Source organism: Nocardia yamanashiensis NBRC 100130 (genome assembly GCF_001613325.1).
Lineage (GTDB): Bacteria > Actinomycetota > Actinomycetes > Mycobacteriales > Mycobacteriaceae > Nocardia > Nocardia yamanashiensis.
This window is the reverse complement of sequence record NZ_BDCD01000026.1, coordinates 1-57,417: the sequence shown is the minus strand read 5'-3', so window position 1 is coordinate 57,417 and position 57,417 is coordinate 1. Positions and strand designations below refer to the sequence as shown.

Genomic DNA, 57,417 nt, shown 5'->3' with positions numbered 1-57,417 from the left:
TCCCCGCGCACCACCAGGATCGGCGACAGAGCCTTGCCCGCCACGATCTTCTCCAGATCCCGCCGCACATACGGATTCGATGCCGGCGCCAGCTCCAGCCCGGAGGCGCGCAGGATGTCCTTGGCCTTCTTGTGCGCCAGCTTCACCTGCCGCAACTCCTCGACTACCGTCTCGATGACCTTCGGTTCCGCGAGCATCTCCAGATAGTCCGCGGCCGCCGGATAGTCGTGCTCGTCCGGCTCCGCCTTCCACTTCACCTGAATAGTCGGCTCTGCCATCCCGTCATCATTCCCGCGCCGCCACCCCATCCCCACCCGACACGCGGGGCATCCGCCGCCACCCGCCGTCCCCCAGCAGCCATGCGAACTCGACCGGATCGTCCGCCGTCAACTCCGCCAGATCCGCCACCACCCGTTCCCACAGCTCCGCCCGCGCGTAGACCACCCCCCGAATGGGCAACCCGCACTCCCGGATATCGTGCAGCGCCCCCGCCAGATCCCGCCGATCTCCCACATCACACCGCACCATCACCACCCGCTCCTCGAGCCCCTCGAGCAGCGTGGGCAGCGCTCGCGGCACCCGCGTCAGCACCACTACATCCCGCGCCCCCGCGTCCAGCAGCCAGCGCACCGCCGTGGCCCCGTAGACGCCGAGCCCGCCCGCGACCACGTAGGTCGCATCGGCCCGCACCATCACTCCGGGCAGGGGGCCGAGCCAACGCCCCTCTCCCGGAAGTGAATACGTGACTGCGGAGGCTTCCCGCGCGCTGTTCGGTTCCCCAGCGGTGAACGTCGCATCGTGCCGATCCGCGGGTTCCGTGGGGTCGGGACAACCCTCCGGTCCGGCCGGAAATCCGGGTCCGGCGGTCCGCCGCTCTCGCATCGACGCGTTCGAATGACCGGTGCCGCAAGGAATTTCCCCGCCGGAGATGATCGGGATGGCCGCCCGTTCGTGTTCCCGTGCCGTCCCTGAGCGTCGCCACAGGCGTCGCGGCGGCGTCGCCGCATGCGGTCCGAGCGCCGGCCAGTCCACCCGCCGGCCCTCCACATGCAACTGCGCCAGCATGCGCAGCAATGCTCCCGCCTCGTCGGTGGTCGACCCGGTCGAATAGGTGGCGTCCCGCAACGCTCCGTAATCCCGCACCGCGGACGCCAGTACCGGTTGGGGCGACAGTTCCACCACGGTCGAAATACCATCCGCCACGGCCATTTCCAGCGCCGCGGCCAACTCCACGGGACCGGCGGCATTCGCACCCCAGTAGTCGGCGTCCATTACGGCGGACCGGGTCTCCGGCCGATCGCCGTACTCGGTTCGGTCGCCGCTCTTCGGTGCGAGCCCGGCGGGATGGCCGAGCGTTCCGTATCGCGCGGTGCTGGAACGGGTTTCGTCGACCGAGGTCGGCACCGGGGCACCGGTGCGGCTGTCGCCGGGTCGGTGGCCGGTGGAAACGGCGAGCGGGCCGGCTATCAGCGCGCCGCGGTGGGTGGTCGAGTAGAGGGGGAGATGGGGGACGGCGGGGGCCAGCCCGGCGAGGGTGGAGATCAACTGTGGCGCGATGGTTCGCGCGCGCGGTATGTGGACGATCGTGGCGGCGGCGCCGTCCACATTGTTCGTGGCGATGCGCTGGGCGAAGATGGCGCGGCGGTGGGCGCGGCGGACGAGGGCGTCGATATAGCGCGGCTCGCCCGTGACGGTCACCGAGCTGGGGCCGTGGATGGCGGCCAGGCCGACCGCCGTGCGCATGGGCTCGACCAGGCGCAGGGCTTCGGCGGGGGTGGCTTCCAGCACGGCGGCGGCGCTTTCCTCGGCGGCTCGGTCCAGCAGGCGTCCGCGGGTCACCACGATGCGGGCGGCATCCGTGAGCGGCAGTGCGCCACCGGCCACCGCCGCCGCGAGTTCACCCGCCCCGTGCCCGGCCAGGGCGTCGGGCAGCACGCCCCAGAACTCCAGCAGCGCGGCCAGTGCCACCTGGTAGGCGAATACCGCGGGTTGCGTGAAATCCACACCGGTGGAACCGTTTCCGAAGCCGTGACGCGGCGTCCAGACGCGCGGCCCGCCCGCTTCGGCGATCGCGTCGGCCGCTTCCGTGAGGCGTCGTGCGAAGACCGGATATCGACCGGCCAGTCCTCGCCCCATGCGGGGATGAAACCCGCTGCCGGAGAACAGGAAAAGCATTCCGCCCGCCCGCTTTTCGGACGCGGGGCCGAAGATGTCCCCTTCGGCCGGTATCGCCCAGCGCAATGCGGGCAGTTCGACGCCTTCCCACCGGCCCGAGGCATCTTGAATCGCCGAATTGTGCTGCCGCACGGGGTGTTGCGGGGGCGCGACGGTGGTAGCGGGCGCCGCGGGGATGCGGGCGGCGAGGATACGGAGCTGGGTGGCGGCGTCGCCGGTGTCGCGGGCGAGGACGGCGGCACGGGTGGGTTCGGGGAGCAGACGGGCGGTGGCCGTGGCGAATTCGTGGACGCTGCGGTAGGCGCCGACGCGGCCGGCCCAGTGCAGGGCCAGTGCCCGGATGGCGGCGGCGTCGGGGCCGCCGAGGACGATGGGGAACGGGGTCGGCGGTGCTGGGCGGTGCGGTGCGGTGGGGTGGGTGGCGCGGGTGCCGCCGTCATCGGATTTGCCGGCGGCGGGGCCGGAGTTCGTGGCTGGGCTGTCGTCGTGCGTGCCGGTTGATTGGCCGGAAGCTATTGCCGCAGTGGGAGTTCCACCGTCCAGTTCGTATCGGTGCCGGGCCGGTACGGCGGTGTGGTCGTGCAGGACTATCCGGGTCAGCCCGCCTTCGGGCCGGGGGCCGGTGATGTCGGCGTAGCGGCGGGTGCCGGTGCGGGCGGCGTCGGCGGTGCGTTGCAGGACGAGGACGGTGCAGAGGGTGCCGTCGCCGGAGAGCCGGATGCCCGAGATGTCCGGCAGGACGGTGAGATCGGTGCCGCCGGCCAGCACGAAGGGGATGGCTTCGTCGGCGAGCAGGCGGACGGCGGTGTCGACGGCGATGAGCGGGGTGTCGGCTTCGCTGTCGACGAGCAGGCTGGGGCCGTGCAGGTTCAGGGCGCGGGAGAGCAGGCGGGCGGCATTGGGCGTGGTGAAGCCGGACGCGCCGAGAATGACCGCGGCGGCGGAACCCGCTGCCAGGCAACCGAGTCCGGCGTCGTCGATGGCCTCCACCGCGATCTCGAGACTCACCCGGTGCCGCGGGTCCAGGCCGGCGGCGTCGGTGGCGCTGATGCCGAACCAGTCGCGATCGAATTCGGTGTCGGCTGCCCGGCAGCCGACACCGACGATCGACACCCGCGGGAAGGGGGTGGAATCGTTGGACGCTGTCGTACTCTGCCGCACAGGGAGCCCCTCCCGTGTCCGGCGACGGAGGCCCGTCGCGGTACCTCCGGGAATTCTGCCAAGAATTCGCCGCGCTCAGAAGACCTTTCGGCCAGTCGGCTCGGCCGACTCGCCGACGGCGAGGGCGATCAGCGTCGTGCGCGGCCTACGCGGTGGCCGGCCGCGGATGGGGCCGGGCGTGTACGACCTCGTCGAAGTCGGCCGGTAGCGCGTGCGAGCTGAAGAAGCGCAGCGCCAGATTCACCGCGTCCTGTTCGCTGTACACCCCCGAGATGGCCATGGTCCGCCGCAGTGCGTCGTCATCGAGATAGATACGAGTGATTGCCATTTCGGCCACCTCCGCCATGTCCATCGGATAGAGAAAGCATGACGGATTTCGAGGGTGCGGATAACCGAAATGGAAAGAGCCCCGAGCACATTTGCCCGGGGCCCTGACGTTCCGGACATACCACGCCGGATTGCTGTTCGCGCCGATGCTTTTGCAACGGAGCCGAACGGTCGAGCGGTGAATCAGGCGAGCATGCCCGCCAGACGCGACGAGATGAGCGCCTCGGCCTCGGTCACCATGCGGGAGACCAGTTCCGCGCAGGTCGGGATGTCGTTGATCAGGCCCTGGACCTGACCGGCCGACCAGATGCCGGCGTCCAGATCGCCCTCTTCGAACACGCGGCGGCCGCGCGCACCGGCGACCAGATCGCGCACATCCTCGAATTTGCCGCCGGCCTTTTCGATTTCGACGACCTTGCGGCTGATCTCGTTGTCGGCCACGCGCGCGGTGTTGTGCATGGTGCGGAAGATCAGCTGGGTGGCGCGCTCGGAATTCGCCACGATCTGTTCCTTCACCGTCTGGTGAATGGCCGATTCCTGGGTGCACATGAAGCGGGTGCCCATGTTCACCCCGTCCGCGCCCAGCGCCAGCGCGGCGACCAGGCCGCGGGCGTCGGCGATACCGCCGGAGGCGATGACCGGGATGTCCAGCGCCGCGGTGGCGGCCGGGATCAGGATCAGGCCGGGGACGTCGTCCTCACCCGGGTGGCCGGCGCATTCGAAGCCGTCGATGGACACGCCGTCGACGCCGATCTTCTGCGCCTTGAGCGCGTGCCGCACGCTGGTGCACTTGTGCAGCACCTTGATGCCGGCCTCCTTGTAGTACGGGAGGAACGGCTCGGGATTGCTGCCCGCGGTCTCGACGATCTTGACGCCGGAGTCGATGATCGCCTTCACGTAGTCCTGGTACGGCGGCGGGTTGATCGACGGCAGGATGGTGACGTTCACGCCGATCGGCTTGTCGGTGAGCGCGCGCGCCTTCTCGATCTCGCGCAGCAGATCGTCCGGGGTGGGCTGGGTGAGCGCGGTGATGATGCCGAGGCCGCCCGCCTCGGACACGGCGGCGGCCAGCTCGGCGCGGCCGACCCACATCATGCCGCCCTGGACGATCGGATGCTCGACCCCGAAGGTCTCGGTGAACCTGGTACGCAGCATGACGCTTCCTCTCCCTGCCTCTCGCGGACGCCTTGATACTCGCATAGTTGCATATGGGGCGACAAGCCTCATGTGAGTCGGAGTTTGCAGCTATCACCCTGTCGTTGCAGGTTGCCTGGGGATAAACCAGTGAGACACGGACGGGCAAGAAGATCGGAACAGCCGCTCTGACCTGCTGAATGAATGAGTGAGAATTTCTCACTGAAACCTTCTCTGTAACCCTTGTCACGCCAAGAAGTTAGCGAGTATTCTCACGCTCGATCAGCATCGATCCTTTTGGGAGGACACAGCATGACCGCCGCATTCCAGTCACTCGACGAGCCGATCCGGTCGCGGCGCAATCACTGGGTCAACCAAGTCGCGACCCACGCGGCCATGCGCCCCGACCAGGTCGCCTTCCGTTTCCAGGGCGTGGACACCAGCTGGAAGCAACTGCACGAGCGGTCGGAGAAGTTCGCCGACGCGCTGGCCCGCCGCGGGGTCGGGTTCGGCGATCGGGTGCTCATCCTGGCGCTCAACTACACCGAGTACATCGAGGCCGTCATGGGCATCAACGCCCTCGGCGCCATCGCGGTCCCGGTGAACTTCCGGCTCACCCCGCCCGAGGTCGCGTACATCGTGTCCGATTCCGGGGGCAAGGCCATCGTCACAGACAGCGTGCTGCGGCCCTTGGCGGCCGGGGTGGCGGCGCAGGCGCCGGGCCTGGACACCATCGTGGTGATCAACGGCGAAACCGGCGACGGCGCCATCGGTTACGACGACTTCCTCGCCGAGGCCGGCGAACCCCATGCGCCGCTGGACATTCCCGAAGACACTCCCTGCCTGATCATGTACACCTCCGGCACCACCGGCAGCCCCAAGGGCGCGGTGCTGTCCCACGCGAACATGAACGCCCAGGCGCTGACCTGCATCCGCGCGCTCGAGGTCACCCCCGACTCGGTCGGCTTCTGCACCTCGCCGCTGTTCCACATCGCCGGATTGGGCAGTCTCACCCCGTATTTCCTGCTCGGCGGCAAGACCGTGCTGCATCCGCTGGGCGCGTTCAACGCCACCGCGTTCCTGGACGCCATCGAGGCCGAACAGGCCACCACCGCGTTCTGCGTGCCCGCCCAGTGGCAGCTCATCTGCGAGGACCCGACGCTGAAGGAGCGCAAGCTGGCCCTGCGCGGCCTGTCGTGGGGTGCGGCCCCGGCATCGGATTCGGTGCTGCGCGCGATGGCCGAATGCTTCCCGGACGCCTCGAACGTGGCCGTGTTCGGGCAGACCGAGATGTCGCCGATCACCTGCGTGCTGGAGGGCAAGGACGCGCTGCGCAAGCTGGGTTCGGTCGGCAAGCCCATCCCGACCATTCAGGCCCGGGTGGTCGACGACGAGATGAACGATGTCGCCCCGGGCGAGGTTGGCGAGATCGTGTACCGGGGCCCGACGCTGATGGCGGGCTACTGGAACAAGCCCGAGGCCACCGCGGAAGCCTTCGCGGGCGGCTGGTTCCACTCCGGCGACCTGGTCAAGCAGGACGAGGAGGGCTTCGTCTGGGTGGTGGACCGGAAGAAGGACATGATCATCTCCGGCGGCGAGAACATCTACTGCGCCGAGGTCGAGAACGTGCTGTTCGCGCACCCCAAGATCCACGAGGCCGCGGTCATCGCACGGCCGCACGAGAAGTGGGGCGAGGTGCCGGTCGCGGTGGTCGCGCTGGTCGAGGGCGCGGACCTGACGCTGGAAGAGCTCGAGCCGTTCCTCAACGATTCCCTGGCGCGCTACAAGCACCCCAAGGATCTCGTCATCGTCTCCGAACTGCCCCGCAATCCCAGCGGCAAGGTCGTGAAATTCGAACTGCGCAAGCAGTATTCAGCTTGATCGCAGTACCGAGCGGATCCGGTTGTCCGGATCCACCCGGCCGCGGAGCTCGGCCAGCCGCTGGTGATTGCCGCCGAAATAGCGCGACAGCGGATCGCCGGGCTCCAGGTAGTTGACGTACGCCCCGGCCGTATCGGCGGCGAGCGTGGCATGGGCGTCGGCGATCCAGGCCACCGCGGCGGCGCGCGGAATCGGTTCGTAGGCGCCCCATTCCACCAGGGCGGCATGCGCGCGCCACGGGAACGCGGTCGCCGTGGGGGACAGGTCCCGGACGGCGCCGTCGAGGGTGTTGAGCTGCACCCAGCCGGTGCCGCCGACGCTGGAGAACCGGGTGACGGCCTCCAGTACCCGGCCGATGACCTCGGGCGTGAGCGCGGCGACGATATCGGAGCCGTTGGTGAATTCGCAGCGCGGCGGCTCGATGGTGCCGCCCGCCAGGTACATGACGGTGTCCAGGTGGCCGAGCGTGCGGGAGTCGGTCTCGGCGGGCGGCTGGCCGATGGCCTCCGACAGCTCGGCCGTGACGGTTTCGCCGGTGCCCGCCGGGCAGACCAGCAGCATCCAGCAGGTCAGGCCGCCCGAGCCGTCGGCATCCACACTGACCTGGGCCCACCGATCGCGGGCGGCGGTGCGCAGCCAATCCTGCCAGCCCGTGATGACGCGTTCCGCGGCATCGCCCGGGAAGGCCAGGCGCACCACGTCTTTCGCCGTCGCCGGGATGGTGTCGAAGGTCATCGAGGTGACGATGCCCAGCCCCGGTCCGCCGCCGCGCAGCCCCCAGAACAGCTCCGGGCGGGAGGTGGCCGATACCTCGGTGACGGTGCCGTCGGGCAGCACCAGGGTGGCGGCGGTGAGCCGATCGCAGGTGAGGCCGTAGGCGCGCGATTCGATGCCGAGTCCGCCGCCCAGCGTGAGACCCGCGAGACCGACCCCGGGACACGAGCCGCTCGGCAGGCTGCGACCGGATCCGTCGAGTTCCCGGTACACCTCGTAGAGGTTGTGCCCCGGTGCGATGACGGCCTGCTGGCCGTCGGTGCGCACCCCGCGCAGCCGCCGGACGTCGATCACCAGCGTGCCGGGCGCGGTGGAGAGTCCGGCGTAGGAATGCCCGCCCGCGCGCGCCGACACCGTGAGACCGTGCTCGGCCGCGAACGCCAGCGCGGTCGCCACATCCTTCTCGTCCGCGACCTGCACGACGGCTGCCGGCAGGTCGTCGTCGAAGCGGGTGTTGAAGACCTGCCGGGCCGCCGGATAGTGCCAGTCGCCGGGGACCAGCACCCGGCCGCGCATCCTGACCCGCAGCTCGTGCCAGGTCGGATCGCCGCCGCCGGAACCGGAGCCGGAACCGGACGCGCTGCCCGCGGCGCCCGCGCCGGGCGCCGCGCCGGACGTGGCGATGCGGCTGATCCCGGCGAAACCCACGGCAGCGGTGGCGATTCCGAGTGCACCGCGCAGAAATACGCTGCGCGAGAAGGGGGATCTCATACCGCGATCATGCTGCAATCGCCCGGCATTCGTGAAACCTGTTGCAGGGTGTCGGCGGCGAGCGAGCGCTAGATCATGTCCTTGGCGGTGAGCCAGCGCATGATCGGCCAGCCGCAGAACACCGGCAGCCAGCAGGTCAGCACGCGGTAGAGCAGCACCGACGGCACCGCGATCCCCGGCGGCACGCCGAAGGCCGCGAGACCACCGATCAGCGCCGCCTCGACCGCGCCCACACCGCCCGGGGTGGGCGCCGCGGAGGCCAGCGTGCCGCCGATCATGGTGACGATGGTGACGGTCACGAATGTCGTACTGCCGCCGAAGGCTTCGATGCTCGCCCACAGCGCCAGCGCCATGCCGAGCGTGGTGGTGGCGCAGCCGCCGACGATCATGGCCAGCCGGGCGGGCCGCCGGCCCAGATCCTTGAGCTGCTCCAGCACTTCGGCCAGCTGCGGCCGCACCTCGGTGACCAGCCAGCGCCGCACCTTGGGAATGAACATGGTCGCGCCCAGCAGCCCGAGCAATGCGCCCGCCACCAGGTAGAGCACGGTCGCGTTCGGCACGAAATGCGACAGATCCGTCGAAACCCCCGCCGCCACACTGAAGAACAGCAGCAGCACCAGATGTGTGATGACCTGCACGGTCTGCTGCAGGGCGACCGCCGCGGTGGCCCGCACCGCCCCGAGGCCGCCCTGCTGCAGGAACCGCACGCTCAATGCCAGACCGCCCACACCGGCCGGGGTGGTGGTCGCGGCGAAGGTATTGGCCACCTGCATGAGCAGCAGGTTGCGGAACTTCACCGCTTCGGAGGCGCACGCCCACAACGCCATTGCCGCGCCGACGTAGGTGAGCGCCGACACCGTCAGCCCCAGCAGCGCCCACCACCAGTTGATATTGCGCAGCTCGGAGGTGAAGGTCGGCACCGCGCTGATGTACGGGTAGGCCACGTACACCAGGCCGATCAGCAGCACCAGCTGGATGATCTGATTGCGCGAGAACCGGGTGATCTGCGCGGCCTCGATCTTGTCCTGCCCGGTCTGATGCGCCACCTCGTCGCGGGTGGCCTTCATGACCTCGCCCACGTCCGGCACCGCCTTGCGCACCTGCGCGGGGATGGCGGTCTTGGTGAGCCGCCGGGAGGCGTCGAGCACCAGGTCCTCGCCCAGCACCTCCAGGGCATTGCGCACCGCCACCTCCGGTCCGAACAGCGCGGCCGCCGACAGCAGCAGCTGCGCGATATCGGAGTCGAAACGGGCCTGGTACGCACCGAATTCGGAGTGCACGAAACCGCCGAAGAGCACGGTGTCGTCATCGAGCACCCGGATCTCCTCGGCACGCAGATCGCCGTGCGAGATCTGGGCCTGGTGCATGGTGTGCAGCGCCTGCCAGACCTTGGTGAGCGTCTTCTCCCCGTCGCTCGCGGCCAGCGGCCGGCCCTGGGGCACGGTGTGCGCGTACAGCATCCAGCCGCGATCCAGGGCGGCGACGGTGAGCGGTTTGTTGCTGGCCAGCCCCAGATCGGCGATGGCGAAACCCATCAGCGCGCGATGCTCGACGGCGCGCCGCATGGACGCGAACGCCGCCGGATACTCGCCCTTGCGAATGGTCAGCCAGCGCCGGAACTGCAGCAGCACACCGCGGCTGCGCAGATTCGCCCCGTACATCTCGATGATCAGCTCGTCGTCGCGCCGGCCGTTCTCGGCCGCGGTCAGCACCGCCCCCGCCGGCTGTTCCCGTGCGCTCCCGCCGTCCGCCTCCGGGTTGTCCGGGGTGGCAATGAATTTCGAGGTCAGGCCCGGTTCCGGTGCGGCCGCCAATTCGGGCGCGGGGGTGGTCGTGGCCGAAATCACCAGCGGCCCACGGGCGGACGGGCGCAGCACCTTGAACGCGGTCACCCGGAAGCCGCGCTGCGCCAGCACCCGGACCGCCGCGTCCAGCGGCACCTCCAGCGCCGGGGTGCCCACCACCAGCACGATCACCGCGCCCACGAACCAGCCCACCGCCAGCCCGAGCATGGCCCGCGACGGCACCACCAGCGATACCACCAGGTGGATCGGCACGAAGGCCAGCAGCAGCGTCCACCACCAGCGCCGCCAGCCCGCGGGCAGCCACGGGCTCGCGACCGTCAGCACCGCGGCCAGCATGGCGATCCAGCGCGGATCGTCGAGGAACTGCGACAGGAAGGTATTGACCTGCTGCGGTTGCGACAGATGCCAGCGCGGCGCGTTGAACCCGGTGCCGGTGATGGAGAACAGCAGCACCGCGATCAGCCCGGCGGACAGGAACCCGGCCAGCAGTTTCCACTGCCCCCGCCAGATCAACCGGGCCAGAATCGTGAACGGCAGCGCCAGGATCGCGATGCCGTAGATGATGTAGACCAGGTTCGACTGTTCCGGCGTGAGGAAACCCACGATGCCGGAGACCGACTTCTCCAGGTTCTCCCACTGCGGGCGGGTGATGAGCGAGCCCGCGATGACCACAGCCACCAGTAGGGCGGACAGTCCGACACGCAAGATGTCGCTGGTCCGCCGGATCCGCGGCTGCAGCAGGCTGCCGGAGACGGGAATCTCCCGTCCGTCGACTCGCATGTCCTATAGGCGCTTTCGGATCGTGGGAACGGCTGCGGTCCCATGTCGGCTGGTCTGAGTATCGCGCGGGCGGCGGGAACCCCCGCTACCTGACACGCGGGTAACCGTAACCCGAGCCGGGCCCGCGGACGGATGTGCCCGGCTCACAGACCGGTACGGCGTGTCTGTTATTCCAGCTTGCCGCGGTGTCCGGGGTCGTGGCGGCGGGCCGAATGCTTTCCGGTGTCCGGGCCCAGCCACTGTTCCAGCATGGGCGCCAGCTGCGGCGCGCGTTTCTTGGCCAGGCCCGAGCCGACCAGCACGCCCATGGCGATGGCCAGCACCGTGAGCGCGGTGGTGACCAGCACGTGCAGGCCGTTCGGATCGGATTGGGTGATCAGCTGCGAGACCCCGGTCAGGCCGATGCCGCCGGGCACCAGCATCCAGAAGGCGGGCAGGAACGCCACCTGGGTCGGGGGCGCATTGTGATTGCGCTGCACCAGGTATGCGGCCGGCACCGCCACCAGGCCGCCCAGGAACGAACCGAGCAGGCCGCCGCCGAGCAGGGTGCCGATCTTCTGCGCGCCGAACGCCGCGTACAGCACCACCAGCAGCCAGGGCAGTGATTTCGGGGGCGCGCTGGAGCGCCAGGAATGCCCGAGGCCGATCAGCAGTACGCCGAGATACGGCGCCCACCAGCCCAATTGGTGCACGATCACCGGCGCCTCGGTCTGCCCCGGCCCGAGCAGCTGCAGGCCGATGAGAATGCCGAACGCCAGCAGGGCCAGCTTGTTCATGCCGTAGATGGTGCGGCTCGCGCCGGCCACCATCGATCCGGTGGCCAGTTCGATGGAGCCGTTGGTGAGCATCGAACCCGGCAGCAGCGTCGACACCCCCGGCACCAGCAGCTGGGAGGGATGCCCGCCGCCCAGCGCATCGGGAAAACCGAAGGCCAGCAAGGTCACCGCCGCGCCCGCCACCACCGGCAGGCCCATGGACAGCAGCGGCATCCGGTCCGCGGCCATGATGAGCAGCTGCACCACCAGACCGATCACGATATAGCCGGGCACCGCGTTGGCGGTCGGGTTCAGCATCAGCCCCAGGCCGATGGTCAGCACCACATTGCCCAGCAGCATCAGCCACACCGGCGTCGGCGGCGGCGCGGCCAGGATCTCTTCGAGTTTCGCGGTCGCCCTGGTCGGGGGCGGCACCTCCCGTTTGATCTGCGCGATCAGCTGATACAGGTCGGCGATCTGGTCCAGTCGCAGCGTGTCCCCGCCGGCCTCCAGCAGATCCACCGCCGACCCGCGCGAATCCTGCACGCGCACGAATATTCCGGTGGGCAGCACGAAGAAGTGCACTTCCTCGGCGTCGTAGCGGTGCGCGAGATCGTCGAGAATGGCCTGCACCTGATTGGTGGTCTCACCGGCGGACAGCAGCGCCGCCCCCACGTATCGCAGCAGATCCAGCAGCTCCGCCGAGACCGGCGGCTCCTCCGGTTCGGGCGCTTCGTCGGCGGGCGTCTCCAGCGGCGCGGTGCTGACCCGGCGCAGCCAGCGATCCATCGATCCGGCGGCCCGGCGGGTGGCCCCGTACAGGCGTCCGGCCAGCGGCCGCGGCGGGCGGCGATGCTGCGGCGGGTGCGGTGTCGAATTGTCGGTATCCATGCGCCTCCTCGATGGCGCCGCACGCGGGCGGCCGGGAAGCCGTTCAGCTAATTCCTCGCAACACATTGCACCCTAGCGCGCACCCGCGATCCGCCCGCGGAACGGACCGCGAACGAATATTTCGCGAGCGTTCGGCCCGCGTCCGCCCGCCCGCTCGGTCATGCTGGAGCCGGACCTATCGAAGGAGCGACCGTGCCGGCATCCCGCCTCGTGAAGCCAGGGGTGTGCCTACCGGTTGCCATCTTCTTAATCTGAGTGGCATGGATATCGACACGCGACTGCTGCGCTTTTTCATGGCAGTCGCGGAAACCGAACACCTGCCGCGAGCGGCACAGCGGCTGCACGTAGCGCAACCCACGCTCGCCACGCAGATCAAACAGCTGGAACAACAGCTGGGCGTGGAACTGTTCATCCGCTCCCGGGCCGGGTGGACGCTGACCGCGTCGGGCAAGGTACTGGCCGACGAGGTGCCGGGGCTGCTCGCCTCGTGGGACCGGATCCTGCGCGAGACCAAGAGCGATGCCAGCCGGGCGGCGCGGGTGCTGCGGCTGGGCTGCGTCAACAGCGCCGCCGACGGCTACATTCCGGAGATCATCCAGGTGTTCCACCGGCTGCACCCGGACTGGCAGATCGATATCCATCAGGGCGGCTGGACCGACCCCACCGCCGGACTCGACGAGGGGGACGTGGACGTGGCGCTGCTGCGGCTGCCGTTCCCGGGACAGCAGGAGTATCACGTCCGGGAACTGTTCACCGAACCGCGCTGGATCGCCCTGCCGGACAATCACTTTCTCGCCGAACGGGAGGACATCGCGTTCCGGGAACTGTGGGACGAACCGTATGTCGCCTCGCCCGCCGAGACCGGCTGGTGGCGCGACTACTGGATGGGCCTGGACTCGCGACCGGCCGATACCGCGATCATCGGGGCCATCGCGCGCAATACCGAGGAATGGCTGCGGGCCATCGCCAACGGTTTCGGGGTGAGCTTCACCCCCGCCTCCACCGCCGCCGCCTACGCGCACCCGGGCGTGGTGTTCCGGCCGGTGCACGGCATCGGGCCGACCCGGGTGGCCATCGTATGGCCGGACGCCTCCGAGGCGGATCCGGTGGTGCGCTACTTCATTCGCTGCTGCGCCGACATCATGGGACAGTCGGCGGGGGACGGCCGCCGCACCTCCTAGCCGCGTCCTTAACCTGGGGGGATGGACATCGATACGCGGCTGCTGCGGTACTTCACGGCGGTCGCCGAAGAGGGCCATCTGACGCGGGCCGCGGCCCGGCTCTACATCTCCCAGCCCGCCCTCACCAAGCAGATCCGGCAGCTGGAACAGCAATTGGGCGTGGAATTGTTCACCCGCACGCCCGCCGGAATGACCTTGACCGAACCGGGCCGGATCTTCGCCGAACACGCGCCGGGCCTGCTCGCCGGGTGGGATCTCATGCTGCGCGCGACCAAGGCCGGGGCGAGCCGGGCGGCACGGGTGCTGCGGGTCGGGTTCATCGCCAGTGCGGCAAACGAATTCACGCCCGCGATCGTGGCGGCGTTCCGGGCGGCGCGGCCCGGCTGGCAGGTCGATATGCGGCAGTTCGGCTGGACCGATCCCACGGCCGGGCTGGACGACGGGGAAGTGGACGCGGCGCTGGTGCGGCTGCCGTTCCCCGGGGCGGACGCCTATCGCACCGAAGTGCTGTTCGCCGAACCGCGTTGGCTGGCGCTGCCGGCCGGGCATCGGCTCGCGGACCGCGCCGAGATCGAGTTCGAGGCGTTGCGGGATGAGCCCTTCGTCGCCTCGCCGCCGGAAAACGGCTGGTGGCGCGACTTCTGGGTGGGCGCCGACGCGCGCCCCGCCGAAACCGTGGTGGTCGGGGCCATCGCGCACAATACCGACGAATGGCTCACCGCCATCGGCAATGGCTACGGCGTGAGCTTCACGCCGGAATCGTCGGCCCGCTACTACCCGCGGCCCGGCGTGGTCTACCGCCCGGTGCGCGGCATCGGCCCCACCCGGGTCGCGGTGGCCTGGCCGGGCAGCGCCGACGGCAACCCCGCGGTCCGCGAATTCGTGCGCTGCTGCATCGCCACCTGCGGCGGGGCCGCTGCCGCGGATCCCGGCTAGCTGCGATCATTTCGGTATGGGCGACCAGCACCAGCACTGGCAGCAGACCTACCGCAGCCACCCCGGCATGTACGGGGGCGAACCGTCGGAGGCGGCGGTGTACGCCGCGCGGCTGTTCCGGGACCGGGGCGCGCGCGAGGTGCTGGAACTGGGCGCGGGACACGGGCGGGACGCGATTCACCTGGCGCGCCAGGGCTTTCACGTGCGCGCCACCGATTTCAGCGCCGTCGGACTGGAGCAGTTGCGCGCCAACGCCGAGCAGGCCGGACTGGCCGATCGGGTGGACGCCTTCGAACACGATGCGCGCCATCCGATTCCGCTGCGCTACGACAGCGTGGACGCGGTGTTCGCGCACATGCTGCTGTGCATGAACCTCAGCACCCGCGAAATCCTGGATCTGGTGGGGGAGATCCGGCGGGTGCTGCGGCCGGGCGGCGTGTTCGTGTACACGGTGCGCAATACCGAGGACGCGCACTACGGGACCGGCAAAGCGCTCGGCGACGACATCTACGAGCACGGCGGGTTCGCGGTGCACTTCTTCTCCCGCGATCTGGTGAACACCCTCGCGCAGGGGTGGGAACTGCGCGATGTGCAATCGCTGGAAGAGGGCGAGCTGCCCAGGCGGCTCTGGCGGGTCACCCAGTCGCTGCGCTGAGCAGGGCCATGGCCGCATTGTGGCCGCCGATGCCGCTGACCCCGCCGCCGCGCACCGCGCCCGCCCCGCACAGCAGGATATTGGCGTGCGCGGTCGCCACGCCCCAGCGCTGCGCCGGGCTGTCGGCGGCCTCGTCGCGGAACGGAAAGCTCAAGTCCGCGTGGAAGATATGACCGCCGGGCAGCCCGACCTCCTGCTCCAGCTCCACCGGCGTGCGGGCCTCCAGGCAGGGATTGCCGTGCTCGTCGACGGCCAGGCAGTCGCGGATGGGTTCGGCCAGCACCGAATCCAGTTGTGCCAGCGTCGCATCCACCAGACGGTTCTTCACAGCCTGTGGATCGTTTGTGAAAAGACGTGCGGGAGTGTGCAATCCGAAGAGGGTGAGGGTGTGCATGCCGCGCGCGATCAGGTCGGGCGCGAGGATGGACGGGTCGGTGAGGGTGTGGCAGTAGATCTCCGACGGCGGAGCGGACGGAATGTTCCCGGCGGCGGCCTCGCGGTAGGCGCGTTCCAGCTGGGTCGCGGATTCGGCGATATGGAAGGTGCCGGCGAACGCGGTGCGCGGATCGATGCTCGCATCCCGCAACCGGGGCAGCCGGTGCAGCAGCATATTGATCTTCAGCTGTGCGCCTTCGGGTTTCGGCGCGCTGTCGCCCAGCAGCCGGGCCAGTTCGTAGGGCGCGGCATTGACCAGCACGTGACCGGCCGCCACCGCGCCGCCGTCGAAAAGGACTTCCGCGATGCGGCCGTCGGTTTCGATGCCGGTCACCGCGCACCCGGTCAGGATCTCCGCGCCCGCGGCCCGGGCGGCGTCGGCGAGCGCGTCGGTCAGCGCGCCCATGCCGCCGACCGGCACGTCCCAGTCGCCGGTGCCGCCGCCGATCACGTGATAGAGGAAGCAGCGGTTCTGCAACAGCGACGGATCATGGGCGTGGGTGAAGGTGCCGATCAGCGCATCGGTCAGCACCACGCCGCGCACGGTGTCGTCGGCGAAGGCGGCCTCCACGTATTCGCCCAGCGGCCGTTCGACGATCGCGTCCCAGGCCACGGAATCGTCCACGCGCGCACGCAGTTCCGCGCGGGTCGGCAGCGGCTCGGTCAGCGTCGGGAACACCCGCTCCGCCAGCCGGCCCGTCATGGCGTAGAACCGTTGCCACGCGGCGTAATCCCGGTCCGAGCCGGTGACCCGCGCGAAACTCTCCCGGGTCGCGGCCTCGGATCCGTTGTCCACCAGCAGCCCGCCGTCGCCCACCGGGGTGTAGGAGGAGATGCGCCGCTTACGGGTCTCGAACCGTAGCCCCAGCTCCCGCACGATCCGCTGCGGCAGCAGGCTCACCAGATACGAGTACCGCGACAGCCGGGCATCGACCCCGTCGAACACCCGTTCCGACACCGCCGCGCCGCCGGTGTGGTCGCGGGCCTCCAGCACCAGTACCGACCGCCCGGCCCGCGCCAGATACGCCGCCGCCACCAGCCCGTTGTGGCCGCCGCCGACGACCACGACGTCGTATCGCACCCGCGCCGGCACCGCTGAACTCCGCTGTGCGCTCATACGCCGACCTTATGCGGCGCGGGGGCCACCCCCTCGTCATCCCGGGCGGGGGTGGGGTCAGCGCGCCGCCATGTCCAGCGCGGCGAGGTGGCTGAACAGCACCGAAGCGCCGATCGGGTTGCCGCCGCCGGGATAGGTGGTGCCGCTGACCGCCGCCATGGTGTTGCCGGCGGCGTAGAGACCGGGAATCGGCGTGCCGGAGGTGTCCAGCACGCGGGCCGCGGTGTCGGTGCGCAGACCGCCCTTGGTGCCCAGATCGGAGATGCCGAACGCGGCGGCGTGGAAGGGGCCCTTCACGATCGGGGTGAGCGGGGGTTCGCCATTGGAGAAGGCGCGATCGTAGGCCTCGTCACCGCGGCCGAAATCGGGGTCGATGCCCTGGGCCGCGAACTCGTTGAACCGCGCGACGGTGGCGACCAGCGCATCGGCCGGAACGCCGATCTTCGCGGCCAGCTCCTCGAGCGTGTCGGCGGTGTGCCACAGCCCCGCGTCCACGTACTTCTCGGTCTCGACGACCGGCACGTTCGCGGCCTTCACCGGCGGCACCGTGCCCTCGGTGTCGTCGTAGATCATCCAGTACGGGAGCGTCACCGAACCGTCCTTCAGGCCCTCGATGACATCCCGGCCGAGCCGGTCGTACGGCGCTGACTCGTTCACGAACCGCACCCCCGACTGATTCACGAAGATGCCGCCGGTGAACCACAACGCGAAGGCCGCGCGCCCGTCCGGATGCACCATGCCCGGCGACCACCAGGCCTGATCCATCAGATCGGTATCCGCGCCGACCGCCAGCGCCGCCTCCAGGGCCTTGCCCACATTCCCCCACGGCCCCATGGTGTCTCGCGCGACACCCGGCACGCCGAAACGAGTGCGCAGTTCGTCGTTGCCCTCGAAACCGCCCGCTGCCAGCAGCACGCCCTTACGCGCGCGCACCGCCTTGCGCACCCCGTTGTCCTCGACGATCGCGCCGGTCACCGCGCCGTCCTCGACCACCAGCTCCACCAGCGGGGTGTTCAAACGCACGGAAGCATTGGGGTACTTGGCCATTGCCAGCAGGAACCGGCCGACCAGGGCCCGCCCGCCGATGAGCAGATCCGGTTGCGGTTCGCCGAGCCGGTCGGTGCCCAGCGGGCCGCGCACCGATTCGCTCAGCTCGCCCAGCTTGCCGGGCCGCAACGGCTTGGGCACGATATGCCGCTTGCCGTCCAGCCGCGCCTTGGGCGCCTTACCGAAATAGTCCGGCCACGGGAACATCTGGAAGGCGAGATCGGAATCCTGCTCCAGGTACTCGATCACCTTCGCGCCGTTGCGGATGAAGGTCTCCTGCAGCTCGGCGGGGGTGCGATCGCCGACCACGGCCCGGAAGTACTCCAGCGCGTCCTCGACGGTGTCGTCCACGCCTTCGCGACGCAGCACCGGATTGGCCGGGAACCACATGCCGCCGCCATTGGAGTACGAGGTGGTGCCGCCGAACTTCTCGGTCGCCTCCACCAGCAGCACCGTCAAATCCTCGCGCGCGGCCGTGTACGCCCCGGCCATGCCGCCGCCCGAGCCTGCGACCAGCACATCGACTTCTTCGTTCCAGTCCGTCACCGCAACTCCCTGAATAGTCCGCCCCGCCCGACGCTAAGCGCGCCGCGGACGGTGATGCATCAAGTGTCCCGGTGGGCAGGAAGGCGCAGGTGCGCGTCAGGCGGCCCAGGGGACCAGCACGAGCTTGCCACGGACCCGGCCGGATTCGCCGAGCTCGTGCGCCGCCGCCACCTCCGACAGCGGGAAGACGCGGGTGACCGCGGGACGCAGGCGGCCGGCGTCGGCGAGGGCGGCGATCTCGCGCAGATCCGCGCCGGACGGGGTGACGTAGTGGCGGAAATAGCGGGGGTCGTCGAGGGGTTCCTCGCCCTGGGCGTCGATGAGGCGGCCGTCCGGGCGCAGGACGGTGAGGGAGCGGGGCGCGTAATCGTCGCCGACCAGGTCGAACACCACATCCATATCGGTGAGCACCGAGTCGAAAGCCGTTGTGGTGTAGTCGATCAGCTCGTCCGCGCCCAGGCCGGACAGGAAGTCGTGATTGACCGCGCGGGCGGTCGCGATGACATGAGCGCCGCGCGCCTTGGCGAGCTGCACCGCCAGGTGACCGACACCGCCCGCCGCCGCGTGCACCAAAATCCGCTGCCCCGCGGTCAGTTCCGCGAGCGCCTGCCAGGCCGTGAGCGCGGCCGTGGGCAGCGCGGCCGCTGCGGTGTGCGGCAGCGTCCGCGGCTTCGGCGCGAGGTGATCCGCCTGTGCCACCACGTATTCCGCGTACGCGCCGGACCGCCCGAGCACCATCCCGTACACCTCGTCGCCCGCCGCGAACTCCGTCACACCCGGACCCGGCTCCGAAACCACCCCGGACACATCGAATCCCAGCGTGAAAGGCGGTGCGCCCAGCTTGTCGATGAGCCCCGCCCGCAATTTCCAATCCGCCGCGTTCACCGAGGTGGCGGCCACCCGCACCAGCACCTCGCCCGGTGCGGGGCGCGGCACGGGCAGCTCCACGGTCTCGAGTACATCCGGTCCACCGACGCTGCGCTGACTGATCGCTTTCATGGCTTCGATCCTGCGCTCGGTAGTATCCGGAGGGAAGAAGGCACTATTACGATCCCGAGGTACCCGATGGATACTGTCTCCGACTGGGCGAAATCCCCGAATCTGGTCGAGAGCTACCTTCAGCGCTGCCCGGCGCGGGACACCCTTGCCGTGCTCGCCGACAAATGGGTGATGCTGGTGCTGGGCGTCCTGCGCGCGAGCGGCGAGCCGGTGCGGTTCAACGAACTCCGGCGGCGGCTGGACGGCATCACCCAGAAAATGCTCACCCGCACCCTGCGCGATCTGGAACGCAACGGCCTGGTGCGGCGCGCCGTCTACCCGACCGTGCCGCCGCGCGTCGAATACTCGCTCACCGCCTTGGGCGCGGAACTGGGCCAGATCACCCACGCGATGGGGCAGTGGGCATTGCGGCACGCCGACGAACTCGATACCGCCCGAGCGGAATTCGACGAACGGCAGGCGGCGGAACCGACGCCGATCGGCTGAACTAGTTCCGGATGGCGATCAGCGCGCCCTGCGGGGTGCGCTCGTCGGGGCGGGCGACCCGGGCGAATCGGGACTGCACCTGGAAAGCGCTGCCGCCCAACACTTCTGCCAGGGTATCCGGCGCCCATCTGTACGAGAGGGCGACCTTGTGGTCGTACTCCTGCACCCCCTGTGCGGTGTCCGCACCCTGGAAACCCAGCAACAACGGTGCGCCCGAACGCATTACGCGCGCGAACTCGTCGAACACGGCGGGCACCCGCTCCGGCGGAGTGTGAATGATCGAATACCAGGCCACCAGGCCGCCCAGCGAGTCGTCGGCCAGCGGCAGCTCCTCCAGCGCGCCGAGCTCGAAGACGAGATCGGGATACTCACTGCGCGCGATCCGCAGCATCTCCGGCGAGATATCGACGCCGAACACATTGTGGCCCAAGCTGTTCAGGTAGCCGGTGATACGACCCGGCCCGCAGCCCACATCGGCGATCGGACCCGCCGCGTCATCGCTCAGCTCCGCGAAAATACCGAGCAGCGCGCGATCGTACGGGTTCTCACCCAGCAGCGGGCGGGCCATATCCGTGTACAGCTCGGCCACCTCGTCGTAAGCCGCCCGGGTGATCCGCACATCCTCGATCTCGTTCACCCCACGACTCTAGGCGCGCCCCCGGGCCCGGTCACACATTGCTGGTGGAACCCGTCGACGGGGTGCGCAGGCCCTGATCGGCGCCGTCCAGCCACACCCGCAGCACCGTGCCGGGACGCATCCGGGTGCACAGCGGCCACAGCGCGAACTCCACGTAGTAGCGGAAATCGCGGAACAGCACGGGTAGTCGCATACCGTGCCGCCAATGCGGATTCCCGCTGTCCGGGCGCGACCAGCCATTGGCCGTCATGAGTTCGGTGACGCGGGGCGGCAGCTCCTTGCCCGCGACGGCGTCCAGTCGCACCCGCACACCCTCCACATCCCGGTCGATGCGGGCGCCGCCGTCCAGATCCGTATCCACCGTCAGATGCCCGCCCGGCGCCAAATCGCCCGCCAGACAAGCCAGTTCGTCGAAGAACTGCCGCCATTCCCGATTGCCCGCCCGGCGCGCGGTGTGCTGCTGCTCCGGAATCAGCCGGCGGGCGCGCTCGGCCGGATTGACGATGTACAACTCGACCGTGTCCGGCCCGGCCACCAAACCCAGCGTCAGCCGGGCGTTCGCCCACACCGGACCGTGCGCCTGCCACAGCGTGCCGTGCACCGGCATGCCGAACTCCTCCCGCAGCCCCTCGGTCGCCCGGGTGTGCGCGGCCGTCAGCTGCTCCCGCACCTCCACCGGCAAACCGTCCTCGTACAGCGCGGATTCGATGCTGTCGCTGATGCTCACGCACACCGCCTCCAGCCGATCGCCGTCGAAACAGAACCGCGCCCGGGCGCCGTCCACCCGCACCTCGGTGACCGCGCGCACGATCCGATCGCGCGGCCAGGCGCTCACCGCCGCCGCGGTCCCGCGCTGCTCCCGCACCCCGGGACCGGTCAGGCCGCGCACCACACCCTCCCAGCGCCAGCCGGTCAGCTCCGCGAAACGATCCACATCGGCGCGGGTCCAGGTCCAGTCGAAATCGCGGGCGGCGCGGGCGATCTCGACGCCGGCGGGGATATCCACCCGCAGCGGGCCGGCATCGAATACCGAAATGGCGTGCTGGCGCAGGAATTCGGCGCGCTGCGAACGCGACGTCGGATGCGCGGGCACACCCAGCGGCGCGATATCGATATCCGCGCCGCCCTCCACCCAGGCGTCCGCCACCAGATCCGTCGCGGCCGCCACGCCCAGCGAACGCAGCGCCTCCACCGAACGCAGCGCGAAATTGCTTACCGCCGCCGTGCCCGAACCGCGGGGGAGAGTGCGCCACCAGTTCGCGTCGGGCGCATCCGACCAGCCGTGCGCGCGCAGCACCCGCTCCACCTCCGCGCCGTAACGCCAAGTGGGGTCGACGAATTCGCTGCGGCTCAGCTCGGCGTGCCAGACCGTCTCGTCCACCGCGAACTGCACATAACGGCCGCCCGGCGCGGTCAGCACCACGCGCGCGTCCACCGGCAGCCGCTCCAGGAACGCGGCCAGATCCTCGGCGACCCGGCCCCAGCCGCCCAGGGCGGCCCGGCGGCGCACCGCGTCGTGGCGGCGCTCCATCCAATACCGTTGCTCGATCGGATTCACCAGCAGCAGATCGACCGTGCCCGCGGCATCGGTCAACCCCACTATCAGGTTCGAGAAATTCCAGGACACCCCGTCGTCCGGGCCCGCACCCGGTTCCGGCTCGCCGTACAGGCGGGTGAACTTGTCCCGCAGCTGCGCAAACGCGGCCGACAGATGCTCCGCGCGGGCGAAGGCGTCCGGGGCCGGCGCGTCGGAAACCGTCACGCGCACATAGCGCAGGCCGTAACCGCTGCCCCAGAACATGGCCGAGTCGAACCACACCCCGAGCCCGGTCCGCGCGAACACCGGACCGCGGCGCATGGTGCCGACCGGTTCCGGCTTCCCCCAGCCCGCCCGGCGCGCGAAATCGCGCACATTGTCCGGTCCCCAGGACCATTTGAAGTCCCGGGCGGCCCTGACGATCTCGACCGCTCCCGCCATATCGACGTATACCGCGAAACCCACCTGGCGACAGTAACCCCGGCCCACCGTGCGGTCGATGGGTTCGTTCGCGCGGACGCGAACCCGGTCATTCGACAGAGGCGCGGCGCGGGCGGGCGGCCGTAGCGTCGCCGATATGACTGCGACACTTCGTGACCTGGACATTCGGCCCTTCGATCAGGACGCCCCGGCGGCGCTGGCTCGATCCGTCGCCGGCGCGGCCGTGGTGGGTATCGGTGAGACGACTCGGTTCTCGCGGGAGACGTTCGACGCCCGGGACCGGGTGTTCCGGGAACTGGTCCGGGCGCACGGGTTCCGGGTGCTGGCGGTGCAGGACAGCGCGGACGTCGGAGTCCGGCTGGACGAGTACGTGCGGGACGGCGGCAGCGCCGACGCAGCACTCGAAAACGCCTGGGGTCCTTGGCGAACGCGGGAGATGGCGGCGGCGCTGGACTGGCTCCGCGACTTCAATCGGGCGCATCCCGGCGATCGGGTCCGGATCATCGGGGTGAAACCGGCGCAGGCGCAGGTCGCGGACTACGACAGCGTGCTCGCGGCGATCGGCGAGCACGCGCCCGCGCTGCTGGAGGAAGTGCGGGCACCGCTGACCGTGATTCGCTCCGCGCACACCGTGGACGAGCATGTGCAGCAGGCGCGGGGCATGCACCCGGGTGGATCGTTCGCGGCGCGCGCCCGTGCGGTCGAGGCGGTATTGCGTGCGGCGCCAGGGCTGCCCGACGACGTGCTGCGGCGGGTGCGTTCGATCGTCGCCTTCCACGAGGGGAGCGTCGCCGGGCGCGGGAGTTTCGCCGCCGACGAGGCCGCCTGGGCGGAATCGATGCTCGCCGATCACCGCCGATTCGGTTCGCCCATCGTTTACTGGGATGGGATAGCGCACACCGCCGCGGCTCCGACCGGATACGGCGACAGCGCACCCGACCCGGCCGCCCCGAGCACGGGCAGCGTGCTGCGCCGGGAACTGGGGGAGCGGTACGCGTCCATCGCCGTCACCTTCCATCACGGCGATCTCGGACTGCACCGCCTGCCCGCACCACAGACCGGTCTGGTCGAGTCCTACCTCGGCGAATTCCCGCTACCGGCACTCTGGGCGGACCTGCGCGACCTGTCCGGGCAGCTCCCCGGACCCGAGGCCCTGCGCGTCGTCAGCGGGATCTACGACCCCGCCCAGGATGCCGCCGCCCGCTTGACCGTGCCCGCGCTGCCCGCCGCCTTCGACGCGATCATCCATTTCCAGGAGGTCGCACCGGTCCATTGGCTGCCCTGATCAGCGGCGATACCAGGCACCGAAACCTCTTGTGGCTAACACGTAGCAAAACTCTCGATGTGAACGATAGGGAATTCGAGCAAGCGCGACAGCGGCTTCCGGCCGCGGTCGCGCCCTCACGTGTCAGTCCGGTGCGGGGACCGGATCCGTAGTACCGGCGGCCGCTCACCCGGCCGCTCGAACGAAAGGATCGGTAGCGATGAGATCGGTTCCCGGTAGATCGAATTCGACCCAACCCAACCCGGGCAGGCTCCGCCGGACGGTGCTGCTGGTGGCCTTGACGCTGCTGGCGCCCCTGGTGAGTGTGCTCGGCGCGCCCTCCGCCACGGCCGCGTTCAATCCGGCCGCCTTCGACTTCTGGGTCGACTCACCGGTCATGGGCCCCATCAAGACCCGGATCATGCGCGCCGCCGACGGCAATACCAACCGCGTGGTCTACGCGCTGGACGGTATGCGCGCCCGCGAAGACCTCAACGGGTGGGAAATCGAAACCAATATCGCCGAAACCTTGGCGAGCTGGAACATCAATGTCGTGATGCCCGTCGGCGGGCAGTCCAGCTTCTACGCCGACTGGAACGCGCCCAGCTCCTTCTTCGGCATCCCGCCCGGAACCGGTTCCGCCAACACCGGATCCGGCGCCACCGACGCGCTCTCCGGCGGACCCGGCAAGAGCTACCGGTACGACTGGGAAACCTTCCTCAATCGCGACCTGCGCTGGGCACTGCGAGATCGGCTGGGCTTCAACCCAAATCGTAACGGCGTGTTCGGACTCTCCATGGGCGGCAGCGCCGCACTCACCCTGGCCGCCTACCATCCCGACCAGTTCAGCTTCGCCGGCTCCTTCTCCGGCTACCTCAACAACTCCGGACCCGGTATGCGCGAAGCCATCCGGCTCGGCATGATCGACGCCGGCGGCTACAACGTCGACTCCATGGCCCCGCCCTGGGGACCGCAATGGCTGCGCATGGACCCCTTCGTCTTCGCACCCAACCTGGTCGCCAACAACACCCGGCTCTACATCGCCGCTGCCAGCGGCCGGCCCACCGCCATGGACGGCCCCAATATGGGCACCGTCAACGGCATGGCCCTGGAAGCACTGGCCCTCGCCAACACGCGCGCCTTCCAAGTGCGCCTCGCCACCCTCGGCGGTGGTAATGCCGCCTGGTCGTTCCCCGAATACGGAATACACGCCTGGAACAACTGGCAGGACGAGGCCCACCGGATGATCCCCGACCTCTCCGCCAATATCGGTTAGTCGGCCATCCACCGGCAACGGGCCGGCCGGGTGTCCTCCAGCGGCATCCGGCCGGCCCGAGATCTAAGCGAGGAGCGCATCATGAAATGGCGAATCTGGCAGGTACGCATCGCCGTCACCGCCATGCTCATCGCCATGCCGCTATCGGTCATGGACGCGGTGCTCGGCGGCTGGTCCACCGCCCACCACCCGCCACCCGACTGGCCCACCCTGCTGTGGCTCGCCGGGACGCCCGTACTCGCCAACCCGTTCTGGTGGCTCGGCCTCGGCTTCACCATCTGCGACCCGCTGCTGCCCCGCCGCGCCGCCGCCACCTGGTACCTGATCACGCCCGCCGGCGCACTGCTCGCCTTCGGAATCGCCTGGTCCTCGGCGCATCTCGGCCTGCACGGGCCGATCGCCTGGACCGCCGGGGCGCTCATCGCCTTCGCCTGCCTGCTGGCGCAATCCTGGATCGTCGTCGACATGCCCGAAACCGATGCGCACGCAACCCATCCCGCGCGCGTCCGGCCCGATCTCTACGTCTCCGGCACCGCCCGCATCATCCCCTTCGGCCGCCCCGCCCCGCTCCGCCTGGTGCGCGTGCACGAAGCCTGACGCTCGCCTTGTGTCGGCGCGCTTACACAACGGATGTCGCTGCGCGAACAGTACTTTCGGCCGGAAAACCGAACAATTGCCTCCAACAGCCCGCAGCTCCCGAGAGGCAACCACCGTGACGACCCCCGCGCCGAAACTCAAAACCCTCCTCGCCACCGCGACCCTCGCCCTGGCCGCCACCGGCATCCTCACCCTCACCGCGACCCCCGCGCTGGCCGACACCGCCCCCGGTACATCCGCGACGCCGACCCCCGCCCGCACCCAAGGCTGGCTCAAGATCTACACCGGCACCGCTCCCGACGGCGTCAACGCGGTCCAGCTCAAAGTGGTCACCGACCCCAAAGTCGGCCAGCGCGTGACCGACCGCGAAGGCCGCTCCCTCTACCGCTTCGACAAAGACACGGCCAACCCCTCGGCCTCCAACTGCGCCGGCGACTGCGCCACCACCTGGCCCCCGCTCCTCGTCGCCCGCGGTCAAGCCCTCTACCTCGACGGAATCGACCCCGCCAAAACAAGTTTCATCGAACGCGCCGACGGCTCCTGCCAGATCACCATCGGCGGCTGGCCTGTCTACTACTTCTCGAAGGATCGCACCCCCGGCGACCTCAACGGCCAAGGCGTCGGCGGCACCTGGTTCGCCGTAGCCCCCACCGGCGCGAAAGCCCAAGCCAAATAATCCCAAGCACCGCATGCCCGCCCTCGCACAGGGCATGCGGTGCTCCCCCAAGAATTACTTGGTGGCGGAACCGGTCGACAGCGACTTCAGGATCGCGCCCAGGTTCTTCGACACCAGGTCGGCGGAACCAGCGGACGAACCGGTGGCCGGCACCGGCGCCGGATCGGCGGCATTGGCAACGCCGGTCGCACCGAAGATCAGACCGGTGGCCACAGCGGCCACACCGAGCACGCGCATCTTGCTCATTTGGAACTCCTCATCAACTGAACGACCGACTAGTTCGATCGAACGCTGAATGAATATCACGAACAGATATCACCGCAACACTGTTGTAAACATCACAGTCGAAACCATATACAGGACAACGGCATCTCGGTTCCGAGAGTTCACCTCGGATACACCGGTGCATCATTTACGGAAGGAATGGTGCACCGTTGCCATATCGAGGGTGGTTGTTATCCGCGAGCCATATCGACGAACCGGCTCAGGTGCAGCTGGTGTGCGACCGTGATCGTCGCTGTCGGGCCGTTTCGATGCTTGCCGACAATGATGTCGGCCTCGCCGCCGCGTGGGTCGTCGCGCTCGAACGCATCGGGTCGGTGGAGCAGGATGACCATGTCGGCATCCTGCTCGAGGCTGCCCGATTCGCGAAGATCTGACACCATCGGACGTTTGTCTGTTCGTTGCTCGGGACCACGGTTGAGCTGCGAGATTGCGATCACGGGCACCTCGAGTTCCTTGGCCAGCAGCTTGAGGCTTCGGGAGAACTCGGAGACTTCCTGCTGGCGTGATTCGACCTTTTTGCCCGATGTCATCAGCTGGAGGTAGTCGACGACGACGAGGCGGAGGTCGTGCCGTTGCTTGAGCCGGCGGGCCTTGGCTCGAATCTCCATCATGGTGAGGTTCGGCGAATCGTCCACAAACAAAGGCGCTTCGCTGATTTCGCTCATTCGGCGGGCGAGCTTGGTCCAGTCGTCGTCGCTCATCCGACCCGAACGCATATCGCCCAGTTTGATTTTCGCTTCCGCGGATAGGAGACGCATGACGATTTCGGTGCGGCTCATTTCCAGGGAGAAGATGACGCTCGCCAGGCCGTGCTTGATGGAGCAGCTGCGCATGAAATCCATACCCAGGGTGGAGTTGTGGGTCGGGATCATCGACCGGCTCGCGAGATAGAGGTGTTCGGAGTTCGAGACCTCGACGCAGCGCACCGGGACGCTGGGGATCGGGCGGACGTCGACAACGAAACGTGAACCGGAGCGGGTGGTATTCGTTGCGCCACGACGTTGCTTGTGCAGCAGCTCTTTTCGGCTCAGGCCGAAGACTTCGTCCTCGGTCTGGAACGTCAGTGTGTAGGCGGTCGAGGAATCTTCGGTCCGGCCGCGCACTCGCTTGGTGGACAGCTGGCAGCGGTAACCGAGGCCCACGATGAGTTCTTCGACATCCCGGACGAGACGCGCATTGGTCACCGAGAATTGAACCGATCCGCCCTTGGTGACGGTGCCGTCGGTATCCAGCAGGCCGGCCAGCAAGGCGCGGCGTTGTGCTTCCGAGGCGCGCAGATAGTCGATCGGAATGTGCTTGTTCCCCAGGACACCGATGGTGCGCAGCCGAGCCTGGACGGATCCGATGCTGTTCCGGCATTCCTGGCACATTCGCAGGCCGATCGATGGGCCACCGCAGTGTGAACAGGTCGGAGCGGGGACCGGACCCGACAGGAAACGTGCCTTGCCGCCGCAGGATCGGCCGCAGGTGCGCACTTCGCTCGTGCAAGGCACGAACTCCTTGCCACACACGACACAATCGCGAGGAGCGATGGGTTCCTCCGTGGGCAGCTGCAGGCTGTACCGCAGCGCCACACTCTCGGAGTGCACCGCGACGATGCCTTCGTTTTCGATGTGGAGGATGACTTCGGGGTCCGCGCTGGTCAATTGAGCGCAGGCGGAACTACCGTCACCGAGCCAAGCGCCGAGAGTGTAGGGCGGCACGAGCAATTCGCGCTGGGGCAAATTCAGCGGCTCGGTATTCACAACCGAGTGATTGAGTCGGCGATCGGCCGTTTCGCAACGAAGGGTCGTTGCGATCTCGGCGGTCGTCCGGACCTCGGCGAAAGTCTGCTGGCTGCGGTAGCGGTTCTTGCCGGACGCGGCCTGCTGCGCCGAGCGGCGCGACGCCCTGGTCTCGGTGAGCCATTGGTGCTGTTCGTCTGCGACGATCACTGTGCCGTCGGAGAATTCGACCTCGAAGCACGGGCGACCGGTCATCACTTCGGTTGCGGCCACTACACGGGTAGGGCGGCCGTGTGCGTCCAGCAGATCATCACCGACCTGGACCTCGCCCATGGTGGTCCATCCGGTGGGCGTCGGCAGCGGAGTGTCCAACGCGAGCGCTTTGCCGACGCCGGGTCGGGCCGCGACGATGATCATCTGGCCGGCGTGCAGGCCGTTGGTGAGTTCGTCGAGTTCGGTGAATCCGGTTGGGACGCCGAGGGAGATGCCGCCGCGGGAGGCGATGGAGTCGAGTTCGTCCATGGTGGGCTGGAGGATTTCCTCCAGGGGGGCGAAGTCCTCGGTGGAGCGGCGTTCGGTGACCTCGTAGATTTCGGCTTGGGCGCGGTCCACGACTTCGGCCACGTCCTGGCCGTCGGCGCCGGCGTAGCCGTATTGGACGATGCGGGTGCCGGCTTCGACCAGGCGGCGCAGGATGGCCTTCTCGGCGACGATTTCGGCGTAGTAGCCGGCATTGGCCGCAGTGGGCACCGTTTGGGTCAGGGTGACGAGGTAGGGCGGGCCGCCGATGCGCTTGAGTTCGCCCTTGCGGTCGAGGGCGGCGGCGACGGTGACGGGGTCGGCGGGTTCGCCGCGGCCGTAGAGGTCGAGGATGGCGTCGTAGACGGCCTGGTGCGCGGGGCGGTAGAAGTCGCCGGGGCGCAGCACCTCCACCACGTCGGCGATGGCGTCCTTGGACAGCAGCATGCCGCCCAGGACGGACTGTTCGGCGGCCATGTCGTGCGGGGGCTGGCGGCCGAAGTCCTCGCCGGGGGCTTCGGGGTATTCGGAGGGCCCGTGTTCATCGTGGCCGCGATCGTCGATGACTGCCATCTGGCTCGACCGTCCTCTCTCCTCGTGCCCGGAACGACGTCCATGACTCGTTCTACGCCTGCGCACCGACATGTTCGGGCTGCCACGCGGAGCCGACACGCCGAAAAGGCTTGGGTGGTCGGCAAACCCGTGGCTACAAGGCAGGGTAAGCGGAGTCGTGCCGTCCCCGGACTGTGGTCACGACAATGTCTGCGAACCTAGGCGACCGGGAGGGCACTCGCCAAACCGAGCTGTGCACACACCTGTGGACAATCTGGGTATTGTTCACCCACTGTTGTGCACCCCCTGTGTATTACTTGGGGACAACAGCGGACAGTGCTTGTCAATCTGCTGGTAGTGGCCTGATTCTCAGTGTTCGCAACTGTGGATCATTTTGGTGCGGCGTGTCGCTCGGCACACGCTTCCGCGCGTGTTGGGTGAACAGTTGATCGCCGATAGGTGACCTGTCACACAAGCCGGAAGGTTGGTTTGATTTTTCTTCCACAGGCCGCAAACAACATCGGAGGCCACCGCCGCGCACTGCGGCGATGACCTCCGAATGGCCGAATTACTCGGCTGCGCTGACCTGCAGCTCGACCTTGGCAGCCACGTCGGGGTGCAGGTGCACCACGATGTTGTGCTTGCCGGTGGTCTTGATGTGGGCCTTCGGCAGCTCGATGCTGCGCTTGTCGACGACCGGACCGCCCGCGGTCTTGATCGCGGCGGCCACATCGGCGGCGGTGACCGAACCGAACAGCTTGCCGGTGCCCGCGGTCTTCACGGACAGCGCCACGCCGGTCAGGCCCTCGAGGGCCTGCTTCAGCTCGTTCGCGTGGTCCAGGTCGCGCACGCGGCGGGCGTCCTGCGCCCGGCGAATGCCCTCGACCTGCTTCTGCGCGCCGCGGGTGGCCACGATGGCCAGGCCGCGGGGCAGGAGGAAGTTGCGGCCGTAGCCGTCCTTGACCTCCACGGTGTCGCCGGGCGCACCGAGGTTGTCGACATCAGCGGTGAGGATCAACTTCATTGCTGTGCCTTCCCTTCTCAGCGAGCGGTGGACACGTAAGGCAGCAGAGCGACCTCACGCGAGTTCTTGACGGCAACGGCGATATCGCGCTGGTGCTGAACGCAGTTGCCGGTCACCCGGCGAGCGCGGATCTTGCCACGATCGGACACGTACTTGCGCAGCAGCGCGGTGTCCTTGTAATCGATCTTGGCGCCGTGGGTGTTGTTCTTCTTGCCGGCTTTGTCTTCCTTGCAGAAGGTGCAAGCCTTCTTCTTCAGCACCTTTTCGCGTGCCGGTGCTTTGGCCATGGTCTTTCACTCCGTAATTTCGGGAACCCAGCCTGGTGGATTCCTAGGAAAGCCGTTCGCTAGAACGGCGGTTCATCGTCCATTTGGCCGCCCCCGAAGGAGCCGGCCGCGGGCGCACTGCCCCACGGGTCGTCGCCGGCACTCTGGCCGCCGCGACCTCCGCCGCCACCACTGCTGCCGCCACCGGAGAAACCGCCTCCGCCGCCGCCCTGCTGGCCGCCACCGCCACCGCCGAAGCCGCCGCCACCACCGCCACGGGTGGTCTTGTTGACTTTCGCGGTCGCGTAGCGCAGCGAGGGCCCGACTTCGTCGACCTCGAGTTCGACCACGGTGCGCTTCTCACCCTCGCGGGTTTCGTAGGAGCGCTGCTTGAGTCGACCGCTCACGATCACTCGCGAGCCTCGGGTCAGGCTCTCGGCGACATTCTCCGCAGCTTCACGCCAGATGTTGCAGCGCAGGAAAAGCGCTTCGCCGTCTTTCCATTCATTGGTATTACGGTCGAACACACGGGGAGTCGACGCGACCGTGAAGTTCGCGACGGCCGCTCCCGCGGGCGTGAATCGAAGCTCGGGGTCAGCCGTCAAATTTCCGATGACGGTGATGACCGTGTCGCCTTGGGCCATGGTTCCTCCTGCTTTCCGGTGCAGTCCGCAACTCGCTCGCGCCCGTGCGCCGACAGCGCCCGAATTCGGGCTCAGCGCACGGTTTGCCAGTCAGCCTAGAGATAGGGACCGACGATTTACGAGCGACGTCGCGGGAGGACTGGACTACTTCTTGTCGAGGCGCAGCACCTTGGTGCGCAGCACCGACTCGTTCAGGCCCAGCTGGCGGTCGAGCTCACTCACGGTCGCGGACTCGGCGGTCAGCGTGACCACCGCGTAGATGCCCTCGGCCTGCTTGTTGATCTCGTAGGCCAGACGACGGCGGCCCCAGATGTCGACGTTGTCGACCTTGCCGCCCTCGGTCCCGACAACACCGAGCATGGTGTTCAGATTCGGGCCGACGGTGCGCTCGTCCAGGCTCGGATCGAGAATGACCATCACTTCATAATGACGCACGGACCTCATCACCTCCTGTGGACTGGAAACGGCCCACGGACGGTCCGTGGGCAGGAGGGTTCGTTGCGTCAGCAACCCGACAAGAGTACATGGGGCTGTTGCGCGGCCGAAAAGCGGATAGGCGCCCCGCACTGACGTGCGGGGCGCCGGGAAAAGCAGGGGAGGGCGGACCCACCGGGCGGTGTGGGGCGCGGGTGCTGCCGAGGGCGTGTTGACGTGCGGGGTTCGGGGCGCGATGAGGGTAAAGGAAGCCGACACGCGGGAGGTCCGCTTACATTGGTCCCCATGTCGAACCGACCCGTCGCCAGCGCACCGGTCACCGGGCGTCGTCTGCCGCGGGATCCGGGAACTATCGGTGTCATCGCCGTGCTGGTGTGCTGGGTCACGCTGTTGTTCGCGTATTTCAACAAGGCGCGCTGTGCCGGGTCGCCGTTCGACGGCAACGGGCGGAGTCTGATCTTCGATCGGATCAAGGACTCCGACGTCTGTTATTCGGATATCCAGTTCCTCTGGCTGGGGCGGGATATCAACGAGCATGTTTTCCCGTACGTGAACGGCGGGATCACGCCGGACGGGACGCTGACCGGGGGCGTGGTCGAATATCCGGTGCTCAGTGGCCTTTTCATGTGGCTGGGCGGGCTGGGTGCGCGCAATGACGCGCAGTTCCTGCTGCACAGCGCCTGGCTGCTGGTGCCGTTCGCGCTGCTGACCGCGTATCTGCTGGGGAAATTGTCGGGATGGCCGGCGCTGTTGTGGGCGGCGGGGCCGCCGCTGGTGCTGTACGCGTTCCACAATTGGGAACTGCCGGTGGTGTGCACCTCGGTGGCGGCGGTGTACGTGGTGGCCGCGCTGCCGCGATATTCGTTGCGCACCAGGGGAATCATCGCCGCGATCCTGCTGGGCATCGGTTTCTGCCTGAAGTTGTATCCGGGAATCTTCGTGCTGCCCTTGCTGATTCACGTGCTGGTCGGCGAGAACGGCCGGGAGCGGCGGGAATACGACGTGCGCGGCGCGCTGGCGGTGGCGGGCGCGGCGCTGGGCACGGTGGTGGCGGTGAATCTGCCGTTCGCGCTGGCCGGTTACGAGGGCTGGCGCGCGTCCATCACCTTCCAGCAATTGCGCCAGGCCGATATCACCACCAATTCCATTTGGTACTGGGGTCTGCGGCCGCTGTTCGGCAACGCGCCCGATGCCGAGAACACTTTCCAGAACGTGGTGTCGGTGGCCTCGCCGGCGCTGGTGCTGGCTTCGTTCGCGCTGGCGGTGTGGATCGGCTGGAAGCGTTTCCAGATTCGCGGGAACTATCCGTGGATCGGCGTCAGCGCCGCCATGCTGTGCGGATTCCTGTTGTTCCACAAGGTGCATTCGCCGCAGTACACGCTGTGGCTGATCCCGTTTCTGGTGCTGCTGGAGATCCCGTGGTCGCTGATCGGGGTGTATCTGCTGGCCGATGCCGCCATCGGCATCGGCGTCTTCCGTTATTTCTATGCTCTCGGCCAGGGCCACAATGCCGATCTGGAGGAGAGCATCGTGCAGTTCGGCGTGTGGGGCCGGGCCGCGCTGCTGGTGTTGTTCTTCTTCATGTTCGTCTGGGCGCATCCGCGCCGGGGCGGGCTGTTAGCTCTGCCGGGCGCGAAAAGCCGCGCTCTTGGCCCGGTTTCCGCAGATGGTCATATCGCACCAGCGGCGCGAACCGCCGCGTGAGGTGTCGATATAGAGCCGGGTGCATTCCGGTCGCCCGCATTCCCTGATTCGCGCGTGGTCCGCGCCGCCGAACAGTTCGATGGCGTCCCTGGCGATTTCGGTGAGCGCCTGTTCGGCGGTGCCGGTGCGCCGCACCGTCCCGTCCGGGTTCAGGGTCGCCCGGATGGGTTCGCCGTGCGCGAGTTCGTTCACGATCCGTAGGTCCGCGGCGGGCAGGTCGGCACCGTCGGTTTCTGCGAGCGCCAGGTGCCAGGCGGCTTCGCGGAGCCGGGTGGCGCGCCGCAGGGTGTCCGCGCCGACCTCGGGCGCCGTATCCAGGATTCCGGCCTCGGTCAGCCATTTCCCCAGTTCGGCTGGGCTGGTGAGGAGGTCGTCGAATTCGGCGCGCCGGGACTTCACGGTGCCGATGAAGTCCAGGGTGCGGTTGCCGCTGACGAAGGTGAACACCCCGCCATAGTAACCCCCTTGACAGGTTATCCACGGCGATGCCACGGTAGTAACCGGTCAAGATGGTTAGCGCGGGAGGCATCATGAACAACCGGCTCTTCGAACTGGCGGGACCGCCCGCGCTGATCCTCATGTGGAGCAGCGCCTTCATCGCGGGCATCATCGGCGTCGGCGCGGCGCCGCCCATGCTGGTGCTGTTCGCGCGGTTCGCCATCGCGGGTGCCCTGCTGATCCTGCTCGCCCTGGCCACCGGCGCGGTCTGGCCGCGCGGAAAAGTGCTGGGCCACACCGTCGTCGCGGGCCTGCTCATGCAGATGGTGCAGTTCGGCGCGTTCTACACGGCCATGAGCGAACACGTCAGCGCTGCCGTCATCTCCCTGGTGCAGGGCTTGAGCCCGCTGGTGATCGCGGTCTTCGCGGGCCTGCTCGGCGAGCGCGTCACGCCCCGACAATGGCTCGGCTTCGGCATCGGCGGCCTCGGCGTCGGGCTGGCGGTCGCCGACCAGTCCAGCTTCTCGCTCACCGGCGTCCTGCTGTGCCTGCTCGGCCTGGCCGGGCTCAGCCTCGGCACCGTCTACCAGAAGCGTTTCACCCCGGGCGTGGATCCCAAGGCGGGCACCGCGGTGCACGTGGCCATCAGCGCGCCCTTCGCCGGCGCGCTGGCCCTGGCGACCGACGCGTTCCACATCTCCGATCCGGGCCGCTTCGCCGGTTCCATGGTGTGGATGGTGCTGATCAATTCCATGGCCGCGTTCCTGCTGCTCAACACCATGTTGCTGCGCTGGGACACCACCCGGGTCGGCCGCTTCTTCTTCGCCACCCCCGTGGTCACCGCGATCATGGCGTGGCTGATCATCGACCAGCCGGTCGGTCCGGTGACCGTCGCGGGTCTCGCGCTCGGCATCCTCGGCATGGTCCTGGCCTCGCGGCGCGCGGTCCCGGCCGGAACCGCTGCCGCCGACCGCGACTTGGAGACCGCGCCACGCGCGACACCGGTGGTCGCCGCCGGTCGCTGACCGGTCCCGCCGGCGCGCGCACGGCACACTGTCCCTTGTGCTGCACCTGCGAATCATGGCCCCCGCCACGATGACCGACGACATCCTGGCCCTGTTCGACGACGAATGCGCCGTCACCGGCCTCGCGGTTTTCCGCGGGGCGGCGATCCGCCCGGCCGGCGACCTGATCACCGCCCAGGTGGCGCGGGAGGGCGCGAACGACCTGGTCCAGCAATTGCGCGCGATGCGGGTGCACCAGGTGGGCAGTATCGAACTCGAACAGGTCGATACCTGGTTGTCGCGCAAGGGTTTCGAGGCCGAGGTGCGCACGCCGGGCAGCAGCGCCGACGCGGTGGTGTGGGCGGAGGTGGCGCAACGCGCCTACGACGACACCGAATTGAACTGGACCTACCTGAGTTTCCTCACCCTGGCCACCTTGATCGCCGCCATCGCCATCATCACCGATTCGCAGATCCTGGTGGTCGGGGCCATGGTGCTGGGCCCGGAGTTCGGCCCGATCGCAGCGCTGGGAGTGGCGCTGGTGCGGCGGCGATTCATGCTGCTGCAATTGGCGATTCGCACCCTGGTCGCCGGTTTCGCGGTGGCCATCGGCATCACCATCCTGCTCGCGCTGGCGGCGCGCGGCCTGGGCTGGATCACCCTCGACGACGTGATCGGCCCGCGCCCGGGGACCGCGTTCATCTACACCCCGGACAAATGGTCGTTCGTGGTGGCGGTGATCGCGGGCGCGGCGGGCGTACTGGCCATCACCTCGGCGAAATCCCTGGGCCTGGCAGGGGTTTTCATCTCGGTGACGACGGTTCCGGCGGCGGGCAATATCGCGCTCGGCGTGGCCTTCGGCGACGGTTCCACCATCTGGGGCAGCGTGGCGCAGCTGCTGGTGAACATCGCCGGCATGGCCATCGCGGGCTGGCTGACGCTGCTGATCCAGCAGCACCTGTGGTCCCGGATCTCGGTGCGGCGCCACCGCCATATGGCCGCGCCGAGGCGAATGCTCTGAGCCGAGCAAGGTCGGGGGGCTTTCGGGGGCTGCGCCCCCGAACCCCCGGAAGGGTGTTACTTGCGCCCCGGCGTCCAGTTCAAGCCCCAGTCGTACGCCTTGTCGATCGCGCTCTGGGAACCGTTGATGTACTGCACTTCCCGGTGCACGGTGAGCCCGCCGCCGCTGTTCTGCAACAGCGCGACCGCGCATGAGCGCGCCCCGTCCACCGGCGAATCCAGCCGCACCTCGACCTGTGGCCCGTGCGTCGGGAACAGCGTCACCACGCCGTCGGCCGCCGCCCAGTTCGGCACGCCCTCGTAGATGAACGCGTAGATCAGGATGCGCCGGAAGGTATCCGGCTTGGCGAGGTTGATGTGCATGTTCTCGCCGCCGGTGGCCGCGCCCGTGCGGTCGTCGCCGTCGAGCTGGATGTACGGCGCGGATTGCAATGAGCCGAAAGCGTTTCCGAGCGCCTGCACCACGCCTTTGCGCCCGTCGGAGAGCTCGTACAGGCAGCCCAGGTCCAGGTCGACGGCATTGGAGCGCCGGAACAGCCCGCGCTTGACGCCTTGAGACCAGTTCAGGTTGACCCGCATCGCGCCTTGGCTGTCACCGGGTTTGGTGAGGTTCACCGATGGCGTGGCCTTGGACAGCGTGACCTTGCCGAGGTTGACCCCACCGGGCTGGTTGGAGCTCATACGCACTTCCCCCCTCAGGGATTCGGATAACGAAAAACCCGCGCCCGCCACCTCGCGAATGCGTGGGACGGGCGCGGGTCGCGACGGAACTCAGCCTACCGGCGTGACTTCCTGCTCGCTCAGGCTTTTGGCGCCGCCGTCGTCATCGCCTTCGCGACGATTGCGGATGATGCTGGTGAGGAAGGCCGCGCCGATGAAGCCGACGCCGACGAGACCGGTGATGAGCTCGTTGATGTGCACGCCGATCGACACCAGCAGGATGACCGCCAGCGCGCCGATGGCCCAGTGCGCGCCGTGCTCGAGGTACACATACTCCGAGAGCGTGCCCTTGCGCACCAGGTACACGGTGATGGACCGGACGAACATGGCGCCGATCAGGCCCAGGCCCAGCGCGATCAGGATCGGGTCGGAGGTGATGGCGAAGGCGCCGATGACGCCGTCGAAGGAGAACGAGGCGTCGAGCACTTCCAGGTACAGGAACAGGAAGAAGCCGGCCTTACCGGTGGCCTTCACCAATTCCGAAGGCCCGGAGGCGTTCTCCTCTTCGAACTCCTCGGTGTGGAACATGGAGCCGAGCCCGTCGACCACGATGTAGGTGACCACGCCGAGGATGCCGGCCAGCAGCACGGTGCTGACATCCTTGTCCTTGGCCAGGAATTCGGCGGCCAGCACGATGCCGAGCAGGGTGATGACCACGGAGAGCATGTCGAGCTTGCCGAGCTTGGCGAGCGGGCGCTCCAGCCAGCCCAGCCAGGTGATCTCGTGCTCTTCGAGGATGAAGTTCAGGAACAGCAGCAGCAGGAACGCGCCGCCGAAGGCCGCGATCTGCGGGTGCGCGTCGGTCAGCAGCTTCTCGTAACTCGGGTCCCCGTTGGGGAATTCGAGCGCGCCGTCCGCGGGCGGGTTCATGGCCAGGTCGAAGGCCTTGGCCGGGTTGAGGCCCGCGGTCACCCACACGATGGCGAGCGGGAACACCAGGCGCATACCGAAGACGGCGATGAGCACGCCGACGGTGAGGAAGATCTTCTGCCACCAGTCGCTCATCTTCTGCAGGATGGAGGCGTTGATGACCGCGTTGTCGAAGGACAGTGACACCTCGAGGATGCCCAGAATCGCGCACAGCGCGAACGCCGTTGGTCCGCCGTAGAGGAACGCCGCGATCAGCGATGCGATCGTGACGACTATGGAGAGGCCGAAAATACGCACCGCAATGGGGCCTTTCGTAGTGCCGGGTCAGTCAGGTCGGGTGATGCTCGCACGTAGAGGGGCCCGACGCCCGAGCCCCCCTGGTGCGTGTTGCTTCGTCTCAGACGGTGACGCCGTAGTCGCGGGCGATACCGGCCAGTCCGGAAGCGTACCCCTGGCCGATGGCGCGGAACTTCCATTCGGCGCCGTTGCGGTACAGCTCGCCGAAGACCATGGCGGTCTCGGTGGAGGCGTCCTCGGACAGGTCGTAGCGGGCCAGCTCGTTGCCGTTGGCGCGATCCACCACGCGGATGTAGGCGTTGCGGACCTGGCCGAAGCTCTGGCCGCGGCCCTCCGCCTCGTAGATCGAGACCGGGAAGAAGATGGACTCGATGGTCGGCGGGGTGGCGGCCAGGTCGACGTTGATGACCTCGTCGTCGCCTTCGCCCTCACCGGTGCGGTTGTCACCGGCGTGCACGATGGCGCCTTCGGGCGAAGACAGGTTGTTGAAGAAGACGAAGTGCTTGTCGGACACGACCTTCTTGTCGGCGCCGGTCGCGATGGCGCTCGCGTCCAGGTCGAAGTCGGTCCCCGTGGTGGTGCGCACATCCCAGCCGAGGCCGACGGCGACCTGGGTCAGGTTCGGCGCCTGCTTCGTCAGCGAAACGTTGCCGCCCTTGGACAAACTGACACCCATGCGGGAATCCCTTTCGTAGGAAAGCGTTCTAGCGTTGTTGGTTCGCGGCATGTCCGATTTGCCGGGTCCGCCACTACGACACTAGTAGCAAGTGTGACCCTCGTGCAGGAACAAACCGAGGACAAGGAACGGGACACTCCTGTGGCACGACTTGTCACCCACACGATCGCGGACGTGGCCGACGATGTGAACAGTCTCCTACGATCGGGGCGTGACAGGCCGTAGACGGGGATGGTTTCGCGGATCCTCCCGGAACACCGAATGGGTGCAGCAGGCGCGCTCGGCGCTGACCGCGGCCTTCCTGGACATGGACAAGCGGCAGAGCATCGCCGAGGCGGCGGTGGCGGCCTCGGCGGCGGTGTTCCCGGAGCGCGGGATGGCCGCCGCGTGGGAGCCGGTGCGAGCGCGCTGCTACGACGCGGCGGGCGCGTATCTGGCGCTGACCGAGCGTTTGGACCAGGTGGAACGGGACGGCGGCACGGTGGCGCAGCCGGAGGTCGACACCCAGATCCGCCGGCTCGGGGACGCGGCGCGCGCGGTGGACGATTTCTATCGGGGCAATCAGGCGCATCTGGAGCACGCGGTCGCGGTGTACGGGACGGTGCCGCAATTGGTGAATCAGGTGCGGTCGGCGGCCCAGGCGGCGTGCGAAGCGGCGGCGGCTTCGCCGTACGCCGGGTATCCGTCGGTGCGGGCCGCGGCGGCGGCCGTGGATGAGGGATTGATCACCCTGGAGGGGGTGCTGGCGGGGTCCGGCGCGGGGGCGGCGCGTGAGGCCGCAACCCACCTGGAGACCCGCACCAGAACCTTGTCAAGGGCCCTGGAAGACGCACCGGGCAAACAGCATTCGGCCACCACCGCACTGGCCTCGGCGGGTACCCGGCTGGCCGCCGCGCGCAATCGGCTGGATCGGATCCCGCCGGCGCTGTCCGCCCTGCTCCGGGAGTTCAACGCTGCGAGTTCGTCCGATTTGACCAACAATGAACGCGAAGCCCTGCGGGCCATCGACGCCGCCGACGCGGATCTGTCCCGTGCCCGGGCGGCATTGCAGAACAACGACCCGGAGCAAACGCTTGAACTGACCACATCCGCCCGCGGACAGCTCGCTGTCGCCGAGGAGAAAGCCGACGCGGTTACCGACCGGCTCACCCTCTTGCGAGAGGTTCGCGACAAGCCGCAGGACAAGGCCAAGGCCGTCCGGTTCAAACTGCGCGACGCGCAGATGCTGGCGGTCAACAGCGGTCTCGTCCCGCAATGGGGATCGGTACTGGACGCCCAGTCCGACCGCCTGGATCGGGCCACCGCCGGCCTCGCCGAGGGCCGGCATCCCGACTACTGGGCCTATGTCTCCGAGCTCGACGCCATTACGGCGTTCATCACGGGTGTGGTCGAACGCATGCGAAATACCGATAGATAGAACCGACCGCTTTGTAGGAGAAATGGGGGACGATGACCGCGATTATCACCACCAGGCCGGACGTCGCTCCCGTATCGCTGCACAAGCGCATACCCATGCGACATCACCGGCAGGTACCGGGACCCGAGCTACGCCTGCTGTTCCACCGCCTGCCCGAACCCTTCGGCGAATCCCACGACCGCGACACCCTGGCGATGGCGCTGGGCGCGACGCTGTACGTGCCCGCCACCCGTGACGACCTCACCGCCGCCATCATCAAACGGGCCCAGCGCGGGGTGTGCTCGATGGTCATCGACCTCGAGGATGCCGTCGCCGACCACGATCTGGAGTTCGGCAAGCGCCAGGCCGCGGCCACCCTGGACGAGATCGGCGCGGGCGTGGACCTGTTCCCGCTGCTGTTCGTGCGGGTGCGCGACGCCGAGACCATCGGCCAGATCATCGACTGGATCGGGCCCGGCGCAAGGGTTTTGACCGGTTTCATCTTCCCCAAGTTCGACAGCGCGTCCGGCGAGAAATACCTGGCTGCCATCGAAGCGGCGTCGGAACGCCTGGGGCGCACCGTGTTCGGCATGCCGGTGCTGGAATCGCCCGCGCTGGTGCACCGGCAGACCCGGGATCTGGAACTGCATCGCATCCAGGACATGCTCACCGCGCATCGGGACAAGGTGCTGGCGGTGCGCATCGGGGCCACCGACATGTGCTCCACCTTCGGCATCCGGCGCGACCGCGACCTGACCATCTACGACGTGCGGGTGGTCGCCGACGTGATCGCCGACATCGTGAACTATCTGGGCCGCACCGACGGCACCGGCTTCACCATCACCGGCCCGGTCTGGGAGTACTTCGCCGACCACGAGCGCATGTTCCGGCCCATGCTGCGCACCTCCCCGTTCGCCGAGGTGGACGCGGTGCCGTTCCGGGAGTACCTGGTCAGCCGGGATCTGGACGGGCTGCTGCGGGAGATCGCGCTCGATCGCACCAACGGCATCCAGGGCAAGACCGTCATCCATCCCTCGCACGTGGCGGTGGTGCACGCGCTGTCGGTGGTCACCCACGAGGAATACTCCGACGCGCTCGACATCCTGCAGCAGGACGCGGGCGGCGTGGCGGCCTCGGAGTATCGCAACAAGATGAACGAGATGAAGCCGCATCGCAGCTGGGCCCGCCAGACGCTGTTGCGGGCCAAGGTATTCGGTGTCACCAACAAAGGGGTTTCGTTCGTGGATCTGCTGAAAGCGCTGGCGTCGTGAGCTCGCCCTGGGCCACCCGGGAGCTGGGACTCGGACTGCGGCACGGCAATTCGTACGTGGCGGAGTGGGAGATCCCCGCGCTCGTCGAACCGGGGCTGCGGCGCAATCCGCGCCGGGCGCACCTGCTGGTGTCCACGGTGCTGGGCAAGCATCTGCCGACCGATCCGCACCGGGTGATCGAGGCCGGGAACCGGCTGGGCGAGCTGGTGCGCGAGGTGGTGACCGGTCCGGTGGTGGTGCTCGGATTCGCCGAGACCGCAACGGGACTCGGGCATTGCGTGGCCGCGCGCGTGGACGCCGAGTGCTACCTGCACTCCACCCGGCGCGAGGTGCCGACCGCCGAGACGCTCACCGGGTTCGAGGAGGGGCATTCGCACGCCACCTCGCATCTGCTGCAGCCCGCGCCCGCGCGGATCTTCCTGAATGCGCTGCCCATGGTGCTGGTCGACGACGAGATCTCCACGGGCGCAACGGCGCTGGACGCCATCCGGGCGCTGCACGAGTTCACCCCGCGCACCCACTACGTGCTGGCCTCGCTGGTGGACATGCGCACCGAGGCGGACAAGGCGGCTTTCGACGCGGCCGCCGCCGAACTCGGCGCGCGCATCGACACCGTCTGCCTGGCCGCCGGTGAGACGCTGCTGCCGGCGAACCTGGTCGATTCCGTGCAGGCGCTGCCCGAGCCGGAGCTGAACCCGGTCGCGGCCGGTCGCGGCCAGCTCGCCCGGATCGAACTGCCCTGGCCCGCAGGCGTTCCCGAAGGCGGACGGCACGGCATCCTGCGCTCGGACGGGCGCGCCTTCGAGGCCGCGCTGACCGCCGCCGCCGGGACCCTGCGGCGCGGACTGGACGCGCTGCCCTGGGGCGGCGCGGCCGGCGACCGGCATACCCGGCCGATCATCGTGCTCGGTCACGAGGAGCTCATGTACCTGCCGTTGCGGCTGGCCGCGACCCTCGCCGACGGCGGCATCCCCACCCGCTACCAGACCACCACCCGCTCCCCGGCGTACGTGCTGGACGAGCCCGGCTACCCGCTGCGGCGCGGATTCCGTTTCACCGCACCGGAAGCCGGTGAGGACGCGGCCCGCTATGTCTACAACGCGGCCTGGCCGGAACCGGCCGCCGCGGCGCCGATCCTGCTGGTCGTCATCGACGAACCCGCCGACACCGACCGGCTCACCGCCGACGGCGGGCTGCTCGACGTGCTCACCGCGTCCGGCGCGGACGTGGTGCTGGCCGTGCTCCCCGAGGCCGATCCGCGCGCCCTCGCCGCCGCGCGCACCGAACTGCCGAAACCGTTGCGCGGAACGGAATTCGGGTCCTATGCCGCCGACGAGGTGACCTGGCTGCTCAAGGACCTGTCGGCGGTGGATCTGGAAGCCGAGGTGGCCGAGCGCGAACAGCGCATCCAGTCCGGCGTCGCGCACTACGCGGAATCGCTGCCCATCGAATACCAGCCCGACGCCGCCTATCGCGAGCTGTTCGACCGGGTGCTCGAGGACAGCGCCGACCGTCTCGCGCTGGCGGTGGCGACGGTGTCCGAACTCGTGGTGGCGCAGCGCGGCACCGATATCGTGCTGGTCTCGCTGGCCCGCGCGGGCACGCCGGTCGGCATCCTGATGCGCCGCTGGCTGGCGACCCGCGGGCTGGACGTCCCGCACTACGCGGTGTCGATCGTGCGGGACCGGGGCATCGACCCGGTCGCGCTGGATTACCTGGCCCAGCACCATGATCCGGCGAGCATCGTGTTCGTGGACGGCTGGACCGGCAAGGGCGCGATCACCCGGGAACTGACCGAGGCGCTGCGGGCGTACGAGGCCGCGGGCGGCGCGCGTTTCGACGACGAACTGGTGGTGCTCGCCGATCCCGGCGGCTGCGTGCGCACCTACGGCACCCGAGACGATTTCCTCATCGCCTCGGCCTGCCTGAATTCCACTGTGTCCGGACTGGTTTCGCGCACCGTGCTCAACGACACCCTGATCGGCCCCCGGGACTTCCACGGCGCCAAGTACTACCGCGACCTGATCCCCGACGATGTGTCCGCGCGCCTGCTGGACCGGGTGAGCGCGAGCTTCGACGCCGTCCGCCCGCAGGTGGCCGCGCAGGTCGCCGCCGTGCAAGCCGCGGATCGCACGCCCACCTGGGCGGGCTGGGCCTCGGTGGAGAAGGTGCGCGAAGAGTACGGCATCGCCTCGGTCAATTTCGTGAAACCCGGTGTCGGCGAGACCACCCGGGTGCTGCTGCGCCGGCTGCCCTGGCGGGTGCTGGTGCGCGACGCGGACGCGCCGGAGCACGCCCACATCCGTCTGCTCGCCGCCGCCCGGGGCGTGCCGGTCGAGGTCGTGCCCGACCTCGCCTACGCCTGTATGGGCCTGATCAAGGACGTGAAGAAGTAATGCCGCACCGAAGACGCCTGTCCCCGAGATCCGTGCTGGTGGCGACGGATCTCGATCGCACCATGATCTACTCCCGCAATGCCTTCGGCGCCGCGCCCGAGCCGTCCACGGTGGTGGTGGAACACCTGGAGGGCTCCCCGCTCTCCTATATGACCACCGCCGCCGCGGATCGCATGCGAGCCCTCACCGTCCCGGCCGCGGTCATCCCCACCACCACGCGAACCATCAAGCAGTTCAACCGGATCCGGCTACCGGGCGCGCCGTGGCCGTACGCCATCACCACCAACGGCGGCAATATCCTGCACCACGGCAAGCCCGATCTGCGCTGGCGCATCGACCTCGACACCGAGGTCCGCACCACGAGCGCGACCCTCTCGCAGGTGAACGCCGAACTCCGGTCCCGCATCAGCGATTCCTTCGTCAAGAAGTTCCGGGTCGCCGACCACCTCTTCAACTACCTGGTGGTCGACACCGCCGCCCTGCCCGCCGATTTCCTCGCCGCCTGGGATGCCTGGTGCCGCCCCCGCGGCTGGTCCGCCTCCCAGCAGGGCCGCAAGATCTACACCATGCCCGATGCCGTCTGCAAGAGCCGCGCGGTCGCCGAGGTGCGGCGCCGGCTCATCGAATCCGGTGTGCTGGAAGCCGATTCGCGAGTGCTGGCCGCCGGTGACGGCGCGCTGGACGCGGAGATGCTGCGCGCCGCCGACGCCGCCATCCGGCCCCGGCACGGCGAACTCGAACAACTCGCCTGGACCTCGCCCAACCTGACCATCACCAGTGCGGCGGGCATTCTCGCCGGTGAGGAAATCCTCGACTGGTTCCACAACGCCACCCCGGAGGTCGCCGCCTGATATGAAAACTTCCTTGCGCCGTATCACCGCCGCCGTGTTCACCGCCGCCCTGTCCGCGGGGGTGGTGGCCGGAGCCGCCACCGCCGCCCCGGCCAAGGCCTCGGCCATCACCTCCGTCGACAAGGACGGCCGCACCTGGCATCTGAAGGTGTACTCGGCCGCGATGGACAAGGAAGTCGCCGTCGACGTGCAGCGGCCGGCCGACGAATCGCAACCCGCCCCGAACCTCTACCTGTTCAGCGGCCTCGACGCCGGTGAGGGCGAGGCGAGCTGGCAGGGCCAGACCACCGCGCTGCAATGGCTGGCCGACAAGCCGGTGAACGTGGTGCTGCCCATCGGCGGGCGCGGCAGCTACTACACCGATTGGATCAAGGAGGATCCCAAACTCGGTGTCAACAAGTGGAAGACGTTCTTCACCGAGGAACTGCCCCCGCTGCTGGACCGGCAACTGAACTCCACCGGCCGCAATGCGCTGGCCGGGGTATCCATGACCGGCACCTCGGTGCTGCAACTCGCCGAAGCCAAACCCGGGCTGTGGCAGTCCGTCGCCGCTTACAGCGGCTGCGCGCAGATCGCCGATCCCATCGGCCGCCAGTTCGTGAAATTCGTGGTCGAGACCTGGTCCGGCGGCAGCACCCAGAACATGTACGGCCCCGACGACAGTCCGCTGTGGGCCGAGAACGATCCGGTCATCCACGCCGAAAAGCTGCGCGGCACCAACCTTTACGTCGCCACCGGGAACGGCATCCCCACGCCCGAGGACATCCAGTACTACCTGTCCAACGCGCCCGGCATCACCGGCGGCGTGAACCTCGGTCTCGGTATGGGCATCGAAGCCGCCGTCAACGGCTGCACCACCAACCTGAAGACCAAACTGGACTCCCTGGCCATCCCCGCCACCTACCACTTCAATCCGGTGGGCACCCACTACTGGCCGTACTGGGAAGACGACCTGCACCGATCCTGGCCGGTGCTGGCCCAGGGCATGGGCTTGCAGGGCTGAGTGATTCGACGCGACGGGCCCGCACCGATCCGGTGCGGGCCCGTTCTCGTGCGCGGGTCAGGCGCCGACGAAGCGCCCCAGCTGCGGGACGGCCTCGCCGGGATGTTTGGCCTGGATGCCCTCGCCGATGGCCTCCAGCTTCCAGTCCCCGCCCGAGCGGTAGACCTTGGCCATCACCATGCCGGTGAAGGGCATGCCGCCGGCCAGGGTGTAGCGGGCCAGTTCGGCATTGGACGCGCCGTCCACCAAGCGGCAGAAGGCATTCGCGACCTGTTCGAAGGTGTGACCCTTGTAGGAGGTCACGGTGAACAGCAGCGTGGTCACCTGCGGGGAGATCCGGGTGAGATCGACCAGGATGACCTCGTCGTCGCCCGCGCCCTCACCGGTGAGGTTGTCGCCCTGATGCCGGACCGAGCCGTCCTTGGACGCCAGCGACCCGTAGTAGACGACATCCACCGGGCTCATATCGGCGAAGAGGATGACCGAGGCGTCCAGATCGATATCGACGGCGCGGCTGCCCAGCAGGCCGCCGCGCTTGACCGGATCCCAGCCCAGACCCATCTTGACGTAGGTGAGCGCGCTGCCGCCCTCCTTGCGGAGGTTGACGCGCTGGCCCTTCACCAGGCTGACGGCATGGTTCTTGGGCAGGTCGCGATCCGGGAACGGCTCGGGAGCCGGCTGCTGATAGCCCGGGCCCGCGGGCGGCGGATAGCCCGGACCACCCGTCGGCGCGGGCTGCTGATAGCTCGCGGGCGCGGGCTGCGCGGCGGGCTCGTTCACGTTCACGCCGTGATCGGTGACCAGGGCCGCGAAACCACCCGCGTACCCCTGGCCGATGGCGCGCACCTTCCAATCCGATCCGCGCCGGTACAACTCCACGGCGATCACGATGGATTCGGTGGTGAGGCCCTCGATGCGGTACTCGTACAACGGATTTCCGCCGCTGTCGGACACCGTCACCACCGGCGGCGCGATCCGGCCGAAATTGGTGCTCGGATCGTCGAGGGTGATGACCGCGCGCAACTGCGCGATATCGGCGGGCACCGCGCCCAGCGACACCGCCAGCACGCCGGACTGGCCGGGAGCGCCGGGCTGCAACTGCACGCCGGGACCGGTGGGCTGGTTGAAGAACACGAAATCCGCGTCGGAGCGCACCTTGCCGCTCTCGGTGACCAGCAGCGCGGACAGGTCCGCGGGGGCCGCGACCTGGATGCCGATCACCACATCATTGACGTTCAAAGGGCCGTTCTGGCCCTTCACCAGTACTGCGGACAAGACTGACCCTTCGCTTGTCGATGCTGACGCACGCCACTCTAGGGGAAAACTCGGACACCAGCCGTTGACCTGATCGGTTAGGGTTGCCGCAAATACGAGTACGAGGCAGTGATGGCGCAGCTGTTCGAGAAATCCAAGAAGGTGATCGAAGCCCATCTCGCGGGGGACAGCCTCCGCGCGATCGCGGGTTCCATGGTCGCCTATGAAGGCAATGTGCAGTTCAAGAGCGCCGGTTTCGGCGGGGGCGACGGGGTGCTGGCGGGACTGAAACGCCGCGCCACCGGAGAATCGCTGTCCCTCATGGAATGCACCGGCAATGGGCGCGTGTTCTTCGCCGTCAACGGCCAGCACGTCACCGTGGTGAACCTGAACAACGAGACGCTGCAGGTGGAATCGCAGCAGCTGCTGGCCTTCGCCGGGCAGTTGCGCACCAATGTGGCGTTCGCGGGCCTGCGCGGAGCCTCCACCGGCGCGGGCCTTTTCACCACCACGGTCAGCGGCACCGGTCAGGTCGCGCTGCTGTCGGCGGGCGGGCCGCTCATCCATCTGGAGGTGTCCCCGCAGTACCCGCTGGTGGTGGATCCGGACGCGTTCGTGGCCTCGCGCGGCAATCTGAACCAGTCCTTCGTCACCGACGTGTCGTGGCGCTCGGCGCTGGGACAGGATGGCGGAGAAGCGTTCTCGCTGCGCTACGACGGGCACGGCGTCGTGTTGATCCAGCCCGCGGAACGGTGAGGGACCGCTGATGTTCGAGCAGGTGAACGGGAAAGTCGTCAAGGTGCACGCCGGACGGGCCGGGGGAGTGGTGGCCCGCACCGGGTCCATGCTCTTCTACACCGGCGACGTGTCCTTCCAGCCGCACCAGATTCCGGGCGCGGGCCAGATGGGCGGCATGGGCGGCCTGATGGGCATGGCCGGGCGCATGATGGCCGGCGAGCACGAGCGCACCATGCTGGCCACCGGCAACGGCGAAGTGCATTACGGTTTCGCGGGTCTGGAGACCCACATCGTGCACATGCAGCCGGGCGCGGTGCTGCGGGTGGAAGCCTCACGGCTGCTGGCCAATACCGCGCAATTGCAGAGTTCGATCGTCTCCGTGGCGAGTTCGGGCGGCGGTGGCGGCGGTGGGCGCGGCGGCGGCCTGATGGGTGCGCTGCGCGGCGCGGCGAGCGGAATGCTCACCGGCGCGGGCATGTTCACCACCCAGCTGTCCGGTCAGGGCAGCGCGGTGCTGCTGGCGCACGGCGGGTTCCTGGAACTCCAGGTCGGCGGCCAGTACCCGGTGGTGGTGGATCCGCAGGCGTTCGTGGCCGCCTACGGCAATGTGCAGACCGAATTGAAGACGGCACTGAGCTGGCGCGACGCCGTCGGCCGCGGTTCCGGCGAGGCCATGCAGCTGCACTGCGTCGGGCAGGGCGTGGTGTACGTGCAGGCCAGCGAGGAGAAGCTGTGAGCCAGATTCTGAATCCGATGAATCTCGGTGAGAGCGACAATGTTCCGGGCAACGACTACGCCTACTGCATCGATCTGCGTAAACCGTGGTTCATGCGCAAGGGCGCGATGATCGCCCACTACGGCGAGATGCGGTTCCAGGCGCTCACCCACGGGTTGCAGGGCGGGCTGTTGCACATGGTGGCGCAACAGTTCTCGGCCCCGCTCTTCGGCGGTGACTACGTGGTTGCCGAGGGGCAGGGAAAGCTGCTGATCGGCGACCGCGGCTACAACATCAACAGCTTCGACCTGGACAACGGCAACCTCACGGTGCGGGCCGCCAACCTGCTGGCGTTCGAACCCGAACTGGCACTGAAACAGTCCATCGTGCCGGGCTTCCTGACCCTGATCGGCACCGGCAAGTTCCTGGCCTCCTCCAACGGCCCGGTCATGTTCGCCGAACCGCCGCTGCGGGTGGATCCGGAATCGCTGGTCGGCTGGGCGGACTGCCCGTCCCCCAGTCATCACTATGATCAGCGCTGGGTGAGCAGCTTCCTGGCGGCCGGCGCGGCCCGCTTCGGGGTGACCTCCGGCGAGGAGCGCCAGTTCGATTTCACCGGCGCGGGCACGGTGCTCATCCAGTCCAGCGAGAAGATCCTCGACGACGCGCACCTGGTGCGCACCATCGAGGGCCAGCTGCAGAGCGGCGTCACCCCCATCGGACTGCAGCGCCTGCAGGGAGTAATCCAGCAGCAATTGGGTACCCAGCAGAATTACTAGTTGTTAACTGTCATTGCACCGATGGGCCGCGAACGCGTGGCAGTATCGGGTACGTGAGTGACGGCGAGGTGGATTCCGCACAAGCGCACGAACAGTATCTGCGCGCGTTCCGGCACCCCGCCGTGTCGCGCGGCCAATTGCAGGGACTGCTCGACGCGGTCAACGGCTTCCTCGACACCGTGACGCCCCGCGACGGCGAATTCGTCCCGCAGGGCGGCTGGGCGCCGGAATCCACCGCCATGGCGTTCCAGATCGGCCGCGCCGTCGAACAGGCGCTCGCCGAACGCGAGGAAGCCGAACGGGAACTGCTGCGCCGCCGCGATATTCGCGATCGCCTGGTCGCCGCCCTGGACGCGGTGCTGGACTGCCTGCGCAGCCTGCCCGACCTCACCGAAGCCGAGGTCTCGCTCGGCACCACCGCCGTCAACGAGGGCTTCCAGGTGTACGACGACGGTTCGGTGCGCACCACGCCTGCCCAGGAGAGCGGCGCGGATCCCGGTCTGCTGGAAGCCCGCCGCGCCGAACTCGACGAACAGCTGATGACCCTGGTCACGCGCCGCAACGATCTCATGGACGACACCACCGACCTGGTGCGCGAACGACTCGGCGTGGCCGAAGTGGGTATCCCGTGGGTGATCCTGGCCGCCACCCAGGGCGGACTGGACGTCTCCGAACCCTTCGAATTCGCCGCCGAACACCTGCCCGACTGCGAACTGCGCGATCTCATGGTGCAGTTGGTGACCGATATCGAACTGGCCCGTTCGCTCGAGGACGGCGCCCCCGAGTAGCCCGAAAAGCACACCGCATAGCCCGAAAGCGCACCGCGGCCCGGACCGGAGTGCCAGTCTGGCCTAGGAATTCGTCCCAGCCTGCCGAGGGAGCAGCCGGTGAAGAAGCTGATCAACAAGCCCGCCGACGTGGTCGACGCCGCCCTCGCCGGGATGGCCGCCGCACATCCCGAACTGCGCGTGGACGCGAAAGCGCGAGTGGTGATCCGCGCCGACGCGCCCGTGCCCGGCAAGGTCGGGCTGGTCTCCGGCGGCGGCTCCGGGCACGAACCGCTGCACGCCGGTTTCGTCGGGCCCGGCATGCTCGACGCCGCCTGCGCGGGCGAGATCTTCACCTCCCCGGTGCCCGATCAGATCCTGGCCGCCACCACCGCCGTGGACGCCGGGGCCGGGGTGCTGCACATCGTGAAGAACTACACCGGCGATGTGATGAACTTCGAGATGGCCGCCGAACTCGCCGAAGCCGACACCGGGGTGGAGGTGCGCGCGGTGGTGGTGAACGACGATGTGGCGGTACAGGACAGCCTGTACACGGCCGGACGGCGCGGGGTCGGCGCGACCGTGGTGCTGGAGAAGATGGCGGGCGCGGCCGCGGCGGCGGGCCGGCCGCTCGCGGAGGTGGCGCGCGTCGCCGAACGCGTGAACGCCGAATCCCGCAGTATGGGAATGGCTTTGACCTCGGGCACGGTGCCCGCCGTCGGGCATCCCACCTTCGAGCTCGGCGCGGACGAGATGGAGATCGGCATCGGCATCCACGGCGAACCCGGCCGCCGCCGGGTCCCGCTCGCCCCCGCCCGCGATATCGCCGCCATGCTGGTCGAACCCATCGTCGCCGACCTGCCCTTCCGATCCGGCGATCAGGTGCTGTGTTTCGTCAACGGGATGGGCGGGACGCCCCTGCTCGAGCTGTATCTCATGTTCGACGAGGTGGCGCGGCTGTTGCGGGCGGAGGGCATCCACATTGCCCGGTCGCTGGTCGGCTCCTACATCACCTCCCTGGACATGGCGGGCTGCTCGGTCACCCTGACCCGTCTCGACGCGGACCTGACCGCCCTGTGGGACGCGCCCGTCCGCACCCCGGCCCTGCGGTGGGGTATCTGATGAGCGTCGATCCCGCGGCCTGGATCCGCGCCTTCGCCGCCCTGGTGAACGAGCACGCCGATGAACTGAACGCCCTGGACGCGGCCATCGGCGACGCCGACCACGGTACGAACATGCAGCGAGGGCTGATGGCAGCCGTTGCGGCCCTGGACGATTCGGCCACCGCCGACGAGCCGCTCACCCCCACCGAGGTGTTCAAGCAGACGGCCATGGTGCTGATCCGCACCATCGGCGGCGCGAGCGGGCCGCTGTACGGCACGTTCTTCCTGCGCTGCGCGCCCGCCATCGGATCCGGTTCGGAGGTAAGCGATTTCGCGCGTGCCTTCCGGGCCGGACTGGACGGCGTGCTGGCCCGCGGCAAGGCCGAACCCGGCGACAAGACCATGGTCGACGTCCTCGAACCCGCCGCCGACGCGCTCGACAAAGCGGTGGCGGCACAATCCGCATCGGAGGAGGCGCTGGACGCGGCCGTCGCCGCCGCCGAAACCGGTAGGAACGCAACCGTTCCCATGGTCGCCCGCAAGGGTCGCGCCTCCTATCTCGGCGAACGCAGTGCCGGACATCAGGATCCGGGCGCGACCAGCGCCGCCCTGCTCGTCCGCGCCGCCCGGCAGGCGCTGCGATGATCGGTCTCGTAGTCGTCTCGCACAGCCGTCCCCTGGCCCGGGCCGCGGTCGCGCTGGCCACGGAACTCCTTCCGGCCCAACCTGTTCGCGTCGAGATCGCCGCCGGACTCGACGACCACACCCTCGGCACCGACGCCGTCGCGGTGGCCGACGCGATCACCGCCGCCGACTCCGGTGCGGGCGTGCTGCTCCTGATGGATCTCGGCAGCGCCATCTTGTCCGCCGAGACCGCCCTGGAGCTGCTCGACGCGCCGCACGAAGTGCGCCTGTGCGCCGCCCCGCTGGTGGAGGGCCTGGTCGCCGCCCTGGCGGCGGCCGGGGGCGGCGCGGATCTCGCCGCCACCGCCCGCGAGGCCGAACACGCCCTGGACGCCAAACGCGCCCAGCTCGGCGCACCGCCCGGTGGCCCCGCCGCCGACGACCACGCCGGCTCCGACACCCTGATCGGCCGCCCGCAGGCCGATGCCGTCTTCGAGGTCACCAACGAACACGGCCTGCACGCCCGCCCCGCCGCCGAACTGGTCTCCGCGCTCGGCGCTCTCGATGCCGAAGTGCTGCTGCGCAATGCCACCACCGGCGCGGGCCCGGTGCCCGGCAACAGCCTGACCCGGGTGCTCACCCTCGGCGTCCTGCCCGGTCATCGCCTCGAAGTCGCCGCCACCGGACCCGAGGCGGCCCTGGCGATCGAGCAGGTGCGGGCGGTGACCTCCGGCCGTTGAAACCCTTCCCGGGTAGCCGTCCCACCTCGCACCCGCTATTGTAGTCGTCAGGACTAAAACAGTAGGGCGGGGAGGAACTCCAGATGACCACCATCGAGCAACGGTTTCCGGGCGTGGAGATCGACGATCGGATCGACGAAGGGGCCGAACTGGTCCAGCACCGGATCGGCGGCATCGACCGGACCTTCTCGCTGCCGGTGACCTTCACCCCCTTCGCCTCCGCCCAGCCGTGCTCGGCCCGCTGCGTCTTCTGCTCGGAGACCCTGCGGCATCGCGACGCCACCGTGCTCTCGGCCGGATTGCGGCCCGGCGCGGGCTATTTCGAAGGATTGGCGCGCGCCCTGGCGGAATTGCGCGGCCTGCCCTTCGGGCTCTCGCTGTCGGGACTGGAATCGACCGACGATCCGGATTGGCTGGAACGCGTCCTGGATCTGCTCGACGCGCACGACGGGCCGATCACCGAGAAGGTCCTCTACACCAATACCGCCGGGCTGGCCCGCGAAACCCATGGGGCGCGGCTGATTCCGCGACTCGCGCGCTTCGGGCTGGACCGCGCGGAGGTCTCGCGCCACCACCGGGAGCAGGCCGCGAACGATCTGATCATGCGATTCCGGGACGGCAAACCGGTCGCCGGCAATGCGGTGTTCGAACGCACGGTGCGGGAGCTGGGCGCCGCGCTGCCGGTGCGGCTGGTCTGCGTCATCCAGCGCACCGGCGTGCACGATCTGGCCGGGGTGGAGGGCTATCTCGCTTGGGCGCGTGACGAATTGGGGGTGACCGATGTGGTCTTCCGCGAGTTCTCCCGGCTCGGCGACCTGTACAAGCCGAACGCGCCGCTGCGCACCATCGCGCGGGATCGGGTGCCGATCGAGGATTTGATCGACGAAATCTGGTCCGCCGCAGGGAATCCCGTCGCCGGCTTCACACCGATCCGGCACACCCGCGGGTACTACTACTGGAACCTGCGCTGCCGCTGGCGGGACGCGGTGGACGTCACCTTCGAAACCTCCGACTACGAGCTGATGAAGGCGCGCCACCACTCCGACCGGGTCTACAAGATGATCTATCACGCGAACGGAAACCTCTGCGCCGATTGGGATCCGAGACCGCCGTGCTGCTGCGCACCGCCGGATGATCGCCGCCTACCTGGCCGCCCTGCGCGCCCTGCGGGCCGCGGGGGTGCCCTACGTGGTGATCGGCGGCCTCGCCCTGCACCTGCGCTACGGCGCACAGCTCGATCTGCCCGTCCGCGACTGCGATCTGCTGCTGCCCTCCGTGGCGATCGGACCGGACGCCTGCACCGCCGCCCTGCGCGCCCGGGGCTGGCGGGTGCGGTCCTGGCAGGACGACGTCCATCCGCCGCTCGATCTCGAAATGCTGGCCGGGCGCTACTACCTGCGCGCCACACTTGGGAACGGAATCATCGACGCCACTTACGAATACGATGCCGTCACCTGGCCCGAGGCGGAGGCCGCGGCCGAACTCCACGCCGGGATTCCGGTCGCGGCTCCCGCCCATCTCATCGCGCTGATGGCGGCCCGCGACAGCGCCCAGGACCGCGCGCGCATCGCGGCCGTCCGGAAACTCGCCGGTTTGTGACGAATCGAGCAGTGCGGGTGCTACCGCCGGCCCGGCACGCGGGGCAGGATCGGAGGATGACCAGCCTCAGCGCGAAAGCCGTTCTGTTCCGCGAGCTCCACAAGCCGGGCGATCCGGTGATCCTGCCGACCGTATGGGACGCCTGGTCGGCCAAGACGGTGCAGGAAGCCGGATTCGCCGGCGTCACCATCGGCAGCCATCCGCTGGCGGACTCCATGGGCAAAGAGGACCGGGAGGGGATGGCGTTCACCGAGGTGCTCGGCCGGGTCCGGGAAATCACCGCGGCCGTGGATATTCCGGTGTCGGTGGATCTCGAATCCGGGTACGGGGTCAAGCCCGCGGACCTCATCGACGGGCTGCTGCAGGCCGGAGCGGTCGGGTTCAACCTCGAGGACACCGTGCACAAGGAGGGCGGGCGGCTGCGGGAACCACAGGAACACGCCGACCTGGTGGGCGAACTGCGCCAGGCCGCCGACGCCACCGAGGTGCACGTGGTGATCAACGCGCGCACCGACGTCTTCCTGCGGCCGGACGGCGGTGAACCGCAGGAGCGGCTCGAAAGCGGGCTCGCCCGTTTGCGGCTGGCGGCCGCCGCCGGCGCCGATGTGCTCTACCCCGTCGGCGTCCGCGATCCCGAAGTGCTGCGCACCCTGTGCCGGGAACTGCCGCTGCCGGTCAATGCCATCGGCTTCCCCGAACAGGGCAGCCGGGTGCAATTCGCCGGAATGGGCGTCGCGCGAGTCAGTTTCGGCCCGTTCCTGCAGCGCGCGCTGACCGCCGAGGCGAACCGGCTCTTCCTGCCCTGGCAGTGACCAAGACCGAGCGGCTGTACGCGCTGGCGGAGGAATTGCGCGCGTACAGTCCGCGGCCCCGGACCGCGCGGCAGCTGGCCGCGCGATTCGAGGTCACCGCGCGCACCATCGTGCGGGATATCGCCGCCCTGCAGCAGGCGGGGCTGCCGATCATCACCCTGCCCGGGCGCAATGGCGGATACGCGCTGGAGCGGGCGCGCACGCTGGGACCGGTCTCGCTGACCGCGACCGAGGCCACCGCGCTGCTGGTGGCGCTGCCGCAGCTGGCCGGTACGCCCTTCGCGGCGGCCGCGCGCTCGGCCGTGCACAAGGTGCTGGCCGTGCTGACCGAGCATGATCGTGAGCTCGCCGCTCAGCTCAGTGACCGAATCCGGTTGCTGCCCAACGAGACTCCGCCCGCACCGCCCGCAGTGCTGGAAGCCGTGCTCGGCCGCCGCGTGCTGCGCCTGGAATACGTCGACGGTGAGGGCCGGGCCAGCGCGCGCGAGGTCGAACCGCTGGCCTTGCTCGCCGGCGAGCACTGGTATCTGTCGGCGTGGTGCCGGTTGCGCGACGGTATCCGGGGTTTCCGGCTGGATCGGGTCCGGTCCGCCACCGTGCTGGCCGAAGTCGCGCCGGATCGTGGACTCGACTCCTCGGCCATCCGGATGGGCGACGGCCGGCTCATCGATGTGACCGCGATCACCGACATACCGTTGTCGCGCAACGCCTGAATGCTCGACGCCATGACCACCACACCAGTCACCGACACCACCGCCGACCTGATCGCCGCCCGCTGGACCGACCTGTGGAACGGGAATTTCGCACTGGCGCGCGAACTCTGCGCCCCGGACTTCCGCATCGCGTTCGCCGGGGCGGGCGACGCGGACGGCACGCACCGCGGCGACGCGGTCATCGGCCCGGACGCCTTCGTCGCATTCCTGCACGAGTTCCACGCCGCCCGGCCCGGCGTCCGGTTCGGCATCGAAGGCTCCGCGGTGGGCGCGAATCCGGAAGTGGGGCACGGCAGTTCGGCCTGCCGCTGGTACGCGGAGTTCCCGGACGGCAAGACCGTCAGCGGCATCGACATGTTCGACACCGCCGACGGGGCGCTGGTTCAGGTCTGGTCGGTCACCGGCTCGCGCCGATTCCCGCACTGACCGGGGTCCGCGGCCGCCAGAACGGCGGCAGCCACGGATAGACCGGATCGGCGGCGCGATCGAGCAGGCCGCCACTGGGATCGTCGGCGCCGTCGCGGCGCACCGGATCGTCGTCGGGGCGGTAGATCTGGCGAATCACCAAGACGCACAGGGCGATCACCGCAATATCGCGCAGCACCACCGTGCCGGTGAACCATTGCTCGGGCAGGCCCTTGTGATCGGTGCCGAGGTAGTAGTACATGCGCGGCACCCACACCAGGGCGTCGATCGTCATCCAGGCCAGCAGGATTCGGCGCTGCGGCAGCGCCAGCACCGCCAGCGGCACCAGCCACAGCGAATACTGCGGGCTCCACACCTTGTTGGTCAGCAGGAACGCCGCCACCACCAGGAAGGTCAATTGGGCCAGGCGGGGGCGGCGGGCGGCGGTCAGGCCGATCCAGCCGATCGCCGCACAGCAGGCCAGGAACAGCAGCAGCGACAGGATGTTCAGGATGGTGGGCGCGCGGCCCGGTGCGAGCACCCCGTCGAAACCGGTCCAGCCGGTGAACGAGGTGATCACGTTGTAGATGGAATCCGGGTCGGCGTGCCGTTCGGTATTGAGCCGGAAGAACTCTCGCCAGCCCGCCGGATACAGCCACGCGATCGGCGCGTTCACCGCCAGCCAGGTGATGGCCGCCGCCGCGATCGCCGCCCACGCCGCGCGCAGCGGCCGCAGCCCGCCCCACGCCGGATCATCGTCCTCGTCGTGGCGTTGGACCCGCAGGCACAACACCAGGATCGGGCCCAGCAACAGCAGCGGATACAGCTTCGCCGCCCCGCCCAGACCCAGCAGCACACCGGCCAGCACCGGCCGCCGCCGCGCCCAGGCCAGCAGCCCGCCCGCCGCGAAAGCCGTTGCCAGGGCATCGAAATTGGTGAAGGCGTGCACCAGCACCAGCGGTGACAGCGCCACCAGCGCGGCATCCCAGACCCGGCGGCTGCCCGCCAGCCGAGCCGACGCCCAGACCGTCACCAGCCACGCCAGCGCCAGGCCGACGGCCACCACATTGAAGTAGATGACCACTTCCAGCGCGTCGGGCAGTCGCGGTCCGGCGTAGCGCTTCTCGCCGTCGCCGGTCACCGGCCCCGGATGCGAGGCAGCCTTCCAGGCTTTGGCGATGCCCATGGCCGCGTACTGGTAGAGCCCCGACACCACCGGGTATTCCATGTATCGCGCCTGCGGTTTCCCATTGGCGTCGATATCGATCCACTTCTTCTTGTACGGGAAAGCGCCCTCGTTCAAGCGTTCCGCGCCGTACAGCGGCACCGTGTCCGAATAGCACATGGCCACGTATTGGCGGCCGTTGTCCCAATCCAGGCCGAGCAGCCCGTTCTCGTCCGGCCGCTGCTGAATACAGCCCGCCTTGCCGAACCAGCTCAGCGCCAGGAACAGCACCGCGAACGCGAGCATGACGCGCACCGGCGTCCAATAGCGGGCCCGCCCGATCAGCGCGTGATCGCCCACCGGGCCGCCGATGAGATCGGCCAGCTGCGCGGACATGGCATCGGTGCGGCTCGGCTTGTCGCGATCGTCGGCCGAGCGCAGATCCCGCGCCAGCGGCGCCGGCGAGTCGTAGCGCTGCGTTGAAATGTGCTGCCCCCCAGCATTGTCGGGCGCGGGCGCGCCCCCGGTGGCACCGGGGGCGGACCCACCCGTTTCCGTATCGCCGGCCGGCCCGTCACTGGCCGGCGGCTGCGGCACGAGTTCCTGCTCGATCACGGCCTGAGGCTACCGACCGCGCGTTCCCCCATTGCCGTTGCCGTTCCCATTACCGCCGCCGTTGCCGCC

General features: G+C 68.8%; 53 protein-coding genes (1 of these 53 only partly in view). 28 read left to right on the top strand and 25 right to left on the bottom strand.

The window, feature by feature from the left end; genetic code table 11:
- The 4 genes from NY1_RS29855 to NY1_RS29840 form a co-directional block, all read right to left on the bottom strand.
- Positions 1-278, bottom strand: the 5' portion of a protein-coding gene (locus NY1_RS29855; RefSeq protein WP_067720556.1) for a hypothetical protein. It extends 112 nt beyond the left edge of the window; the window shows 278 of its 390 coding nt (coding positions 1-278); its start codon is at positions 276-278; its stop codon lies beyond the left edge, outside the window.
- Between the two features lie 7 nt (positions 279-285).
- Positions 286-3,336, bottom strand: a complete 3,051-nt coding sequence (locus NY1_RS29850) for an acyltransferase domain-containing protein (RefSeq protein ID WP_084535585.1) — start codon at positions 3,334-3,336, stop codon at positions 286-288.
- Positions 3,337-3,481: 145 nt separating this feature from the next.
- Positions 3,482-3,664: a hypothetical protein gene (locus NY1_RS29845; RefSeq protein ID WP_157762552.1), complete on the bottom strand. Its 183-nt coding sequence runs from the start codon at positions 3,662-3,664 to the stop codon at positions 3,482-3,484.
- Between the two features lie 182 nt (positions 3,665-3,846).
- Positions 3,847-4,818: an NAD(P)H-dependent flavin oxidoreductase gene (locus NY1_RS29840; RefSeq protein WP_067720466.1), complete on the bottom strand. Its 972-nt coding sequence runs from the start codon at positions 4,816-4,818 to the stop codon at positions 3,847-3,849.
- Between the two features lie 291 nt (positions 4,819-5,109).
- Between NY1_RS29840 and fadD5 the strand changes: the two genes are divergently transcribed.
- Positions 5,110-6,678 carry a fatty-acid--CoA ligase FadD5 gene (gene fadD5 / locus NY1_RS29835; protein WP_067720465.1) on the top strand — a complete coding sequence of 523 codons (1,569 nt, stop codon included), beginning with the start codon at positions 5,110-5,112 and terminating at the stop codon, positions 6,676-6,678.
- Here fadD5 and NY1_RS29830 read toward each other — a convergent pair.
- From NY1_RS29830 to NY1_RS29820, 3 genes are all read right to left on the bottom strand, one after another.
- Complete coding sequence (locus NY1_RS29830; RefSeq protein ID WP_067720464.1) at positions 6,670-8,163, bottom strand: FAD-binding oxidoreductase; 1,494 nt, start codon at positions 8,161-8,163, stop codon at positions 6,670-6,672. The two genes, fadD5 and NY1_RS29830, sit on opposite strands and share 9 nt — an antisense overlap.
- 68 nt (positions 8,164-8,231) lie before the next feature.
- Positions 8,232-10,748: a lysylphosphatidylglycerol synthase transmembrane domain-containing protein gene (locus NY1_RS29825; protein WP_084535583.1), complete on the bottom strand. Its 2,517-nt coding sequence runs from the start codon at positions 10,746-10,748 to the stop codon at positions 8,232-8,234.
- Between the two features lie 167 nt (positions 10,749-10,915).
- Positions 10,916-12,394: a threonine/serine exporter family protein gene (locus NY1_RS29820; protein WP_067720463.1), complete on the bottom strand. Its 1,479-nt coding sequence runs from the start codon at positions 12,392-12,394 to the stop codon at positions 10,916-10,918.
- Between the two features lie 260 nt (positions 12,395-12,654).
- Here NY1_RS29820 and NY1_RS29815 point away from each other — a divergent pair, with 260 nt between their 5' ends.
- From NY1_RS29815 to NY1_RS29805, 3 genes are read left to right on the top strand one after another with little or no spacing between them, the layout of a single operon-like run.
- Positions 12,655-13,575: a LysR family transcriptional regulator gene (locus NY1_RS29815; protein ID WP_067720462.1), complete on the top strand. Its 921-nt coding sequence runs from the start codon at positions 12,655-12,657 to the stop codon at positions 13,573-13,575.
- Positions 13,576-13,596: 21 nt separating this feature from the next.
- Entirely contained in the window at positions 13,597-14,511 is a 915-nt protein-coding gene (locus NY1_RS29810) for a LysR family transcriptional regulator (RefSeq protein WP_067720461.1), read from the top strand.
- 16 nt (positions 14,512-14,527) lie between these two features.
- Positions 14,528-15,166 carry a class I SAM-dependent methyltransferase gene (locus NY1_RS29805; RefSeq protein ID WP_067720460.1) on the top strand — a complete coding sequence of 213 codons (639 nt, stop codon included), beginning with the start codon at positions 14,528-14,530 and terminating at the stop codon, positions 15,164-15,166.
- Here the strand turns inward: NY1_RS29805 and NY1_RS29800 are convergent.
- The 3 genes from NY1_RS29800 to NY1_RS29790 all read right to left on the bottom strand — a co-directional run bounded on the left by NY1_RS29800 (position 15,147) and on the right by NY1_RS29790 (position 19,310).
- Positions 15,147-16,718 carry a phytoene desaturase family protein gene (locus NY1_RS29800; protein ID WP_218028467.1) on the bottom strand — a complete coding sequence of 524 codons (1,572 nt, stop codon included), beginning with the start codon at positions 16,716-16,718 and terminating at the stop codon, positions 15,147-15,149. The genes NY1_RS29805 and NY1_RS29800 overlap by 20 nt on opposite strands.
- A 57-nt stretch (positions 16,719-16,775) precedes the next feature.
- A complete protein-coding gene (locus NY1_RS29795; RefSeq protein ID WP_067720458.1) occupies positions 16,776-18,311 on the bottom strand; it encodes an FAD-binding protein in 1,536 nt (511 codons plus the stop codon).
- 96 nt (positions 18,312-18,407) lie between these two features.
- Positions 18,408-19,310 carry an NADP-dependent oxidoreductase gene (locus NY1_RS29790; RefSeq protein ID WP_067720457.1) on the bottom strand — a complete coding sequence of 301 codons (903 nt, stop codon included), beginning with the start codon at positions 19,308-19,310 and terminating at the stop codon, positions 18,408-18,410.
- Between the two features lie 66 nt (positions 19,311-19,376).
- Here NY1_RS29790 and NY1_RS45195 point away from each other — a divergent pair, with 66 nt between their 5' ends.
- The gene (locus NY1_RS45195) at positions 19,377-19,796 is read left to right on the top strand and encodes a winged helix-turn-helix transcriptional regulator (RefSeq protein WP_067720456.1); all 420 of its coding nucleotides are present in this window, start codon (positions 19,377-19,379) and stop codon (positions 19,794-19,796) included.
- 1 nt (position 19,797) lies between these two features.
- Here NY1_RS45195 and NY1_RS29780 read toward each other — a convergent pair whose 3' ends face one another.
- Both NY1_RS29780 and NY1_RS29775 read right to left on the bottom strand, forming a co-directional pair.
- Positions 19,798-20,433, bottom strand: coding sequence for a class I SAM-dependent methyltransferase (locus NY1_RS29780; protein ID WP_067720455.1), 636 nt, complete (start codon positions 20,431-20,433; stop codon positions 19,798-19,800).
- A 31-nt stretch (positions 20,434-20,464) separates the two neighbouring features.
- Complete coding sequence (locus NY1_RS29775) at positions 20,465-22,435, bottom strand: DUF6301 family protein (protein ID WP_157762551.1); 1,971 nt, start codon at positions 22,433-22,435, stop codon at positions 20,465-20,467.
- Between the two features lie 112 nt (positions 22,436-22,547).
- Here NY1_RS29775 and NY1_RS29770 point away from each other — a divergent pair, with 112 nt between their 5' ends.
- The 4 genes from NY1_RS29770 (at position 22,548) to NY1_RS29755 (ending at position 26,224) form a co-directional block, all read left to right on the top strand.
- The gene (locus tag NY1_RS29770) at positions 22,548-23,696 is read left to right on the top strand and encodes an erythromycin esterase family protein (protein WP_169815421.1); all 1,149 of its coding nucleotides are present in this window, start codon (positions 22,548-22,550) and stop codon (positions 23,694-23,696) included.
- Between the two features lie 199 nt (positions 23,697-23,895).
- A complete protein-coding gene (locus NY1_RS29765; protein WP_084535579.1) occupies positions 23,896-24,951 on the top strand; it encodes an alpha/beta hydrolase in 1,056 nt (351 codons plus the stop codon).
- An 81-nt stretch (positions 24,952-25,032) separates the two neighbouring features.
- Positions 25,033-25,548, top strand: coding sequence for a hypothetical protein (locus NY1_RS43190; protein ID WP_067720452.1), 516 nt, complete (start codon positions 25,033-25,035; stop codon positions 25,546-25,548).
- 115 nt (positions 25,549-25,663) lie between these two features.
- Positions 25,664-26,224 carry a hypothetical protein gene (locus NY1_RS29755; protein WP_067720451.1) on the top strand — a complete coding sequence of 187 codons (561 nt, stop codon included), beginning with the start codon at positions 25,664-25,666 and terminating at the stop codon, positions 26,222-26,224.
- Positions 26,225-26,278: 54 nt separating this feature from the next.
- Here NY1_RS29755 and NY1_RS29750 read toward each other — a convergent pair whose 3' ends face one another.
- The 6 genes from NY1_RS29750 to rpsF form a co-directional block, all read right to left on the bottom strand.
- A complete protein-coding gene (locus NY1_RS29750; RefSeq protein WP_067720450.1) occupies positions 26,279-26,470 on the bottom strand; it encodes a hypothetical protein in 192 nt (63 codons plus the stop codon).
- Positions 26,471-26,679: 209 nt separating this feature from the next.
- Positions 26,680-29,325 carry a replicative DNA helicase gene (gene dnaB, locus NY1_RS29745; RefSeq protein ID WP_067720449.1) on the bottom strand — a complete coding sequence of 882 codons (2,646 nt, stop codon included), beginning with the start codon at positions 29,323-29,325 and terminating at the stop codon, positions 26,680-26,682.
- A 547-nt stretch (positions 29,326-29,872) separates the two neighbouring features.
- A complete protein-coding gene (gene rplI, locus NY1_RS29740; protein WP_067720448.1) occupies positions 29,873-30,328 on the bottom strand; it encodes a 50S ribosomal protein L9 in 456 nt (151 codons plus the stop codon).
- Between the two features lie 17 nt (positions 30,329-30,345).
- Positions 30,346-30,615, bottom strand: coding sequence for a 30S ribosomal protein S18 (gene rpsR / locus NY1_RS29735; protein WP_067720447.1), 270 nt, complete (start codon positions 30,613-30,615; stop codon positions 30,346-30,348).
- A 59-nt stretch (positions 30,616-30,674) separates the two neighbouring features.
- On the bottom strand, positions 30,675-31,238 hold the full coding sequence (locus NY1_RS29730; protein ID WP_067720446.1) for a single-stranded DNA-binding protein: 564 nt from the start codon (positions 31,236-31,238) through the stop codon (positions 30,675-30,677).
- A 144-nt stretch (positions 31,239-31,382) separates the two neighbouring features.
- Positions 31,383-31,673, bottom strand: a complete 291-nt coding sequence (gene rpsF, locus NY1_RS29725; RefSeq protein WP_067720554.1) for a 30S ribosomal protein S6 — start codon at positions 31,671-31,673, stop codon at positions 31,383-31,385.
- A gap of 285 nt (positions 31,674-31,958) precedes the next feature.
- Here rpsF and NY1_RS29720 point away from each other — a divergent pair, with 285 nt between their 5' ends.
- Positions 31,959-33,377: a glycosyltransferase family 87 protein gene (locus NY1_RS29720; protein WP_084535575.1), complete on the top strand. Its 1,419-nt coding sequence runs from the start codon at positions 31,959-31,961 to the stop codon at positions 33,375-33,377.
- Here NY1_RS29720 and NY1_RS29715 read toward each other — a convergent pair.
- Positions 33,291-33,824, bottom strand: coding sequence for a CGNR zinc finger domain-containing protein (locus NY1_RS29715; protein WP_067720445.1), 534 nt, complete (start codon positions 33,822-33,824; stop codon positions 33,291-33,293). The genes NY1_RS29720 and NY1_RS29715 overlap by 87 nt on opposite strands.
- An 83-nt stretch (positions 33,825-33,907) precedes the next feature.
- Here NY1_RS29715 and NY1_RS29710 point away from each other — a divergent pair, with 83 nt between their 5' ends.
- Positions 33,908-34,840: a DMT family transporter gene (locus NY1_RS29710; RefSeq protein ID WP_067720444.1), complete on the top strand. Its 933-nt coding sequence runs from the start codon at positions 33,908-33,910 to the stop codon at positions 34,838-34,840.
- A 37-nt stretch (positions 34,841-34,877) separates the two neighbouring features.
- Entirely contained in the window at positions 34,878-35,840 is a 963-nt protein-coding gene (locus NY1_RS29705) for a DUF389 domain-containing protein (RefSeq protein WP_067720443.1), read from the top strand.
- Positions 35,841-35,896: 56 nt separating this feature from the next.
- Here the strand turns inward: NY1_RS29705 and NY1_RS29700 are convergent, their stop codons facing one another.
- The 3 genes from NY1_RS29700 to NY1_RS29690 all read right to left on the bottom strand — a co-directional run bounded on the left by NY1_RS29700 (position 35,897) and on the right by NY1_RS29690 (position 38,402).
- A complete protein-coding gene (locus NY1_RS29700; RefSeq protein ID WP_067720442.1) occupies positions 35,897-36,520 on the bottom strand; it encodes a TerD family protein in 624 nt (207 codons plus the stop codon).
- Positions 36,521-36,610: 90 nt separating this feature from the next.
- A complete protein-coding gene (locus tag NY1_RS29695) occupies positions 36,611-37,732 on the bottom strand; it encodes a DUF475 domain-containing protein (RefSeq protein WP_067720441.1) in 1,122 nt (373 codons plus the stop codon).
- Between the two features lie 94 nt (positions 37,733-37,826).
- On the bottom strand, positions 37,827-38,402 hold the full coding sequence (locus NY1_RS29690; RefSeq protein WP_067720440.1) for a TerD family protein: 576 nt from the start codon (positions 38,400-38,402) through the stop codon (positions 37,827-37,829).
- A gap of 211 nt (positions 38,403-38,613) precedes the next feature.
- On the opposite strand from NY1_RS29690, the gene NY1_RS29685 reads away from it, so the two are divergent.
- The 5 genes from NY1_RS29685 to NY1_RS29665 all read left to right on the top strand — a co-directional run bounded on the left by NY1_RS29685 (position 38,614) and on the right by NY1_RS29665 (position 45,319).
- On the top strand, positions 38,614-39,819 hold the full coding sequence (locus NY1_RS29685) for a hypothetical protein (protein WP_084535573.1): 1,206 nt from the start codon (positions 38,614-38,616) through the stop codon (positions 39,817-39,819).
- Between the two features lie 95 nt (positions 39,820-39,914).
- The gene (locus NY1_RS29680) at positions 39,915-41,069 is read left to right on the top strand and encodes an HpcH/HpaI aldolase/citrate lyase family protein (protein ID WP_067720550.1); all 1,155 of its coding nucleotides are present in this window, start codon (positions 39,915-39,917) and stop codon (positions 41,067-41,069) included.
- Entirely contained in the window at positions 41,066-43,465 is a 2,400-nt protein-coding gene (locus NY1_RS29675; protein ID WP_169815420.1) for a phosphoribosyltransferase, read from the top strand. The genes NY1_RS29680 and NY1_RS29675 overlap by 4 nt, the downstream gene beginning before the upstream one ends.
- Positions 43,465-44,316, top strand: coding sequence for an HAD family hydrolase (locus NY1_RS29670; RefSeq protein ID WP_067720439.1), 852 nt, complete (start codon positions 43,465-43,467; stop codon positions 44,314-44,316). Before NY1_RS29675 ends, NY1_RS29670 begins: the two co-directional genes overlap by 1 nt.
- Position 44,317: 1 nt before the next feature.
- Positions 44,318-45,319, top strand: coding sequence for an alpha/beta hydrolase (locus tag NY1_RS29665; protein WP_067720438.1), 1,002 nt, complete (start codon positions 44,318-44,320; stop codon positions 45,317-45,319).
- Positions 45,320-45,376: 57 nt separating this feature from the next.
- On the opposite strand, the gene NY1_RS29660 is transcribed toward NY1_RS29665, so the two are convergent.
- The gene (locus tag NY1_RS29660) at positions 45,377-46,594 is read right to left on the bottom strand and encodes a TerD family protein (RefSeq protein ID WP_067720437.1); all 1,218 of its coding nucleotides are present in this window, start codon (positions 46,592-46,594) and stop codon (positions 45,377-45,379) included.
- A gap of 111 nt (positions 46,595-46,705) precedes the next feature.
- Here NY1_RS29660 and NY1_RS29655 point away from each other — a divergent pair, with 111 nt between their 5' ends.
- The 7 genes from NY1_RS29655 to dhaM all read left to right on the top strand — a co-directional run bounded on the left by NY1_RS29655 (position 46,706) and on the right by dhaM (position 52,039).
- Positions 46,706-47,329, top strand: coding sequence for an AIM24 family protein (locus tag NY1_RS29655; protein ID WP_067720436.1), 624 nt, complete (start codon positions 46,706-46,708; stop codon positions 47,327-47,329).
- A 10-nt stretch (positions 47,330-47,339) separates the two neighbouring features.
- The gene (locus NY1_RS29650; RefSeq protein WP_067720435.1) at positions 47,340-48,047 is read left to right on the top strand and encodes an AIM24 family protein; all 708 of its coding nucleotides are present in this window, start codon (positions 47,340-47,342) and stop codon (positions 48,045-48,047) included.
- Positions 48,044-48,805, top strand: a complete 762-nt coding sequence (locus NY1_RS29645) for an AIM24 family protein (protein WP_067720434.1) — start codon at positions 48,044-48,046, stop codon at positions 48,803-48,805. Before NY1_RS29650 ends, NY1_RS29645 begins: the two co-directional genes overlap by 4 nt.
- Positions 48,806-48,858: 53 nt before the next feature.
- Positions 48,859-49,593 (top strand): hypothetical protein, encoded by a 735-nt coding sequence (locus NY1_RS29640; protein ID WP_067720433.1) that lies wholly within the window; start codon positions 48,859-48,861, stop codon positions 49,591-49,593.
- 99 nt (positions 49,594-49,692) lie between these two features.
- On the top strand, positions 49,693-50,694 hold the full coding sequence (gene dhaK, locus NY1_RS29635; protein WP_067720432.1) for a dihydroxyacetone kinase subunit DhaK: 1,002 nt from the start codon (positions 49,693-49,695) through the stop codon (positions 50,692-50,694).
- Positions 50,694-51,320, top strand: coding sequence for a dihydroxyacetone kinase subunit DhaL (gene dhaL / locus NY1_RS29630; RefSeq protein ID WP_067720431.1), 627 nt, complete (start codon positions 50,694-50,696; stop codon positions 51,318-51,320). The genes dhaK and dhaL overlap by 1 nt, the downstream gene beginning before the upstream one ends.
- Positions 51,317-52,039: a dihydroxyacetone kinase phosphoryl donor subunit DhaM gene (gene dhaM / locus NY1_RS29625; RefSeq protein ID WP_067720430.1), complete on the top strand. Its 723-nt coding sequence runs from the start codon at positions 51,317-51,319 to the stop codon at positions 52,037-52,039. The genes dhaL and dhaM overlap by 4 nt, the downstream gene beginning before the upstream one ends.
- Positions 52,040-52,092: 53 nt before the next feature.
- Here dhaM and NY1_RS29620 read toward each other — a convergent pair whose 3' ends face one another.
- Complete coding sequence (locus NY1_RS29620; RefSeq protein ID WP_067720429.1) at positions 52,093-52,977, bottom strand: hypothetical protein; 885 nt, start codon at positions 52,975-52,977, stop codon at positions 52,093-52,095.
- A gap of 193 nt (positions 52,978-53,170) precedes the next feature.
- Here NY1_RS29620 and NY1_RS29615 point away from each other — a divergent pair, with 193 nt between their 5' ends.
- Genes NY1_RS29615 through NY1_RS29600 form a run of 4 tightly spaced genes read left to right on the top strand, consistent with a single transcriptional unit; the run spans position 53,171 to position 55,589 of the window.
- Positions 53,171-53,638 carry a hypothetical protein gene (locus NY1_RS29615; protein WP_067720428.1) on the top strand — a complete coding sequence of 156 codons (468 nt, stop codon included), beginning with the start codon at positions 53,171-53,173 and terminating at the stop codon, positions 53,636-53,638.
- A 56-nt stretch (positions 53,639-53,694) separates the two neighbouring features.
- A complete protein-coding gene (locus NY1_RS29610) occupies positions 53,695-54,450 on the top strand; it encodes an isocitrate lyase/PEP mutase family protein (RefSeq protein WP_067720427.1) in 756 nt (251 codons plus the stop codon).
- A complete protein-coding gene (locus NY1_RS29605) occupies positions 54,447-55,163 on the top strand; it encodes a helix-turn-helix transcriptional regulator (RefSeq protein ID WP_067720426.1) in 717 nt (238 codons plus the stop codon). Before NY1_RS29610 ends, NY1_RS29605 begins: the two co-directional genes overlap by 4 nt.
- A gap of 12 nt (positions 55,164-55,175) precedes the next feature.
- Positions 55,176-55,589, top strand: a complete 414-nt coding sequence (locus tag NY1_RS29600; protein ID WP_169815419.1) for a nuclear transport factor 2 family protein — start codon at positions 55,176-55,178, stop codon at positions 55,587-55,589.
- Here the strand turns inward: NY1_RS29600 and NY1_RS29595 are convergent.
- Positions 55,561-57,219, bottom strand: coding sequence for a glycosyltransferase family 87 protein (locus NY1_RS29595; RefSeq protein ID WP_067720549.1), 1,659 nt, complete (start codon positions 57,217-57,219; stop codon positions 55,561-55,563). The genes NY1_RS29600 and NY1_RS29595 overlap by 29 nt on opposite strands.
- Positions 57,220-57,417: the final 198 nt, after the last annotated feature.

Coding starts and splice junctions, on each gene's coding strand:
- NY1_RS29690 (WP_067720440.1), bottom strand. CDS start 38,402: ATGGGTGTCAGTTTGTCCAAGGGCGGCAACGTTTCGCTGACGAAGCAG.
- NY1_RS29830 (WP_067720464.1), bottom strand. CDS start 8,163: ATGAGATCCCCCTTCTCGCGCAGCGTATTTCTGCGCGGTGCACTCGGA.
- NY1_RS29790 (WP_067720457.1), bottom strand. CDS start 19,310: ATGAAAGCGATCAGTCAGCGCAGCGTCGGTGGACCGGATGTACTCGAG.
- fadD5 (WP_067720465.1), top strand. CDS start 5,110: ATGACCGCCGCATTCCAGTCACTCGACGAGCCGATCCGGTCGCGGCGC.
- NY1_RS29665 (WP_067720438.1), top strand. CDS start 44,318: ATGAAAACTTCCTTGCGCCGTATCACCGCCGCCGTGTTCACCGCCGCC.
- NY1_RS29840 (WP_067720466.1), bottom strand. CDS start 4,818: ATGCTGCGTACCAGGTTCACCGAGACCTTCGGGGTCGAGCATCCGATC.
- NY1_RS29670 (WP_067720439.1), top strand. CDS start 43,465: ATGCCGCACCGAAGACGCCTGTCCCCGAGATCCGTGCTGGTGGCGACG.
- NY1_RS29815 (WP_067720462.1), top strand. CDS start 12,655: ATGGATATCGACACGCGACTGCTGCGCTTTTTCATGGCAGTCGCGGAA.
- NY1_RS45195 (WP_067720456.1), top strand. CDS start 19,377: ATGGATACTGTCTCCGACTGGGCGAAATCCCCGAATCTGGTCGAGAGC.
- dhaL (WP_067720431.1), top strand. CDS start 50,694: ATGAGCGTCGATCCCGCGGCCTGGATCCGCGCCTTCGCCGCCCTGGTG.
- NY1_RS29600 (WP_169815419.1), top strand. CDS start 55,176: ATGACCACCACACCAGTCACCGACACCACCGCCGACCTGATCGCCGCC.
- NY1_RS29650 (WP_067720435.1), top strand. CDS start 47,340: ATGTTCGAGCAGGTGAACGGGAAAGTCGTCAAGGTGCACGCCGGACGG.
- NY1_RS29615 (WP_067720428.1), top strand. CDS start 53,171: ATGATCGCCGCCTACCTGGCCGCCCTGCGCGCCCTGCGGGCCGCGGGG.
- NY1_RS29730 (WP_067720446.1), bottom strand. CDS start 31,238: ATGGCCCAAGGCGACACGGTCATCACCGTCATCGGAAATTTGACGGCT.
- NY1_RS29800 (WP_218028467.1), bottom strand. CDS start 16,718: ATGAGCGCACAGCGGAGTTCAGCGGTGCCGGCGCGGGTGCGATACGAC.
- NY1_RS29825 (WP_084535583.1), bottom strand. CDS start 10,748: ATGCGAGTCGACGGACGGGAGATTCCCGTCTCCGGCAGCCTGCTGCAG.
- NY1_RS29700 (WP_067720442.1), bottom strand. CDS start 36,520: ATGAGCTCCAACCAGCCCGGTGGGGTCAACCTCGGCAAGGTCACGCTG.
- NY1_RS29810 (WP_067720461.1), top strand. CDS start 13,597: ATGGACATCGATACGCGGCTGCTGCGGTACTTCACGGCGGTCGCCGAA.
- rplI (WP_067720448.1), bottom strand. CDS start 30,328: ATGAAGTTGATCCTCACCGCTGATGTCGACAACCTCGGTGCGCCCGGC.
- NY1_RS29710 (WP_067720444.1), top strand. CDS start 33,908: ATGAACAACCGGCTCTTCGAACTGGCGGGACCGCCCGCGCTGATCCTC.
- rpsR (WP_067720447.1), bottom strand. CDS start 30,615: ATGGCCAAAGCACCGGCACGCGAAAAGGTGCTGAAGAAGAAGGCTTGC.
- NY1_RS29680 (WP_067720550.1), top strand. CDS start 39,915: ATGCGACATCACCGGCAGGTACCGGGACCCGAGCTACGCCTGCTGTTC.
- NY1_RS29655 (WP_067720436.1), top strand. CDS start 46,706: ATGGCGCAGCTGTTCGAGAAATCCAAGAAGGTGATCGAAGCCCATCTC.
- dnaB (WP_067720449.1), bottom strand. CDS start 29,325: ATGGCAGTCATCGACGATCGCGGCCACGATGAACACGGGCCCTCCGAA.
- NY1_RS29805 (WP_067720460.1), top strand. CDS start 14,528: ATGGGCGACCAGCACCAGCACTGGCAGCAGACCTACCGCAGCCACCCC.
- NY1_RS43190 (WP_067720452.1), top strand. CDS start 25,033: ATGAAATGGCGAATCTGGCAGGTACGCATCGCCGTCACCGCCATGCTC.
- NY1_RS29845 (WP_157762552.1), bottom strand. CDS start 3,664: ATGGCAATCACTCGTATCTATCTCGATGACGACGCACTGCGGCGGACC.
- NY1_RS29770 (WP_169815421.1), top strand. CDS start 22,548: ATGACTGCGACACTTCGTGACCTGGACATTCGGCCCTTCGATCAGGAC.
- NY1_RS29750 (WP_067720450.1), bottom strand. CDS start 26,470: ATGAGCAAGATGCGCGTGCTCGGTGTGGCCGCTGTGGCCACCGGTCTG.
- dhaM (WP_067720430.1), top strand. CDS start 51,317: ATGATCGGTCTCGTAGTCGTCTCGCACAGCCGTCCCCTGGCCCGGGCC.
- NY1_RS29820 (WP_067720463.1), bottom strand. CDS start 12,394: ATGGATACCGACAATTCGACACCGCACCCGCCGCAGCATCGCCGCCCG.
- NY1_RS29720 (WP_084535575.1), top strand. CDS start 31,959: ATGTCGAACCGACCCGTCGCCAGCGCACCGGTCACCGGGCGTCGTCTG.
- NY1_RS29610 (WP_067720427.1), top strand. CDS start 53,695: ATGACCAGCCTCAGCGCGAAAGCCGTTCTGTTCCGCGAGCTCCACAAG.
- NY1_RS29765 (WP_084535579.1), top strand. CDS start 23,896: ATGAGATCGGTTCCCGGTAGATCGAATTCGACCCAACCCAACCCGGGC.